The organism is Sphingomonas sp. (assembly GCF_030145815.1).
GTDB lineage: Bacteria > Pseudomonadota > Alphaproteobacteria > Sphingomonadales > Sphingomonadaceae > Sphingomonas.
Genome location: NZ_JAIXHL010000021.1, coordinates 1 through 55997, shown reverse-complemented (window position 1 = coordinate 55997; position 55997 = coordinate 1). Strand labels below are relative to the sequence as shown.

Annotated in this window: 56 protein-coding genes (1 of these 56 running past the window's edge); 38 read left to right on the top strand and 18 right to left on the bottom strand. The window is 66.6% G+C overall.

Annotated features, from left to right (window positions below):
* The 4 genes in view from KYX69_RS17325 to KYX69_RS17310 are tightly spaced (at most 43 nt apart) and all read left to right on the top strand, a layout consistent with a single transcriptional unit that may run on beyond the window.
* Positions 1-91, top strand: partial view of a hypothetical protein gene (locus tag KYX69_RS17325; RefSeq protein WP_300499437.1) — the 3' portion only. It extends 86 nt beyond the left edge of the window; only the last 91 of its 177 coding nucleotides appear in the window; the start codon falls outside the window, past its left edge; it ends in the stop codon at positions 89-91.
* Entirely contained in the window at positions 85-378 is a 294-nt protein-coding gene (locus tag KYX69_RS17320) for an antitoxin Xre/MbcA/ParS toxin-binding domain-containing protein (protein WP_300499435.1), read from the top strand. Before KYX69_RS17325 ends, KYX69_RS17320 begins: the two co-directional genes overlap by 7 nt.
* A 39-nt stretch (positions 379-417) precedes the next feature.
* Positions 418-774, top strand: coding sequence for a hypothetical protein (locus tag KYX69_RS17315; RefSeq protein WP_300499432.1), 357 nt, complete (start codon positions 418-420; stop codon positions 772-774).
* Between the two features lie 43 nt (positions 775-817).
* The gene (locus tag KYX69_RS17310; RefSeq protein ID WP_300499430.1) at positions 818-1975 is read left to right on the top strand and encodes a mechanosensitive ion channel domain-containing protein; all 1158 of its coding nucleotides are present in this window, start codon (positions 818-820) and stop codon (positions 1973-1975) included.
* Here KYX69_RS17310 and KYX69_RS17305 read toward each other — a convergent pair.
* A complete protein-coding gene (locus KYX69_RS17305) occupies positions 1972-3786 on the bottom strand; it encodes a DUF885 family protein (protein WP_300499428.1) in 1815 nt (604 codons plus the stop codon). The two genes, KYX69_RS17310 and KYX69_RS17305, sit on opposite strands and share 4 nt — an antisense overlap.
* Positions 3787-3913: 127 nt before the next feature.
* Here KYX69_RS17305 and KYX69_RS17300 point away from each other — a divergent pair, with 127 nt between their 5' ends.
* From KYX69_RS17300 to KYX69_RS17290, 3 genes are read left to right on the top strand one after another with little or no spacing between them, the layout of a single operon-like run.
* Positions 3914-4405 (top strand): helix-turn-helix transcriptional regulator, encoded by a 492-nt coding sequence (locus KYX69_RS17300; RefSeq protein ID WP_300499425.1) that lies wholly within the window; start codon positions 3914-3916, stop codon positions 4403-4405.
* Positions 4406-4407: 2 nt separating this feature from the next.
* Positions 4408-4806: a VOC family protein gene (locus tag KYX69_RS17295; protein ID WP_300499422.1), complete on the top strand. Its 399-nt coding sequence runs from the start codon at positions 4408-4410 to the stop codon at positions 4804-4806.
* A gap of 11 nt (positions 4807-4817) precedes the next feature.
* Entirely contained in the window at positions 4818-5015 is a 198-nt protein-coding gene (locus KYX69_RS17290; protein WP_300499419.1) for a hypothetical protein, read from the top strand.
* A 17-nt stretch (positions 5016-5032) separates the two neighbouring features.
* Here the strand turns inward: KYX69_RS17290 and KYX69_RS17285 are convergent, their stop codons facing one another.
* From KYX69_RS17285 to KYX69_RS17275, 3 genes are read right to left on the bottom strand one after another with little or no spacing between them, the layout of a single operon-like run.
* Positions 5033-6223 (bottom strand): GNAT family N-acetyltransferase, encoded by a 1191-nt coding sequence (locus tag KYX69_RS17285; RefSeq protein WP_300499416.1) that lies wholly within the window; start codon positions 6221-6223, stop codon positions 5033-5035.
* Between the two features lie 60 nt (positions 6224-6283).
* Positions 6284-6748: an NfeD family protein gene (locus tag KYX69_RS17280; RefSeq protein ID WP_300499413.1), complete on the bottom strand. Its 465-nt coding sequence runs from the start codon at positions 6746-6748 to the stop codon at positions 6284-6286.
* Positions 6745-7731: an SPFH domain-containing protein gene (locus KYX69_RS17275; protein ID WP_300499410.1), complete on the bottom strand. Its 987-nt coding sequence runs from the start codon at positions 7729-7731 to the stop codon at positions 6745-6747. Before KYX69_RS17275 ends, KYX69_RS17280 begins: the two co-directional genes overlap by 4 nt.
* A gap of 46 nt (positions 7732-7777) precedes the next feature.
* Here KYX69_RS17275 and KYX69_RS17270 point away from each other — a divergent pair, with 46 nt between their 5' ends.
* The 8 genes from KYX69_RS17270 (at position 7778) to KYX69_RS17235 (ending at position 16549) form a co-directional block, all read left to right on the top strand.
* Positions 7778-8605 (top strand): CoA ester lyase, encoded by an 828-nt coding sequence (locus tag KYX69_RS17270; RefSeq protein WP_300499408.1) that lies wholly within the window; start codon positions 7778-7780, stop codon positions 8603-8605.
* A 25-nt stretch (positions 8606-8630) separates the two neighbouring features.
* On the top strand, positions 8631-9038 hold the full coding sequence (locus KYX69_RS17265; protein ID WP_300499406.1) for a hypothetical protein: 408 nt from the start codon (positions 8631-8633) through the stop codon (positions 9036-9038).
* A 75-nt stretch (positions 9039-9113) separates the two neighbouring features.
* Complete coding sequence (gene guaB, locus KYX69_RS17260; protein ID WP_066659115.1) at positions 9114-10571, top strand: IMP dehydrogenase; 1458 nt, start codon at positions 9114-9116, stop codon at positions 10569-10571.
* A 182-nt stretch (positions 10572-10753) separates the two neighbouring features.
* On the top strand, positions 10754-13372 hold the full coding sequence (locus KYX69_RS17255) for a PAS domain S-box protein (RefSeq protein ID WP_300499403.1): 2619 nt from the start codon (positions 10754-10756) through the stop codon (positions 13370-13372).
* Between the two features lie 57 nt (positions 13373-13429).
* Positions 13430-14266 carry a hypothetical protein gene (locus KYX69_RS17250; protein ID WP_300499400.1) on the top strand — a complete coding sequence of 279 codons (837 nt, stop codon included), beginning with the start codon at positions 13430-13432 and terminating at the stop codon, positions 14264-14266.
* 13 nt (positions 14267-14279) lie between these two features.
* Positions 14280-14819 carry a DUF4136 domain-containing protein gene (locus tag KYX69_RS17245; RefSeq protein WP_300499398.1) on the top strand — a complete coding sequence of 180 codons (540 nt, stop codon included), beginning with the start codon at positions 14280-14282 and terminating at the stop codon, positions 14817-14819.
* A gap of 9 nt (positions 14820-14828) precedes the next feature.
* On the top strand, positions 14829-16013 hold the full coding sequence (locus KYX69_RS17240; RefSeq protein ID WP_300499395.1) for an RsmB/NOP family class I SAM-dependent RNA methyltransferase: 1185 nt from the start codon (positions 14829-14831) through the stop codon (positions 16011-16013).
* Positions 16014-16045: 32 nt separating this feature from the next.
* On the top strand, positions 16046-16549 hold the full coding sequence (locus KYX69_RS17235; RefSeq protein ID WP_300499394.1) for a tetratricopeptide repeat protein: 504 nt from the start codon (positions 16046-16048) through the stop codon (positions 16547-16549).
* A gap of 168 nt (positions 16550-16717) precedes the next feature.
* On the opposite strand, the gene rsmA is transcribed toward KYX69_RS17235, so the two are convergent.
* From rsmA to KYX69_RS17215, 4 genes are all read right to left on the bottom strand, one after another.
* The gene (gene rsmA, locus KYX69_RS17230) at positions 16718-17533 is read right to left on the bottom strand and encodes a 16S rRNA (adenine(1518)-N(6)/adenine(1519)-N(6))-dimethyltransferase RsmA (RefSeq protein ID WP_300499392.1); all 816 of its coding nucleotides are present in this window, start codon (positions 17531-17533) and stop codon (positions 16718-16720) included.
* Positions 17530-18552, bottom strand: coding sequence for a 4-hydroxythreonine-4-phosphate dehydrogenase PdxA (pdxA, locus tag KYX69_RS17225; protein WP_300499391.1), 1023 nt, complete (start codon positions 18550-18552; stop codon positions 17530-17532). Before pdxA ends, rsmA begins: the two co-directional genes overlap by 4 nt.
* Before the next feature lie 3 nt (positions 18553-18555).
* On the bottom strand, positions 18556-19902 hold the full coding sequence (locus tag KYX69_RS17220) for a peptidylprolyl isomerase (protein ID WP_300499388.1): 1347 nt from the start codon (positions 19900-19902) through the stop codon (positions 18556-18558).
* A 141-nt stretch (positions 19903-20043) separates the two neighbouring features.
* On the bottom strand, positions 20044-22263 hold the full coding sequence (locus tag KYX69_RS17215) for an LPS assembly protein LptD (protein WP_300499501.1): 2220 nt from the start codon (positions 22261-22263) through the stop codon (positions 20044-20046).
* A 215-nt stretch (positions 22264-22478) separates the two neighbouring features.
* Between KYX69_RS17215 and KYX69_RS17210 the strand changes: the two genes are divergently transcribed.
* From KYX69_RS17210 to ndk, 4 genes are all read left to right on the top strand, one after another.
* Positions 22479-23954 (top strand): leucyl aminopeptidase, encoded by a 1476-nt coding sequence (locus tag KYX69_RS17210; RefSeq protein WP_300499385.1) that lies wholly within the window; start codon positions 22479-22481, stop codon positions 23952-23954.
* A 7-nt stretch (positions 23955-23961) separates the two neighbouring features.
* Positions 23962-24402, top strand: coding sequence for a DNA polymerase III subunit chi (locus KYX69_RS17205; RefSeq protein WP_300499383.1), 441 nt, complete (start codon positions 23962-23964; stop codon positions 24400-24402).
* 22 nt (positions 24403-24424) lie between these two features.
* Positions 24425-24736, top strand: coding sequence for a hypothetical protein (locus KYX69_RS17200; RefSeq protein WP_300499381.1), 312 nt, complete (start codon positions 24425-24427; stop codon positions 24734-24736).
* A gap of 109 nt (positions 24737-24845) precedes the next feature.
* Complete coding sequence (gene ndk / locus KYX69_RS17195; protein ID WP_257845413.1) at positions 24846-25268, top strand: nucleoside-diphosphate kinase; 423 nt, start codon at positions 24846-24848, stop codon at positions 25266-25268.
* Positions 25269-25467: 199 nt separating this feature from the next.
* On the opposite strand, the gene KYX69_RS17190 is transcribed toward ndk, so the two are convergent.
* From KYX69_RS17190 to KYX69_RS17165, 6 genes are all read right to left on the bottom strand, one after another.
* Positions 25468-26013, bottom strand: a complete 546-nt coding sequence (locus KYX69_RS17190) for a hypothetical protein (protein ID WP_300499377.1) — start codon at positions 26011-26013, stop codon at positions 25468-25470.
* A gap of 204 nt (positions 26014-26217) precedes the next feature.
* On the bottom strand, positions 26218-27570 hold the full coding sequence (locus tag KYX69_RS17185) for a HAMP domain-containing sensor histidine kinase (RefSeq protein WP_300499374.1): 1353 nt from the start codon (positions 27568-27570) through the stop codon (positions 26218-26220).
* Positions 27567-28289: a response regulator gene (locus KYX69_RS17180; protein WP_300499371.1), complete on the bottom strand. Its 723-nt coding sequence runs from the start codon at positions 28287-28289 to the stop codon at positions 27567-27569. The genes KYX69_RS17185 and KYX69_RS17180 overlap by 4 nt, the downstream gene beginning before the upstream one ends.
* A gap of 83 nt (positions 28290-28372) precedes the next feature.
* Positions 28373-29107 (bottom strand): EF-hand domain-containing protein, encoded by a 735-nt coding sequence (locus KYX69_RS17175; RefSeq protein WP_300499368.1) that lies wholly within the window; start codon positions 29105-29107, stop codon positions 28373-28375.
* 107 nt (positions 29108-29214) lie between these two features.
* Positions 29215-29985: a thioesterase family protein gene (locus KYX69_RS17170; RefSeq protein WP_300499366.1), complete on the bottom strand. Its 771-nt coding sequence runs from the start codon at positions 29983-29985 to the stop codon at positions 29215-29217.
* Positions 29982-31511, bottom strand: a complete 1530-nt coding sequence (locus tag KYX69_RS17165) for a class I adenylate-forming enzyme family protein (protein ID WP_300499363.1) — start codon at positions 31509-31511, stop codon at positions 29982-29984. Before KYX69_RS17165 ends, KYX69_RS17170 begins: the two co-directional genes overlap by 4 nt.
* 86 nt (positions 31512-31597) lie before the next feature.
* On the opposite strand from KYX69_RS17165, the gene KYX69_RS17160 reads away from it, so the two are divergent.
* Genes KYX69_RS17160 through KYX69_RS17145 form a run of 4 tightly spaced genes read left to right on the top strand, consistent with a single transcriptional unit; the run spans position 31598 to position 33396 of the window.
* The gene (locus KYX69_RS17160) at positions 31598-32212 is read left to right on the top strand and encodes a glutathione S-transferase family protein (RefSeq protein WP_300499360.1); all 615 of its coding nucleotides are present in this window, start codon (positions 31598-31600) and stop codon (positions 32210-32212) included.
* Between the two features lie 11 nt (positions 32213-32223).
* Positions 32224-32997: an SDR family NAD(P)-dependent oxidoreductase gene (locus KYX69_RS17155; protein WP_300499357.1), complete on the top strand. Its 774-nt coding sequence runs from the start codon at positions 32224-32226 to the stop codon at positions 32995-32997.
* Positions 32998-32999: 2 nt separating this feature from the next.
* Positions 33000-33149: a DUF2256 domain-containing protein gene (locus KYX69_RS17150; protein WP_300499354.1), complete on the top strand. Its 150-nt coding sequence runs from the start codon at positions 33000-33002 to the stop codon at positions 33147-33149.
* Positions 33139-33396 carry a hypothetical protein gene (locus KYX69_RS17145; protein ID WP_300499351.1) on the top strand — a complete coding sequence of 86 codons (258 nt, stop codon included), beginning with the start codon at positions 33139-33141 and terminating at the stop codon, positions 33394-33396. The genes KYX69_RS17150 and KYX69_RS17145 overlap by 11 nt, the downstream gene beginning before the upstream one ends.
* Before the next feature lie 211 nt (positions 33397-33607).
* Here KYX69_RS17145 and KYX69_RS17140 read toward each other — a convergent pair whose 3' ends face one another.
* Together KYX69_RS17140 and KYX69_RS17135 are read right to left on the bottom strand one after the other, a co-directional pair.
* Positions 33608-34312 (bottom strand): glutathione binding-like protein, encoded by a 705-nt coding sequence (locus tag KYX69_RS17140; RefSeq protein ID WP_300499348.1) that lies wholly within the window; start codon positions 34310-34312, stop codon positions 33608-33610.
* A 48-nt stretch (positions 34313-34360) separates the two neighbouring features.
* On the bottom strand, positions 34361-35578 hold the full coding sequence (locus KYX69_RS17135) for a TCR/Tet family MFS transporter (RefSeq protein WP_300499345.1): 1218 nt from the start codon (positions 35576-35578) through the stop codon (positions 34361-34363).
* A gap of 251 nt (positions 35579-35829) precedes the next feature.
* Between KYX69_RS17135 and KYX69_RS17130 the strand changes: the two genes are divergently transcribed.
* The 7 genes from KYX69_RS17130 (at position 35830) to KYX69_RS17100 (ending at position 45707) form a co-directional block, all read left to right on the top strand.
* Positions 35830-37341 carry an MFS transporter gene (locus tag KYX69_RS17130; RefSeq protein WP_300499343.1) on the top strand — a complete coding sequence of 504 codons (1512 nt, stop codon included), beginning with the start codon at positions 35830-35832 and terminating at the stop codon, positions 37339-37341.
* A gap of 216 nt (positions 37342-37557) precedes the next feature.
* The gene (locus KYX69_RS17125; RefSeq protein WP_300499340.1) at positions 37558-38760 is read left to right on the top strand and encodes an acyl-CoA dehydrogenase family protein; all 1203 of its coding nucleotides are present in this window, start codon (positions 37558-37560) and stop codon (positions 38758-38760) included.
* A 99-nt stretch (positions 38761-38859) separates the two neighbouring features.
* A complete protein-coding gene (locus tag KYX69_RS17120; RefSeq protein WP_300499339.1) occupies positions 38860-39930 on the top strand; it encodes an acyl-CoA dehydrogenase family protein in 1071 nt (356 codons plus the stop codon).
* A 478-nt stretch (positions 39931-40408) separates the two neighbouring features.
* Positions 40409-41257, top strand: a complete 849-nt coding sequence (locus KYX69_RS17115) for a TonB-dependent siderophore receptor (protein WP_300499337.1) — start codon at positions 40409-40411, stop codon at positions 41255-41257.
* Positions 41229-43361 (top strand): TonB-dependent receptor, encoded by a 2133-nt coding sequence (locus KYX69_RS17110; RefSeq protein WP_300499335.1) that lies wholly within the window; start codon positions 41229-41231, stop codon positions 43359-43361. The genes KYX69_RS17115 and KYX69_RS17110 overlap by 29 nt, the downstream gene beginning before the upstream one ends.
* 93 nt (positions 43362-43454) lie before the next feature.
* On the top strand, positions 43455-44753 hold the full coding sequence (locus KYX69_RS17105) for an MFS transporter (protein WP_300499333.1): 1299 nt from the start codon (positions 43455-43457) through the stop codon (positions 44751-44753).
* 75 nt (positions 44754-44828) lie between these two features.
* A complete protein-coding gene (locus tag KYX69_RS17100; protein ID WP_300499331.1) occupies positions 44829-45707 on the top strand; it encodes a DUF4350 domain-containing protein in 879 nt (292 codons plus the stop codon).
* A gap of 7 nt (positions 45708-45714) precedes the next feature.
* Here the strand turns inward: KYX69_RS17100 and KYX69_RS17095 are convergent, their stop codons facing one another.
* Positions 45715-46959 carry a TetR/AcrR family transcriptional regulator gene (locus KYX69_RS17095; protein WP_300499328.1) on the bottom strand — a complete coding sequence of 415 codons (1245 nt, stop codon included), beginning with the start codon at positions 46957-46959 and terminating at the stop codon, positions 45715-45717.
* A gap of 156 nt (positions 46960-47115) precedes the next feature.
* On the opposite strand from KYX69_RS17095, the gene KYX69_RS17090 reads away from it, so the two are divergent.
* The 8 genes from KYX69_RS17090 (at position 47116) to KYX69_RS17055 (ending at position 54832) form a co-directional block, all read left to right on the top strand.
* On the top strand, positions 47116-48399 hold the full coding sequence (locus KYX69_RS17090) for an acyl-CoA dehydrogenase family protein (RefSeq protein WP_300499327.1): 1284 nt from the start codon (positions 47116-47118) through the stop codon (positions 48397-48399).
* A 137-nt stretch (positions 48400-48536) separates the two neighbouring features.
* The gene (locus KYX69_RS17085; RefSeq protein ID WP_300499325.1) at positions 48537-49622 is read left to right on the top strand and encodes a Zn-dependent alcohol dehydrogenase; all 1086 of its coding nucleotides are present in this window, start codon (positions 48537-48539) and stop codon (positions 49620-49622) included.
* Complete coding sequence (locus tag KYX69_RS17080) at positions 49619-50680, top strand: phosphotransferase family protein (RefSeq protein ID WP_300499322.1); 1062 nt, start codon at positions 49619-49621, stop codon at positions 50678-50680. Before KYX69_RS17085 ends, KYX69_RS17080 begins: the two co-directional genes overlap by 4 nt.
* A gap of 114 nt (positions 50681-50794) precedes the next feature.
* Entirely contained in the window at positions 50795-51559 is a 765-nt protein-coding gene (locus KYX69_RS17075) for an SDR family NAD(P)-dependent oxidoreductase (protein ID WP_300499320.1), read from the top strand.
* Positions 51559-52359, top strand: coding sequence for an SDR family NAD(P)-dependent oxidoreductase (locus KYX69_RS17070; protein WP_300499317.1), 801 nt, complete (start codon positions 51559-51561; stop codon positions 52357-52359). Before KYX69_RS17075 ends, KYX69_RS17070 begins: the two co-directional genes overlap by 1 nt.
* Before the next feature lie 181 nt (positions 52360-52540).
* Entirely contained in the window at positions 52541-52759 is a 219-nt protein-coding gene (locus KYX69_RS17065) for a hypothetical protein (RefSeq protein WP_300499314.1), read from the top strand.
* A gap of 155 nt (positions 52760-52914) precedes the next feature.
* Positions 52915-54051 carry an energy transducer TonB gene (locus KYX69_RS17060; RefSeq protein ID WP_300499312.1) on the top strand — a complete coding sequence of 379 codons (1137 nt, stop codon included), beginning with the start codon at positions 52915-52917 and terminating at the stop codon, positions 54049-54051.
* A 73-nt stretch (positions 54052-54124) separates the two neighbouring features.
* Positions 54125-54832 carry a TonB-dependent receptor gene (locus KYX69_RS17055; protein WP_300499310.1) on the top strand — a complete coding sequence of 236 codons (708 nt, stop codon included), beginning with the start codon at positions 54125-54127 and terminating at the stop codon, positions 54830-54832.
* A 122-nt stretch (positions 54833-54954) separates the two neighbouring features.
* On the opposite strand, the gene KYX69_RS17050 is transcribed toward KYX69_RS17055, so the two are convergent.
* Entirely contained in the window at positions 54955-55839 is an 885-nt protein-coding gene (locus KYX69_RS17050) for an acyl-CoA thioesterase II (protein ID WP_300499307.1), read from the bottom strand.
* Positions 55840-55997: the final 158 nt, after the last annotated feature.

Genomic DNA, 55997 nt, shown 5'->3' with positions numbered 1-55997 from the left:
CCGCGACCTCGCACGCGGCTACGCCGCGCAGATCAGCACGCTCCGCAGTGCGCTGGGTGAAGAGGGTTCGCTGACGCGCGCCGCATGTTGACCCCGCCGCGCGCCGAAACGCCGCCCGTCGCTGAAACGGGCAAGCCGCGCACGCGCCAGTTCCGTCGCTACAATGACAAGCCGCGTTTGTCGCCCGAAGCCTCGGCACGACAGGGCCGCGTCGCCACGTTGGTGTTCGAGCGCTTGCGCGAGAGCGACCCTGCCCGCAGCTTTCTCAACAGCCATGATGAGGGGCTGGGCGGGCGTCCGATCGACCTCGCCGTCGCCAGTGACGAAGGCGCGCGCGCGGTGCTCGCCCGCCTCGACGTGCTCCACCCGCTGGGGTAGGATCGCGCGGGGCATTTCCCCATTCAAGGAGCGACGCAGATGAGCATCCTCGATTCGATCCTCGGCCAGGTCGGCGGCACCGACGGCCTCACCAATCTTGCGGCCAAGGTCGGGCTTTCGCCCGAACATGTCGAGTCTGCGGTGCAGGCGCTGGCGAAGCACCACCAGATGCAGGGCGACACCGCCGAGGGTGCGGCGGCGGCCACCGGCCTGCCGCTCGACAAGATGCAGGAGCTGATCACCCAGATCGGCGGCGAAGGCGCGCTCGGCAAGTTCGCGACGATGCTGCAGGCCGATGGTGCAGCGGGTATCCTCGGCGCGCTCGACCGCGATGGCGACGGCAATCCGCTCAACGACCTGACGGGCATGGCATCGGGGTTCTTCGGCAAGAAATGACCCTATCGGGGAACCGGCCCGGGTGTGGCCGGTTCCTGTTGCAATGCAGCAGATATTTCCCGCGCACTGGGACGTCCCGGTGCAGGTCGTCGATGCGCTGACCATTGCCGCCGCGATTATGATCGCGCTGGCGATCCATTGGGTCGCGATGCGGATCGCCCGCCGGATCGCCGCACGTACGCCCGACTCAATCGACGATGTGTTCGTTGATGCGGCGGCACGGCCCGCGCGCTGGATTCTCGTCGCCCTGGCGCTCGCATCAGTGTGGCAATTGCTCCACCTGGACGACGGTGCCCGCGCGTTATGGGGGCAGGCGGCTGGCATGATCGTGCCGCTATTGCTCGGCTGGCTGGCGATCAACCTGATCCGCGCCGGGGGCAGGGCGGTCGAGCTCAGCGCCGACATCAGCGTCACCGACAATCTGCGCGCGCGCCGCCGGCGGACGCGCAGCGCGATCCTGACGCGGATCGCGGTATTCGTGGTCGGCTTCATCACCATCTGCCTGATGCTGCTGTCGATCCCCAGCGTGCGTTCGGTCGGTGTCACGCTGATGGCGTCGGCGGGTCTGATCGGCCTGGCCGTCGGTGCGGCGGCGCAACCCGCGCTCAAGAATATCATCGCCGGCATCCAGATGGCCTTCACCGAACCGATCCGGATCGACGATGTCGTGATCATCGACGGCGAATGGGGGCGGATCGAGGAAATCCGGCTGACCTATGTCGTGGTCGCGATCTGGGATGAGCGGCGGCTGGTGGTGCCGGTCTCGAAATTTCTGGAAGAGAGTTTCCAGAACTGGACGCGCAACTCCAGCCAGCTGCACGGCACGGCCTTTTTCTGGCTCGACCCTACCGCCGATATCCCCCGACTGCGCGCGCGGCTGGAGGAACTGGTGCGCGCCAACGAGCGCTGGGACGGGCGCGGCTTCGTGCTTCAGGTCACCGACACCCGACCCGACGCGATCGAGGTGCGCGCACTGGTCACGGCGCGGGACGCGGCCAATGCCTTCGATCTGCGCTGCGACATTCGCGAGGGGATGCTGGCGTTCATTCGCGACGAGATGCCGGAAGCATTACCGCGCGGCCGTCTGGAGCTGGGCCGACCCGGCTGGAGCGAACCCGTCGCGCTGCCCGTGCCGCCCGCGCCGGGGGAGCAAGGCTCCAGCGGCGGGGCGGGCGCGATCCCCGAAGACGGGCGCGCTTAGGCCTTCCGCCCGGCGATATGCCGGTCGATCACGCGCTCCAGCACGCTCATCGGCACCCCGCCCCCCAGCACCAGCGCATCGTTGAACCCACGGAAATCGTAGCGCGGGCCGAGTTCGCGCTGCGCCTTGGTCCGCAGCCGGTTGATCGCGGTGTGGCCGAGCTTGTAGCCGCACGCCTGACCGGGCCAGCTGCAATAGCGGTCGACCTCGCCGGAAACCTCTTCGACCGATGAGCCATTGGCTGTCGCAAACCACTCGATTGCCTGTTGCCGCGTCCAGCGCTTGGCGTGCAGCCCGGTGTCGACCACCAGACGGCACGCGCGGAAGGCGAGGCTCTGGAGATACCCCAGCCGCCCGACCGGATCGTTGTCATACGCCCCCAGCTCCGCCCCCAGTTGCTCGGCGTACAGCGCCCAGCCTTCGCTATAGGCATTGAACGCCAGCAGCGAGCGGACCAGCGGCAGCTTGAACGTATATTCGCCCTGCCACGCATGGCCCGGAATGCCCTCATGATAGGCAAGGGTGGCGAGGCTGTAGCGGGTGTGCAGATGCGTGGTGCGCAGGTTCAGCCACACGCGCCCCGGCACCGTCCCGTCGATCGACCCCGCGCCGCCATAGGCACCCGGCGCGCCCGGCTCCTCGGCCAGCGGCAGGCGCTTCACCTCGACATTGCCGCGCACCAGCGTGTGGAACGCCTGCGGCATCTTCGCCTTCATGTCCTGGATCGTCTTGGTCATGTAGGCGAGGATTTCCTGCCGCCCGGCGTCATTGTCGGGGTAGAGGAACTTGGGATCCTTGCCGAGTGCGGTCATGCGCGCGCCCACGCTGCCTTTGCTGTAGCCAAGCTTGCGCAGGATCGTGTTCATCTCCGACTGGAGCGCCTTCAGCTCCTCGCGCCCCGCCTTGTGGACCTCGTCCGGGGTCATCGTCGTGGTGGTCGCGGCGCGCAGTGCCCAGGCGTAATAGGCCTCACCGTCCGGGAATTTCCACACGCCCGCGTCGCTGGTTGCCTTGGCGCGATGGCGCTTGAGTTCGGCGATCTGACGGTCGAGCGCCGGGGCGATCCTGCCCGCCGCCAGCTTCGCCGCCGCCACCGCCTGATCGCCGGTCACGACCTTTTTGCCGGTGAAATTCTCGACCAGCTCCCATTTGCCGGCATCGGTGCCGCGGGTCAGCGCGATCTGGCGCAGGCATTTGTCGAGCAGGAAGTCGGGCGCGACGACGCCCTTGTCGTAGGCGATCTTGAGCCGTTCGGTCTCGCCGTCGATCTGCCCGGCCCAGCCTTCGAACCGCGCCAGCCACGACGCCGCATCCGCCGCGCTCTCGACCTTGTGCTCGCTGTCGAGGAAGCGCGGCATGTCGAGATAGGCGCCGACATTCTGGATCGCGACATAGGGCGTGTTGCGCCACCCGCCGACCGCGACATCGCCATAGCCGAACGCGAACCCGTCCAGCCCGTTCTGGAACGCGGTGCGCACGACATCGACATTGGTTTGCATCACCGGCGACAGCGCGTTGCGGTCGAGCGCGTCGAGCTGCGCGATCCGTGCGCGCAGCCCCTCGGCCACTTTCTGTCGGCCCGCCACGCTGCGATCCTCGACCATCGATCGCAGATGCGCGCGCTCCCCCTTGTCGATGCCGAGCGAGGTCGCACTTTCGGGCGCGCTGGTCAGCAGCTGCTCGGCGGTCGCGCTCAGCAACGCATCGGCGGCGCTATCCGCCGACGGCGCGCCCTTCGCACAGGCGGGCAGGGCGGGAAATGCAGCAAGCGTGGCGGTCGATGCAAGGAACTGGCGGCGGCTGGGGGTCATGCGGGCTCCGGATACGCGGGAGGGTGGTTGCTGACGTTACCTTAGCGCGCGCCCTGCGCCATGCCACCCCCTCGCTGGAACAGCGCGCGTTGTGCATCGCCCTGCGGGCGGGCATCATCGTGCGGCAATGAACGAACCGACTGAGGCTCTTCCTTCGATCATTCAGGCCCCCCGCCTGCTGCGCCGGCTGTTGCGCGCCCGGGATCGCATCGACGCTGCCTCGCACGAGGAGTGGCCAGTGGCGCGGCTCGCCCGGATTAGCGGGGTGTCGCCGGCCCATTTCGCGCGGGCGTTCCGCCAGGCATTCGGCGTCCCCCCGCATCGCTATTTGCTCACGCGGCGGGTCGAGCGGGCGGCGGCGCTGCTGCGCGAGACCGATGCGTCGATCACCGATATCGCCTTCCAGACCGGATGGAGCAGCCTGGGCAGTTTCAGCCGCACCGTCCGCGATATTACCGGCAAGACGCCGACCGAGTTGCGAGCCCAGACCGTCGCCCGGCCCGCGATGCCGCAATGCTATCTGCGCGCCGCCGAGCGCCCCGGCTTGAAGATAGCAGTTTCGGAGAAGCGCCGCCGTGCCGCTGGCGTTACCCCGGCGTCACTCGTTGAGGAGACATGACGATGGAAGGGGTACAGGTCGTCGGCATCTATGTGCGCGATCAGGATGAGGCGCTGGATTTCTATGTCGGCAAGCTTGGCTTTCGCGTGCACAGCGATGTGCGCAACGGCAATTTCCGCTGGCTGACCGTGCAATATCCAGGGCAGGACGGCTTCCAGCTCGGTCTGTTCAAGCCCGGCGCGCCGATGGTCGACGATGCGACGGCGCAAATGCTGGACGCGGCGGTGGCAAAGGGCGCGATGCCGCCGCTCGTGCTGTCGGTAAAGGATTGTCGCACCGCTTATGCCGAGATGCGGGCGCGCGGCGTAGAATTCACCCAGGAGCCGGTCGAGCGCTACGGCGCGGTCGATGCCAGTTTTCGCGATCCGTCCGGCAATGGCTGGAAGCTGGTCGAGCGCTGAGGGGGGCGATGATGCGACATCACTGGATCCGCGCGAGCCATCGCTGGCTCGGCCTCGCATTGACGCTCAGCGTGGCCGCCAATTTCATCGCGATGGTCTTCGGCCCGCCGCCCGCCGCGATCACCTATGCGCCGCTGGCACCGCTCGCGCTGCTGATCGTCACCGGCATGTATCTGTTCGTACGGCCTTATGTGAGGCGTAGCGGCTGACCAACTGCAGGCCCGCGCTATTCCCCGAAACTGATCGCCGCCGCCGCAATCGCGCCCATCGCCATCAGCATGTCGATCCGGCTGCGCCCCTTGCGCGCGCGGGCGGCGTGGCGGAGCAGGCTGGCGGTGCGATAGGCTTCGGCGGCGATGGCGCATTCCGGGCCCCAGCGCAGCTGGAGCAGCGACGAGGCTGCGCGGTTGCGCACCAGCAACAGGTCGACGATCCGCGAGCCTGCTTCCGCGCCCATCTCGCGTTTGTACCCGGAGTCACCCGAGCCGAAATCGATCCGCTCGACGCCCAGCGCTTCCGCCTGCCCGACCAGATGCGCGGTGACCAGCTTGCCGGGGCGATAGGCGGCGAAGGCTTCGTCATAGCTGCTGGCGATGCTGTACTGGACCGGCGGGGTCAGCAGGTCGAACGAGAAGGCGATCGGTCGCCCATCGACGCGCAGCACGGTTGCCATCAGCATCTCGGCCAGCACCGGATCGCGCAGAACGCGGCGCCAGTCGGCGCGGCGCGTTTCGGACAGGAATTTGGCACCGGTGCCGTCGGTTGCGCGCCCGACCCAGCTCGCCTGCTCGATCGCGCCCAGATCGTCGAGCAGTGCCGCGCTCCATCCGGCGCCGCGCACGCATTCGATCGTGACCGCGCCCTGTTGGTCCAGCTGCCGCGCATAATTGGCCAATCGCCGCCGCGTCGATGCACGCGGCCAGCCCGTTGCCGGAACGAAGATGAAGGTGCGACCCAGCGGGCGCGACAGCACCGTCCACCCGGCCATCGCCGCGGCGCGTGAGAAGATCTGTGTCGCAGGATCTTCGGCATAGGTCGGGCCGAGCCGCCACACCTGCCCCAGCGCGCCGAGCGTCACCGGATGCGACAGGAACTCGGCCAGTTCTTCGGCACTGGCATCCGCCGCGATCGGCAGCGCGCGGAACGGCCAATAGCTGCCCGGCACGGCCTGCGCGCCGACCAACGCCGGACCGAACCCGATCGTCGGGATCGCCGCCACCGGCGTGTCGTCGCCACGATAGGCGATCAGCGTCGCAGCGTCGCCGCCATCGGCTGCACCGAACCACGCGGCGCGCAGGAAGCGATGCTCCGGAGCAAGCCGCGGCGTCAGCGCATCGATGGCGCGGGCGATTCCGGAATGCCGCGCCACCGCGACCCCGTTGCGCTGCTCCGCCCAGTCGATCCGCTCAACGTACATCGATCCGCTCCCTGACGCAGGGTTAGCGGCGAAATTCCTTCAATCCGGTAAGCGCGGAGCTCAGTCCGCAGGCAGGCTTGCGACCGCCTCGACCACCACCACGCCACCGCGCACATCGGCGACCCGCGCCTTTGACCCAGCGGGCAGGTCAGGCCCCTCCGCCGGCCATTCACCGTCACCGACGCGGACCCGGCCGCTGCCGCCGCTGATCGCGTCGACCACGGTGACGCTCTGCCCGATCATCCGCGCGGCGCGGTTGTTGAGGTCGGGGTCGGCGCTCGGCACCGGGTTTGCGCCGTACCAGCGCTTGCCGACCAGCACCGCGACCGTCGACCAGGCGGCGAAGCTGATGAACTGCCCGATTGCGCCCAGCTCGGGAAAGAGCAGCGCCAGCACGCCCGTCGCCGCCGCACCGAGCGCGAGAAAGGTCAGGTACACGCCCGGGATCATCAGCTCGCAGATCGCGAGCAATGCCGCGACGATCAGCCAGACGAACCCCGCCTGGTCGGACAGCCAGTCGCTCATTCCTGGGTGCCACCGAACGGCGACTGACGCACCCGCGCGGGCGGGGCGGGGGGCGCGGGCGGCGTGTCCTTGCCGCTCAGCGCTTCCTTGGCCAGTTCGCCGATGCCACCCAGCGTACCGATGAGTTGCGTCGCCTCGACCGGGAACAGGATCGTCTTGGCATTGGGGCTGGTCGCGAACTTGCCGACCGCTTCGACATATTTCTGCGCAATGAAGTAATTGAGCGACTGCGCCGACCCGCTTTCGACCGCCTGGCTGACCAGCTCGGTCGCCTTGGCCTCCGCCTCGGCGGCACGTTCGCGCGCCTCGGCGTCGCGGAAGGCGGATTCCTTGCGACCCTCGGCCTCGAGGATGCGGGCCTGTTTCTGACCTTCGGCGCGCAGGATTTCCGACGCGCGGCTGCCTTCGGCCTCGAGGATGTTGGCGCGCTTCTCGCGCTCCGCCTTCATCTGGCGGCCCATCGCGTTCACGATATCGGCGGGCGGGCGGATGTCCTTGATCTCGACGCGGGTGATCTTGACCCCCCATGGCGTCGTCGCATGATCGACCACCGACAACAGCCGCGCATTGATCTCGTCGCGCTTCGACAGCGTCTCATCAAGGTCCATCGACCCCATCACGGTGCGCAGGTTCGTCGTGGTCAGCTGGAGCAACGCGACATACAGGTCCGACACCTCGTAAGCCGCCTTGGCCGCGTCGAGCACCTGAAAGAACACCACGCCATCGGTCGAGATCATGGCGTTGTCCTTGGTGATGATTTCCTGACCCGGAATATCGATCACCTGCTCCATCATGTTCACGCGGCGGCCCACGCGATAGAAGAATGCGGGATACAGGTTGAACCCCGGCTGCGCGACGGTGGTGAAGCGGCCGAAATGCTCGATCGTGTAGTGATAGCCCTGGCGGACGATCTTGATGCTGGCGAACAGGTACATCAGCACCAGCACCATCAGGATGAAAAATGCGCCGACCGTCAGTTCCATCTTGGTTCCCCTCGCGTATCGTCGATTATCCTAGCATAGAGGCTGCATGAGCAAAGCGATTTACGCCCCGCCGCGCACCGCGCTGTTCCTGCCCGCTTCGAACCCGCGCGCGATCGAGAAGGCTAGGGGCCTCGCCGCCGACATGGTGATCCTCGACCTTGAGGACGCAGTGAAGGCCGAGGACAAGGAAGCCGCGCGCGAGGCGGTCAAGGCGGTCGAGGGCTTTGGCGACCGCCCGTTCGGCGTCCGCGTCAACGCCAAGGACAGCGATCACTGGAAGGCCGACCTCAAGGCGGTGAAGAAATCCGCCGCGACCCATGTCATCGTGCCCAAGGTCGAGACGGCGGAGGCGATCACCTATGCCGCGCTCTATGCCGACCGCCCCGTGCTGGCGATGATCGAGACTGCGGCGGGGGTGATGAATGTTGGCCCGATCGCCAGCACCACCGGCTGGGGCGTCGAACTGGCCGGGCTGATCGTCGGCACCAACGACCTTGCGGCATCGCTAAAACTACCCCCAGCGGCGGGCCGCGCGCAGATGGCGCTGTCGCTCCAGCTGGTCGTGCTGGCGGCGCGGGCGCGGGAATTGTGGGTGCTCGACGGCGTGTTCAACCGGCTGGACGATCCCGAGGGGCTGGCCGTGGAATGCGCCGAAGGCCGCCTGCTCGGCTTTGACGGCAAGAGCCTGATCCACCCCAACCAGATCGACATCGCCCGCGCCGCGTTCGATCCGACCGAGGCGGAACTGGCGGAGGCGCGCGCACTGGTCGCCGCGTTCACCGGCGGCGCGGAACGCTACAAGGACGCGATGATCGAGGAGATGCATGTCGATCAGGCGAAGGCGCTGCTCGCGCGGGCGGGGCATATCGCATAACTGTGCAAGGGTAGGAGGGGCGCAAATGCATTCAGCGTTGCTGCTATTGTTTGGTGTCGCGTCGAATGTCGAAATTGCATCGCGCGAGGACTGCGAGGTAATGCTTGCGGCGGCGGGCTGGAGTGAGATTGGCTGGGGCCGGGTTCCGCCTCGACGTCTTTTCTACCCCGAACTCGATATCGCTCCCGGCAAAATCTATACATACCGTTGCAACTGGGCAGCTTTGGGCGTCGCAGCTCCCCGAATTGGCGGCGAAAACTCCCGGACCGGTTTCTATTTTTCGCGCCCCACCTATGCCGTCGATCGGCTGAGTGCGACGATCGAAACCACAACCTTCGTCGCGCCGCACTTTCTGAAATCCGATCGCTGCGAAGTCAAGAAGTCCGGAGAGCGTTGGCGGCTCGTGAGGTGTCGTGCAATCTTCATCACCTGACCTCCCCCCTAGCGCACGTCACATAGCGCGGTTACATGGCACGCCAACCTCCGACTCAGGACATTGGCGCACCTCATGGATATCCCTCTCGGTCTCACCTTCGACGACGTCCTCCTCTATCCGGGGGAGTCGGAGGTGCTGCCGAGCATGGCGGACACGCGGACGCGGGTGACCAAGTCGCTCGCGCTCAACATCCCGATCCTGTCCTCCGCGATGGACACGGTGACCGAAGCGGACATGGCGATCGTCATGGCGCAGCTGGGCGGGATGGGCGTGCTCCACCGCAATCTGGAGATCGATGAACAGGTCGAGGCGGTGCGTGCGGTCAAGCGCTTCGAGAGCGGCATGGTCGTCAACCCGATCACCATGTCGCCGACCGGCACGCTGGCCGAGGCACAGGCGCTGATGGCGCGCCACAAGATCAGCGGCATTCCGATCACCGAAGCGGGCGGCAAGCTGGTCGGCATCCTCACCAACCGCGACGTGCGCTTCGCCGAAAATCCGGGCCAGCCGGTCAGCGAGCTGATGACGCACGACAATCTCGCCACCGTGTCGATCGGCGTCGGGCAGGAAGAGGCGCGCCGCCTGCTGCACCAGCGCCGCATCGAAAAGCTGCTGGTGGTGGACGAAAATTACCGCTGCGTCGGCCTGATCACCGTCAAGGACATCGAAAAGGCGGTGAACTATCCCAACGCGACCAAGGATGGCGCGGGCCGCCTGTGCGTCGCCGCCGCGACCACCGTGGGCGACAAGGGCTTTGAGCGGACCGAGGCGCTGGTCGATGCCGAGGTCGACCTGATCGTGATCGACACCGCGCACGGCCATAACAAGGACGTCGCGCGCGCGGTCGAGCGGGTGAAGAAGCTGTCGAACCGCGTTCAGGTCGTCGCCGGCAACGTCGCGACCGCCGCCGCCACGCGCGCGCTGATCGACGCGGGCGCGGACGGGGTGAAGGTCGGCATCGGCCCGGGATCGATCTGCACCACCCGCGTCGTCGCGGGCGTCGGCGTGCCGCAGCTTACCGCCGTCATGGATGCCGCCAACGAAGCCGCCAAGTCGGACGTGCCGGTGATCGCCGATGGCGGCCTGCGCACCTCGGGCGATCTTGCGAAGGCGCTTGCCGCGGGTGCCTCGACCTGCATGGTCGGGTCGCTGCTCGCCGGGACCGAGGAAGCACCGGGCGAGACGTTCCTGTATCAGGGCCGCGCCTACAAATCCTATCGCGGCATGGGCAGCGTCGGCGCGATGGGCCGCGGCTCGGCCGACCGCTATTTCCAGGGCGATATCAAGGATCAACTCAAGCTCGTCCCCGAGGGGATCGAGGGTCAGGTCGCGTTCAAGGGTCCGGCCAAGGACGTGATCCACCAGCTGATCGGCGGCATCAAGGCGGCGATGGGCTATACCGGCGCGGCGACGATCCCCGAGCTGCAGCAGAAGGGCAAGTTCGTCCGCATCACCAATGCGGGTCTTCGCGAAAGCCATGTCCACGACGTGACGATCACGCGCGAGGCGCCGAACTACCCGACGCGGTAAGGCATCGGACCGGACTATCCGCTCCCCTCCTGCGGAGGGGCGAGGGGGCTGCCAAGCAGCGGCGGCAACTTCAAATGCCGGCAATCTCAAAAATTTAGCGCCGCCGGAACCGATCGTTTCGCGCACGCGTTCAATCCTCCGGCTCGATGCACGTGCATCGGCGGGGGAATGGCGGAGCAAGCGTGGAATCCAGCGCAATTCGGGTGGCGGACGTACCCGCATTTCTGGCCAAAGGCGGAGAGATGGGCGCACGCATCGCCGCCTTTGACTGGTCCACGACCAGTGTCGGTGCGATCGAAGATTGGTCGCAAAGCCTGCGCAGCATTGTCGGGTTCCTGGTTAACTCGCCCGTGCCGATGGTGATGTTGTGGGGCGAGGACGGTCACCTCATCTACAATAGCGGATATTCGGTCGTTGCTGGTGGGCGCCATCCAAGGTTGCTCGGCATGAAGGTGCTGGAGGCATGGCCCGAAGTCGCTGACTTCAATTCGCACGTGATGCAGGTCGGTCTGGCCGGCGGCACGCTCGCTTATCGCAATCACAAATTGAAGCTCAACCGCACCGGTACGTTCGAGGATTGCTGGCTCGACCTCGATTACTCCCCGGTGTTCGATGACTCCGGGCGTCCGTGCGGGGTGATGGCGGTGGTCGTCGAAACCACCGACTCCGTACTGGCCGAAGTGTCGCTGCGCGAAAGCGAGGCGCGGCTGCGGTTCCTCGATGCGCTGTCACGCGAAGCCGGGAGCGCGACCGACCCGTCGCAGATTCTCGCAACCACGACGCGCATGCTCGCCAACCAGCTGGGAGCCGCCAATTGCGCGTATGCCGATATGGACGCCGACGGCGATGGCTTCACCATCCGCGGCGATTGGGCGCGGCCCGGTTTGCGGTCGATCGTCGGCCATTACAGCCTTGCAGCGTTCGGCGAACAGGCGGTGCGTGAGCTCAATGCCGGTCGCCCGCTGATCCTCGACGACATCGCGCATGAGCTTCCCGCGCATGAAGCCGCGTCCTTCAATGCCATCGGCATCGCCGCGACGTGCTGCGTGCCGCTGGTCAAGGACGGGCGGCTGATCGCGCTGATGGCGGCGCACCATGCCGAGCCGCATGTCTGGACGCCGGACGAGATCGCGCTGATCCGCGAGGTGACCGATCGCAGCTGGGCGCATGTCGAGCGCACCACCGCCGCTGCGGAGTTGCGCAAGACCGCCGAACAGCTGCGCCAGCTCAATGCGGAGCTGGAACACCGCGCCGATGAGCGCGCCGCCGCCCTGGAACAGAGCCGTACCCAGTTCCGCCTGCTGGTGCAGGGCGTGACCGACTATGCCATCTACATGCTCGACCCCGACGGCATCGTCGCCAGCTGGAATGCCGGGGCACAGCGGATCAAGGGCTATACCCCGGACGAGATCATGGGTGCCCATTTCTCGACCTTCTATCCCGAGGAGGATCGCGCCGCCGGGGAGCCGCAGCGCGCCCTCGAAACCGCGCGACGACAAGGGCGCTTCGCCGCCGAGGGTTGGCGCATGCGCAAGGGCGGCGTGCGCTTCCGCGCCAGCGTGGTGCTCGACGCGATCCATGACGATGACGGCAGGCTGATCGGCTTTGCCAAGATCACCCGCGACATCACCGAGCGCGAAGAAGCGCAGCGCGAGCTGGAAGTCGCGCGCGAGGCGCTGTTCCAGAGCCAGAAGATCGAGGCAATCGGCCAGCTGACCGGCGGGGTCGCGCATGATTTCAACAATCTGCTGATGGCGATCATGAGCGGCCTGACATTGCTGCGCAAACGCCTGCCGGAGGGCGACGCACAGATCACGCGCCTGATCGACAATTCGATGCAGGCGGCGGACCGCGGCGCCGCGCTGACCCAGCGCATGCTCGCCTTTGCCCGGCGGCAGGAGCTGAAGACCGAACGGATCGACGTCCCCGCATTGGTCGCCGATATGCGCGGGCTGCTCGAACGCACGATCGGCCCGTCCTGGCGGATCGAGATGGATTTTCCCGATCGCCTGCCCGCCGTCTCCGCCGACGTGAATCAGCTGGAGATGGCGCTGGTCAACCTCGCCGTGAACGCGCGCGACGCGATGCCCGATGGCGGCCTTATCCGCATCGAGGGTGTCGAGCGCGAGGTCATCGGGGAGGTGCGCGGCCTGACGTCGGGCCATTATGTCCGCATGACGGTGAGCGATGAAGGGACCGGCATGGACGCCGCGACGCTCGCCCGCGCGACCGAACCCTTCTTCACCACCAAGGGCGTCGGCAAGGGCACCGGCCTTGGCCTGTCGATGATCCACGGCTTTGCCCGGCAAAATGGCGGGATGCTGGAGATCGAGAGTGCGCCGGGGAAGGGGACGCACGCCCATATCTGGCTGCCGGTCGCGGGCGATTGTGCGCGCGCGCCGCGCGCCGCGCCGCGCGATGTCGTGGGCCGTGCCGCGACCCGGTCGCTCGTCGTGCTCGTGGCGGATGACGACCCGCTGGTGCTGATGAACACCGCCGATCTGCTCACTGACCTCGGGCATAAGGCGATCGAAGCCGAATCCGGTCCCGCCGCGCTCGATCAGCTGTCGGCACGGGACGATATCGGGTTGTTGATCACCGATCAGGCGATGCCCGGCATGACCGGCACCGAACTGATCGCCCGGGTCCGCGCCCGGCGTCCGGAGCTGCCGATCATCCTCGCCACCGGTTATGGCGAAACCCCCGCCGAAGCGGCCGCACATCTGCTCCGCCTCAACAAGCCCTTCACCCAGGCCGATCTGGAGCGCGCCGTCGGGGACGCGATGCTGCAGCGGGTGTAGGGGGAGCGATCCTCGCCCGCCAGGGAGAGGATTGCAGGACGACATCATTTCGACGCAATGCATGGGCAATCCGACCCCGCCTTGTCGAGTATCGCCGTCCCGCCCCAACCCGAAGACTCACGCCCGCTGCTCCAGCGCGCGCGTGAGCGGTTCGGCACGCGTGCGATTGCGATCGCGCTGGCGCTGCTGATCGAGCTGCTGCTGGCGCTGCTGCTGCTGACGCTCGCGCCCGACATCCTGACTCCGCCCGAAGAGACGGTGCCGATGAAGACCTTTGGCGTCAGTCCCGAACCCGAGTCCGCGCCCGAGCCGCCGTCCGAAGCCCGCCCCGCCGCGACCGAGCCTCAGCCGACGATGCGCGCGCAGCCGCGCGATGCGGATACGCCACCAGCGCCCGCCCCGGTGGTGACCGACCCACCGCCCGCCCCGCCCTTACTGCTCGACATCCCGTTGAACAGCATGCCCGATATCGGCAGCATCCCGCGTCGCCCTGCCGCCGGACCGGCAGCGCCCGCGCGCCGCGTTGCGGGGCCGCCTGCGCCCGGTCCCGATCCCGGGGATTCGCGCCGCGTCGAAGGGCGCGGGCCGAATGGCGAGCCGCTCTACGCCGCGTCGTGGTTCCGCGAACCCTATGACAGCGAGCTGCGCGGCTATCTCTCGACCGCGCGTCCACCGGGCTGGGCGTTGATTGCGTGCCGGACGGTGCAGGAGTATCGCATCGACAGCTGCACCTTGCTCGACGAATATCCGGACGGCGCGCAGATCGGTCGCGCCGTGCTCGCTGCCGCTTGGCAGTTCCGCGTCCGCCCTCCGCGACTGCGCGGGCAGTATCAGGTGGGCGAATGGGTGCGGATCCGCATCGACTATGAAATCGACTCAACACGCGTCCGGTAGCTTTCAGGAAGGAATGACGATGATGTGGATGGCAGCTTTGGCGCTACTGGCCTCCGGCGTTCAGGAGGCTCCGGCGCTGACGCCGGGCACGGTGACGGTCGAGGCGGTCAAGGATGAGGCGATGCCCGCAGCGGCGCGTCAGGCCTTCGTCGATGCGGTCGAACAGGCGCTGCTCGACGCACGCTTCACCGCACTGCCGCCGCAGGCGCGTGGGCGTTACATCGCGCGGATCGGCGTGACCCGGGCCGAGCGTGGCGCGGTGGCATCGAACGGGCGCGAGCCGGGCGCGTCGGGCGGCCTTGGTAATTGGGGCGGCGGGGTCAGTGTCGCACTGCCCTCCGACAAGCGCCAGCTGCGCGGCCTCATCGTCACCACACTGACGGTCGAGCTGGTCAGCCGCGCCGATGACAAGGTCGTGTGGCGCGGCAGCGCGCTGACGGCGCAGGCAGCAGGCACCCGCGCCGATGTGCCCGCGACGCTTGCCGCCAAGCTTGCGCCCGCGATCATCCGAGCATTCCCGCAGACTCTCGCCGAACCGCTATCCATCCCCTAAAGCGCCGGAATGACTCCCGCCGCGCGTACTCGGACTGCCATCGAACTGCTCGACACAATCATCGCCGCCGCGCGCGACGGGGGCGCGTCGGCGGACGTGCTGATCGCACGCGAACTCGCCGCGCGGCGCTATGCCGGGTCGAAGGACCGCCGCGCGATCCGCGGCGTGGTTTATGATGCGATCCGGCTGTGCGGCGAAGTCCCGGCGAGCGGCCGCGCGGCACTGCTTGCGCTGGCCGCACGGGACCCAGATCTCGCCGCGATGTTCGACGGATCGTCCTACGGACCCGCGCCGATCGCACCCGGCGAACCCGCCGCAACGCCGGGCGTGGCCCCGGCCTGGCTGATTGACGCACTCGCCGCATCGGGTGTGGACGGAGATCAGGCCGCCGCGTTGCTCGACCGCGCCCCGCTCGACCTGCGCGCCAATCCGCTCAAGGCGACCCGCGATCAGCTTGCCGCCATCTTCACCGAGTCCGCGCCGATTCCTGGGTTGGACCTCGCCCTGCGCCTGCCCGGCGACACGCCGGTGGAGAAGAGCGACGCCTATCAGCACGGCTGGTTCGAAGTGCAGGACGCCGGCAGCCAGGCGGTGACCCTCGCCGCCGCCGCCGCGCCGGGCATGCGCGTGGTCGATCTGTGCGCGGGCGGGGGCGGCAAGACGCTCGCGCTCGCCGCCGCGATGGCGGGGCAGGGGAGTATCCTCGCCAGCGACAGTGACCGCGCGCGCCTGTCGCGGCTCGCCCCACGCGCGCAGCGGGCAGGGGTGGAGATCGTCGAGACCCGCCTGCTCAACCCGAACCGGGAGGCGGAGGCGTTGGCCGACTGGGCCGACAGCGCCGACGTCGTGCTGATCGACGCGCCTTGCTCGGGTACCGGCACCTGGCGCCGCAACCCGGAGGCGCGCTGGCGGCTCACCCCCGCGCGGCTCGCGCGGCTGGTGGAGACGCAGGCGCGTCTGCTCGATGTCGGCGCGGCTTTGGTCCGGCCCGGCGGCGCGCTGGTCCATATCGTCTGTTCGCTGCTCGATGCCGAGGGGTCTGATCAGGTCACCGCCTTCCTCGCCCGCAATCCGGCCTTCCGCGCAGAGCCGCTTGCACTCCCGCTCGGCACGCCGCATGGACCGGGCATGCGCCTCACCCCGCTCAGCGATGCGACCGACGGCTTTTTTGTCGCGCGGCTGGTGCGCGCATGATAGCCCTACCCATTCCACGTCCGGAGACTGTCATGCGTATCTCGCTCGTGTCGGCCGCTGCAGCACTCGCGCTGCTCAGCGTTTCGACGTCGCTCAATGCCCAGCGCGCCGACGACCAGATTGACGCCCGCTCGATCGCGTTGCTCGAACGCGGCAAGGCGGCACGCGCCGCCGGTGACCTCGACACCGCCAATGGCCTGATCGAAAGCGCGCTCGCGGTCGATCCGCGCAACCGCCCGGCCTATCTCGCGCTTGCCGAGATCGCGCGCACCCAGGGGCTGCCGGGCAAGGCAATCCGCTTTTACCGCGAGGCGCTGACGCTCGAACCCAACGACCAGGCGGCGTTGCGCGGGCAGGGCGAGGCGATGGTGCAAAAGGGCGCGGTCGAACGCGCCAAGGAAAATCTCGCGCGCTTGAAGACGCTGTGCGGCAATTGCGCCGACGCGACGCAGCTGGCCGCGGCAATCGCCAAGGGTCCGCCGGCGACCGCGACCGCGCAGGTCGCTCCGGCGGCGAAGGACGAGAAGAAGAACTAACCTAATTCCTCTCCTGCGCAGCAGGGGAGGGGGACCGCCCGCGAAGCGGGCGGTGGAGGGGCCGCCCCGCAGAGGGCGGAACTTTGCCGAGCTGTTCCCGGCTGTCTGCGCAGCCGCCCCTCCGTCAGCACTGCGTGCTGCCACGTCCCCTGCGGGGCAGGGGAGAAATTAGCTGAGCGCCCGCGCCAGCGCGACAAACTCCGCCACGCTCACCGTCTCGGCGCGTCGCGTCGGATCGATCCCCAGCGCTTCCGCCGCTTCGACCGCGCCCGGCACCGCCTTCAAACTCTGCCGCAGCATCTTGCGCCGCTGGCCGAAGGCGGCGGCGGTGAGCTTCTCCAACACGCGAAACTTCACGCCCCGCGGCTCATCGCCCGGCACGATATGCACCACTGCCGACATCACCTTGGGCGGCGGGGTAAAGGCGCTGCGGTGCACCGGCATCGCGATCCGCGCGCTGCTGCGCCACTGGGCGAGCACGGCGAGGCGGCCATAATGATCGCTGTCGGTGGTCGCGACGATGCGCTCGGCGACTTCCTTCTGGAACATCAAAGTCAGGCTCGCCCACCACGGCTCCCACTCGGCGGACAGCCAGCCGACCAGCAACGCGGTGCCGACATTGTACGGCAGATTGGACGCGATATGCGGCTTGCCCGCAAACAGCGCGGGGGCATCGACCTCCAGCGCATCGCCCTCGATCACCTTGAGCTGGCCCGGAAACGCCTCGCCCAGTTCCTCGAGCGCCGGGATGCAGCGCCGGTCGCGTTCGACCGCCGTGACCTGCGCCCCCGCACCCAGCAGCGCGCGTGTGAGGCCGCCCGGACCCGGGCCGACCTCGAACACCTCCTGCCCGGCAAGATCCCCCGGCACCCGCGCGATCCGGTCGAGCAATTGCGAATCGAACAGGAAATTCTGGCCTAACGCCTTGCTGGCGGAGAGCCCGTGTTTCGCAATCACTTCACGCAGCGGGGGCAGTTTGGTCACGCGGTCGTGGCCTGCTCGGCGTCGTAAGCGGCGCGATGTTCCGCCGCCTGTGCCGCCATGCGGATCGCCGCGATCATCGCGCCGGGTTCCGCCATGTCCTTGCCGGCAATGCCGAACGCGGTGCCGTGATCGGGCGAGGTGCGCACGATTGGCAGACCCAAGGTCAGATTGACCCCCTCATCGAAATGCAGCGTCTTGAGCGGGATCAGCGCCTGATCGTGATAGAGGCAGATCGCCGCATCATAGGTCGCGCGCGCCCGCGCATGGAACATCGTGTCTCCGGCAAACGGCCCGGTTGCGTCGATCCCCTCGGCCCGCAGCTGTTCGATCGCGGGGATCAGCAGGTCGATCTCCTCGCGCCCGATCGCCCCGCCTTCGCCCGCATGCGGGTTGAGGCCGGCAAAGGCGAGGCGCGGCGCGCTGATCCCGAAATTGCGCGCAAGGCCGCGTGCGGTCGCGCGCGCCTTGGCGAGGATCAGCGGAATCGTGATCGTCGGCGCGACCTCTGCCAGCGCGATATGCGTCGTCACCGGCACCACGCGCAGCGTCGGTCCGGCCAGCATCATCACGGCATTTTCGGGCGCGACGCCACAGCGTTCGGCGACGAATTCGGTCTGTCCCGGATGGGTGAAGCCGATCGCGTAGAGCTGCGCCTTCGACACCGGCCCGGTGACCAGCCCGCCCGCTGCGCCCGATCGGGCCAGCCCCGTCGCCAGCTCCAGGCTGCTCAGCGCACAGCGCGCGCCCGCCACATCGGGAACGCCCGGCTGCACCGTCGCCGAGCAGTCTACTGCAAGCACCGGTAGCGCATCATCGAACGCGTTCAGCGCCTCGTCCGGAGTGCCGATCCGCGCCACCGGCCCGTCCCATACCGCCGCAATCGCACCGGGCTCACCGACCGCGAAAAACGGCGCGAGGGCATGCAGCTCGCGGTTGCGCCACGCCTTGCCGATAATCTCCGGGCCGATCCCGGCCGGGTCGCCCATCGCGACCGCAAGCGGGCGCAGCGCGCCGCTCACGGCTCAACGATACTCGATGATCGCGTCACGGCGCAGATCCTTGAGCAGCCGCGTGGCGCGCAAATTGGTGCGGCGTTCTTCCAGCCCGTCGCGGATCTGGTCGGGCGAGGGCGCGGCGGCGACCTTGGGATCGTCGCGGCCGCACAGCACCAGCGCACGGATACCATCGGTCGGCGACCCGAACGGCGGCGTTGCCTGCCCGACCTGCAGGTTGAGGATCAGGTCCTGCAACTGCGGCGGCAGGTCGCGCGCGACCACCGAATCATTGTCGATCACATCGGCACCCAGCGTCTCGGCCGCCTTGCCGACCGCGCCGCAGCCATTGGTGGATTTCAGCACCGCGGCGAATTCCGCGACCTTGGCGGTGGCCTGGGCCTGGGTGATGCCCTCCGGGAATTTCACGGTGAGCTGACGCAGGCTCAGCTTCGCGTCGCGCGGGTCGGGCATGCCGACCTGGCGCTTGTCGACCAGATACAGGATCGAAAAGCCGCCCGGCACTTCGATCGGGCCGGCGACCTGACCGACCTGCATCTGCTGCGCCGCCTGCGACAGTGCGGCGGGCAGCATTTCGGTGCGGACCCAACCGAGATCGCCGCCCTGCGAACTCGTCGTCGCCTCGGAGAAGCGCGCAAAATATTCGAACGGGCGACCCTGCTGCATCTGCTGGATCATCTGCTGCATCGCCTGGAACACCTCGCCCGCGCGCTCGGGCGTCGCCGAGATATAGATTTCGCGCAGATGATATTCGTTGGTGCCCTTGGACGCTTCGATCGTGTCGATGATCTGCTGGATTTCGTAATCGCCAACGTTGATGAACGGGCCGACGCTGCGGCGGATCACCGCCTGCCACGCCAGCTCACCCTCGATCTGGCGGCGGAACGAGCGCTCCGACGATCCGATTTCCTTGAGCCAGGCGCGCATCTGATCGGGCGAGCGACCATAGCGGCGTGCGATGCCGGCAAAGCTGCGCTCGATCTGCTCGGCGGCGATCGACACATTTTCGGCCTTGGCGTGCTGGATCTGGATCGTCTCGTCGATCAGCAGGCGCAGCACCTGCATGCGCAGCTGGTCCTTCTCTTCCTCGGACAGCTTCCACTGGTTGAGCGCGATCGCCAGGTTGACGCGGTGATCGACGTCGGTGCGGGTGAGCACATAGCCGTTCACGATCGCCGTCGGCTTGCGCACATTGGGATCGGCCTTGCTGAACAGCTGCAGATTTTCCGGCAGGTTCAGGTTTGCCGTGGATGGCACTGCCGCGTCATCGACGGTCTGCGCCGCCATGGCGGTGCTGCCCGCAATACCCAGAACAAGGGCCGCAATCCGGCCGAAACGCGCGACTTTCGAAGTCATCTTCACCTGTGCCTGAAACCTGTCCGAACCCATGATCGGGGCCGTGTACTAGCCAATTGTGCCTGAACTGGGGCTTACGGCCTGTAACCTGTTGCCGCAATGGTCATGATTGGCGGAGCGAGCCCGTACCCCACCTTAAAACTAACGCCCCAAATTCTTCAGCGCCAGCGTGATCAGGTACGAATTGCCCCGCCGCGCATCGCCCGTGGTCTGGTAATCGCGCTTCCAGGTTACGCCGATGCGGATACAGTCATCCTCATATTCTACGCCCAGCCGGTGGCGGATCGGATCGAACCCGTCGGCGATCGATGCGGGATCCTCCTCGGCATCGGTCAGGTCGATCACCGCCGACCCGAATGCTGACCAGAAGCGCGAGATCTGAACCCGCGCGCCGACCCGCGCTTCTTCACGGTCCTGCAGATCCTCCAGCGCGAACGGGATGTTGCGATTGAGCCGCAGATAGCCGAGCGTCACGAATGTGGTGCGCGACCCCACAGTGGCGTCGATCTCGTTCCGGCGCACCGCGAAATTGTCCTTGTCCACGCGATAGCGGTGGGTGAACGACAGGAAGTCGCGATACCGCACCACCGTCCGCCCGACGATGTCCGACAGGCGGCCATCCAATCCGGTCCCGTCCGGCAGGATCGAGGCGCGCGAATTGAGGCGGTAGCTCTGCCCCACATTTGCCTCGATCGAAATGCCCGGCAGATACAGCGCGTAATCCACGCCGAAGGTGAAGCGGGTCGAATCCTCGAACCGGTCGTAACCGGGGAAGCGGTTGAGCGCGAAGAGGTTCGAATCCTCCAGATCGACCGAGCGCGCGTCCTCATTGGGCACGTCGATATTCTCGATCTGCGGTGCGGCGACGATCTGGAAGCGCGGCGTGATCCGCTGCGTGCCCCCGAACGCGTCGCCGATCAGCGGCCATTTGATGTCGAGCGCCAGCGCACCGATCGCGCGCCCACGGAACCCCTCCAGCCCGCGATAGCTGGGGACGCTGGTCGCCGCGGTGTCCTGCGTGTTGTACACGTCGCCGCGGCCGTAAGCGGTCAGCGTGACCTCCTGCCCCCATGCGGTCAGCTTGCGCAGATCATAGCGCAGCGAGGCGAAGGCGCGCTGCGTATCCTGTCCCGCGCTGCGCCCGATCGCCAGGCTGTTGGCCTGCAGCTCGAACCGTCCGCCGGGGATCAGGTCCTGGCCGAAGCGGAGCCGGTAATCGATCTCGGGCAGCGCCACCGCCTGCAGCCCCTGGCTTTCGGTCGGGCGCAGCGTCTGGACGAACCAGCCATTGATCGCGAAATAGGAATCGCGGTCGATCCGCTCGACCCGCAGATTGTTGCGCAGCCGGTCGTCGCTGGAGATATCGTAGCGGCGCAGGAAGGTGCGGTCGCTGACCAGCCGCACCGATCCGCTGGTGCTCCAATTCTCGTCGAACTGGTAGCGCCCGACCGCGTCGATATAGCCGCGAAAGGCGTTCTCGCTCGACACGCCGGGAGTCGGCGAAATGAAATCGTCGCTGCGGCGGCTATAGGTGCCATAGCCGGTGACGTTGAACGCACCCTTGTCGAGCAGATGACGATACTGCGCCTGCAGCATCGGCAGCGCGCCGGTGAACAGGCGCGGCGTCACCGTCAGATCGCGATTGGGTGCCAGGCTGAAATAATAGGGCAGGGCGACTTCAAACCCGTTGACCGCGTCATAGCGCAGCTCGGGCGCGAGCAGGCCGCTGGCATTGCCGTCGCCGACCGAATGCGAAAATACTGGCAGCGGCAGGCTGGCGATGCCGAACAGCGACACGCGCGCGCCGGTATAGCGGATGCGCTGCGTCGCCGGATCATAGACGACGCGGACCGCAGTAATTTTCCACGACGGTTCCTTGGGGCAATTGCCCGAATCGACCACGGCGCACGGGGTATAGGCCGCGCGATCGACCCGGATCACGCCGCCGGCCTCACGCGTCCCGCGCTCTGCCGCGATGCGCCCGCCCTGCTCCAGCACGACGAGCATATTCTCGATCACGCCGTCCTTCAGCGAATCGGTCAGCTCGATCCGGTCGCCATAGGCGGTGTCGCCTTCGGGATTGGTCACCGCGATATTGCCGTTCGCCACGACCTGCCCGGTCTTGCGGTTCCACACCACCTTGTCGGCGCGCAGCCGGTTGCCCTCACGGAACAGGCGCACATCGCCGCTGACCGTCACGACATCGCCGTTCGAATCATATTCGGCGAGGTCGGCGGAAAACTGGATCTGGTTGGGATCGTCGGGAAGCGGGGTTTCGGACGGCGGCGGCGGTTCGACCGCGCGGTCCTGCAGGTCCTGAATGCCGGTCGCACTGGCCCCTGGGACCAGACACAGGGCCAGCGGGACGACCCCGGCGAGCAGCAGAGCCTTGCGCGTCACGTTTCTCGATAACCCCTTTGAACCAACACTCGCCCGCGCAGGGCTTGAACCTGCCCTATCGCACCGCACGGCCCGCTTCGCAATCGCCCGGCGTTGCCCCGCTGGGGTGCCGCGCCTAGATAGATCGGAATCGCGGCCGAACCGAACCGCTAACGCCCACAGGAACAGGAAGCTTCATGCAGGTCATTTTTTCCGCCACCCGCCCCGCCGATGCGGCGGTGCTCGCGCTCCCGGTCGAAAAGGACGGGCTGGATCGCATGCCCGCGGGCACGCTCGACGATGCGACGCTGGCGCTGGTGCGCGGTGCCGCGCGCGCCGGCCGGTTCGAGGGTGAGGCGGGCGGCATCGCCGAAATCTTCGTCCCCGGCGGCGAAGCGGCGAACCGCGTCCTGTTGCTCGGCGTCGGCGCGGGCAGCGAGGCGGATTATGAGCGCGCCGGTGGTGCGCTGACCGCGCGCTTCCTCACCTCGGGCGTCACCGCGATCGCGGTCGATTTCGCAGCACTCGGCGGTGCCCCCACCGCCCGCGCCGTCGCCCGCTTCGCCGCCGCCGCCGTGCAGCGCAGCTGGCGTCACGATGTCTATCGCACCAAGCTCAGCGACAAACAGAAGCCCACGCTCGACACGCTCACCCTGGCCAACACCCCCGCCGACAGCGATTCGAGCTATGCTAGCCTCGAAGCGGTGACCAAGGGGATGGAACTGACCCGCACGCTGGTGTCGGAGCCGCCGAACATCATCTACCCGGAAAGCTTCGTCGAACGCTGCCGCCATCTTGCGGAGCTGGGCGTCGAGATTACCGTGCTCGACCGCGCCGACATGGAAAAGCTTGGCATGGGCGCGCTGCTCGGCGTCGCGCAGGGTTCGGTGCGTGAGGCGCGGCTGCTGGCGATGCGCTGGAACGGCAAGGGTGCGGGTGACGTGGATGTCGCGTTGGTCGGCAAGGGCGTGACCTTCGACACCGGCGGCATCTCGATCAAGCCGGCCGCCGGCATGGAAGACATGAAGTGGGACATGGGCGGCGCGGGTGCCGTGGCCGGTGCGATGAAGGCGCTGGCGCTGCGCAAGGCCAAGGCGAACGTCATCGGCGTGTGCGGCTTGGTCGAGAACATGCCCGACGGCAACGCCCAGCGTCCGGGTGACGTCGTCACCTCGATGTCCGGCCAGACGATCGAAGTCATCAACACCGATGCCGAGGGGCGTCTGGTCCTGTGCGACGCCATCACCTGGGTCCAGCGCACGCACAACCCCAAGACGATCGTCGACCTCGCGACCCTCACCGGCGCGATGATCATCGCGCTCGGCAACGAGCATGGCGGTCTGTTCTCGAACGACGATGGTCTGGCTGAGGAATTGCTGTCGGCGGGCCGCGCGACCGGGGACCATTTGTGGCGCTTCCCGCTCGGCGACGCGTACAACAAGCTGATCGACAGCCCGATCGCCGACATGAAGAATGTCGGCCCGCGCGGTGGCGGATCGATCACCGCCGCGCAGTTCATCCAGCGCTTCGTCGACCCCGGCGTGCGCTGGGCGCATCTGGACATCGCCGGCATGGTCTGGGCCGACAAGCCCGGCCCGAATTACGACAAGGGTGCCACCGGCTACGGCGTCCGCCTGCTTGATCGCTATATCCGCGACAATTTCGAGCGCTGATCGGGCGATGCAGGTCGATTTCTACCACCTCACCGCGACTCCGCTGGAGCGCGCGCTTCCGCAGATCGCGGCGAAGGTGGTGGAAACCGGCCAGAGGCTGCTGATCGTCTCCGCCGACGCCGAACAGCGTCGCCGGATCGACCAGCTGCTGTGGACCTTCCGCCCCGACAGCTTCCTGCCCCATGCCCAGGCCGGGGCAGGGGATGACAGTCTTCAGCCCGTCCTGATCGGCGAAGCGGTCGCCCCCGCCAACGGCGCGCGCCACGTCGCGCTGATAGACGGCGAGTGGCGCGGCGAGGCCCTGACCTTCGACCGCGCCTTCCACTTCTTCGGCGAAGACAGCATCGGCGCGGCGCGAATCGCGTGGAAGACCCTGGCCGACCGCGACGGCGTCGAACGCCGCTACTGGAAACAGGACGAAAACGGCCGCTGGGCACAGGCGGCTTAGCGGGAGGAGGAGGGGCGCTCCAATGCTGTGGATTCTTGTCGCGCTCGCCAGCCTGAACCTCATCCTGTTCGTCGCGATCGAAAAGGTGGCTCGGCGCTGGCCGACATGGCGGTCGATGCTGACGACCGCTGTGGCACTTCCCGGTTTGCTGTGGCTGGCTGCGTTGGTCTTCGACATCCGTGGTGCGATTTGGCACAGCCGCCACCCCGAAGAGCCCTTCATGAGTGGCTTGTCGATCTACCTGTTTCCGCTGGCGATCATGGGCATCGCGTTCGGCATAATCGTGATCCTCGCGTTCATTTTCGTGCGCGATGCGATCAGGCCCAAATCCTAGCGCAGGACGGTTGCTGCTGTGGTGCGGGCTGAACGGCCTTGCCACCACGCCCGCGCCCGACTAGAGGCGCGCGCAATCCCATCCCCCATATGACAGGAGCCGCATGGCCATGGCCGTGACCCGTACCTTTTCGATCATCAAGCCCGATGCCACCCGCCGCAACCTGACCGGCGCGGTCACCAAGATGCTTGAGGAAGCCGGCCTGCGCGTCGTCGCCAGCAAGCGCATCCACATGACCCGCGAACAGGCCGAAGGCTTCTACGCAGTGCACAAGGAGCGCCCCTTCTTCGGTGAGCTGGTCGAATTCATGATCTCCGGCCCGGTCGTCGTGCAGGTGCTCGAGGGCGAGAACGCCATGCAGCGCAACCGCGACATCATGGGCGCGACCAACCCGGCGAACGCGGAGCCGGGCACGATCCGCGCCGAGCTGGCCGAGTCGATCGAAGCCAACACCGTCCATGGTTCGGACAGCGACGAGAACGCGGCGATCGAAATCGCCTATTTCTTCAAGCCGGAAGAAATCGTCGGCTGATCGACCCGATTACCTGAATAAACGAAGCGGGCCGGGGGCAACCCCGGCCCGTTTTGGTTCAATCCTCCCCGGAACGGGGAGGTGGCAGCGCGCAGCGCTGACGGAGGGGGCCCTCCTCGAAGCGATTCCTTTGCCTCGGGCCCCCTCCACCACCGCTTCGCGGCGGTCCCCCTCCCCGTTCCGGGGAGGAACTAATCACTCAATGCCACACCGCCGACAGCGGATAGAGTGCGATCAGCCAGATCAGGCACGCCATCACCACGCGCCGGTCGCGCGTCAGCACCGCGATCAGGCTGACCGGAAAGAAGGAAAAGGTGATGATGAAGCTGCGCAGATCGAGATTGAGCTCGACCAGCGCGTAAGCGGTCCCGACGAGCACGACATTGCACAGCAGCACCGCACCGATCACCGTGCGGCGATACCGGTCGAAATGCGCGTCGAGATCGCTGTCCGCATCGATATTGTCGGGAAATACCAAAGACGCCGCGACGAAATAGACAGCCGTCACCACAAACCCGCCGAACATCACCGGCCAGCTCAGCGGCAACTGGTCGCGCATCGCCCAGCCATACATCCAGAACGTCACCACGTCGCACGACACGAACAGACCGAGCAGGCCGGTCGGCCAGCCGATCCCGCTCAGCCCGCACCGCTTGATCGCCCGCGTCAACCCGCCCAGCCCTTCGGCCAGCGAAAGGCCGAGCATCAGCCCGAACAGCGAAAAGATGAATTCAAAGCCGCTCATGGCACGTCCCCCGACCGAAATTCCTCCCCCAGCTTGCTGGGGGAGGGGGACCGCCCGCGCAGCGGGTGGTGGAGGGGCCGCTGCGCGCAGACGCGGCGGTGTCGCTTGAGGCAACGTAACCGCGCCCTTGGCGCGGCCCCTCCACCACCGCCTGCGGCGGTGGTCCCCCTCCCCGAGACAAGCTCGGGGAGGAATAGTCAAATCTTACCGCCCCGGTAGCGTGATCGTCGCGCACAGCCCACCGCCGTCGCGGTTGGCCAAGGTGATATCGCCCCCCGCCTCACGCACGATCGCGCGCGCCAGCGTCAGACCAAGGCCAACGCCCCCCGTCGTCCGGTTGCGCGACGGGTCAAGCCGGGTAAAGGGGTCGAACACCGCCGCGATCTGCTCCGCCGGAATGCCCGGCCCGCGATCGCCCACCTCGATCCGCACGCCGCCGGAATCTTGGATCAGCTTCACCTCGGCAGCGCCGGCATATTTGATCGCATTCTCGATCAGATTGCGCAGCGCGCGGCGCATCAGCGACGGGCGGATGCGGCGGATCAGGCGATGACCATTCTCATACTCGACCGCCGCGCCCAGATCGCGGAAATCGTCGACCACCGCATCGATCAGCGCCGACAGGTCGGTCTCGGTCGGCGGCTCGCTCGGCCGCCCCAGCCGTGCCAGCGACAGGATGTCGTCGAGCGTGCGGTTCATCTCGTCGATCGTGTCGGCCATGCGCGCACGATCCTCGTCATCCTCAACCGATTCGATCCGGACGCGCAGTGCGGCGAGCGGCGTGCGCAGGTCATGCCCGATCGCGCCGAGCATCTGGTCCTTTTCGTCCAGCATCGCGGTCACGCGGCTGCGCATCAAATTGTGCGCGGCGATCACGGCGCGCACATCGCCCGGCCCGCGTTCTTCAATCGGCTCGGGAGCCGCGCCGGGGCTGAATTCCCGTGCCGCCGCTGCCAGCGAACGCAGCGGCCGATTGACGCGATGCCCAACCCACAACACCGGGACCAGCACGATGCCATAAATGATCAGCGTCTGCAGGATCAGCCGCCAGATGATGTCGACATCGCTGCGCGGCCAGGCCGAGGTCAGCACCAGCCAGCCCTTGCCGGGCAGCTCGACCGCGACCATCAGCTCGCCACCCAGCCGCTTCATCCGCTCGGCGCGCAGCGCGTTCATCCGCGCAAAACGCGGGTCGGTCGGCGACAGCCCACGCACCCCGGTGACGATTTGCCCGACCGGAATCCCCGCTTCGGCGAGCGAGGTACGGATGCCTTCCTCGACATCGGGCTTGTTGCGCAGGCCTGCGGGGATCGGGTTGGTCGGCTCCAGCCGCAACCGTGCCTTGCGCCCTTCCGGCGGTTCGCGGAAGCGTCCGTCGCGGATGCGTTCAGCGGCATCGACCACACGGGTGATCGCGGGCGCGGTCACCTGTTCAAAGCGGAGCGAACGCCGTTCGCGCAGGATCAGACCGAAATTGATCGCCTGCGCCACGAACAGCGCGAGTGCGACCAGCAACGCGATCTGCCCCGTCAGGCTGCTGGGGACGAACCGTCTCACAGCTTGGTGACGTCGCTCGCCAGCGTGTAGCCGCCGCCCCACACGGTCTTGATCAGCGTCGGGTTCTTGGCATCCGGCTCGATCTTCTTGCGCAGCCGACTGACCTGATTGTCGATCGCGCGGTCGAAGGCCGCCGCCTCGCGTCCCTGGGTCAGATCGAGCAGCTGGTCGCGCGTCAGCACCGCGCGCGGGCGCATCACCAGCGCGAGCAGCAGATTATATTCGCCGGTCGACAGCGGCACCGACACGCCCTCGCGGTCGACCAGTGCGCGCTCGCCGGTCTTGAGCACCCATCCGGAAAAGGCATAGCTGCCCGTCTCCGGCGCGGTGAGGCGCGTGCCACCCGCCTGCATCCGGCGCAGCACCACCTTGATCCGCGCCGCCAGTTCGCGGGGACTGAAGGGCTTCACGACATAATCGTCCGCGCCCATTTCAAGGCCAACGATGCGGTCGGTCTCCTCGCTCCGCGCGGTCAGCAGGATCACCGGCACTTCGCTGGTCGCGCGGATATGGCGGCAGAGGCTCAGGCCATCCTCGCCCGGCATCATGATGTCGAGCACCACCAGATCGATCGCATAGGCCGACAGCCGCGTCCGCGCGGCTTCCGCATCGGCGACCTGGGTCACGCGAAAGCCCTGCTTGGTCAGATATTGCGCCAGCGGCTCACGGATCGAACGCTCGTCATCGACGAGCAGCAAATGCGGGGTCTCGTTGGTCATCTCGATTGGGTTAGCAGATTCCACCCGCTCGGGAAGTGCCGGGCGGGCGCGGAGGAGGTCGCTGATCCCGCCCGGCATCGCCGTCACGCGCCCTGGGGGGAGGGCGGGGGCGGCGGTGTGTTTCCGCGGCGCTCGCGCATCTTCTTCATCTTCGCGCGCGCCTTGTCGTGCTGCGCCTTCATCTCGGCCGCGTCGATCTTGCCGTCCTTATTGGTGTCGAGCTTGGCGAAGCGCTCGGCCGACTGCGCGTCAAATTCGGCGCGGCTGATCGCGCCGTCACCATTGGTGTCGGCCTTCTTCATCGCCATCGCCGGGCCGCCCGGGCCGCCTGGACCGCGCCGCTCGGCACCGCGCTTCCACTTGCCGCCGCGCTTACCTTCACCCATGCCCTTGCGGCCTTCGCCCGCCTCGACGCTGCCGTCCTTGTCGGCATCCATTCGGGCAAAGCGCGCCTCGACCATCGCGCGGTTCTCCGCCTTGCTGATCAGGCCATCGCCATTGGTGTCGACGCGCGCTAGCATCCGCTCACCCATGCCGCCGCCACCGCGCCGTGCGCCGGGCATGAAGTCCTGCAGCTCGCCGCCCTTCTTCTCGGCCATTGCAGCGCGTGCAGCCTCGGCACCCGCCTTGCGCTCTTCCGCGCTCAGCTGGCCATCCTTGTTGGTGTCGAGTCGATCGAACCGCGCATCTGCGCGGGCGAGCATCTCGGCCTTCGAAATCGGTTTCTTGGGCGCAGCCGGGGCTTCGCTCTGCATTGCGATTGCGGTGCCAGCGGCCAGCATCGCGCCGATCGCTGCCGTGGTGAGAAGTTTCTTCATACGGGCTCCTGTCACGCGGCAGGGGGCGCCGCAGTGATGCCCTTCTGAACCCCGCCTGTCGCACGTGTTTGTCAGCGCGACAGGAGATTGTCGCAAATTGTGTCGGATTACCCGAAAATCGCCACGCCCTGCATCCCCTCGGCCACCAGCGTGCCGTCCGCCGCCCACATCCGCATCGTCTGGCTCGAATAGCCATCGCGCGCGCTGTCGGTCTCGGCCTCCAGCAGCCACCAGCCATCAGTCGTCACCGGCGCCGGCTGAAGGACATTGACCTGCCAGGTCAGCGACGACAGCGGCGTCATCTTGGCAAACAGCTTGAACGCCGCCGGCGGCAGCGCGTCGCCCAGCGCCATCAACTCGACCTCCGGGTCCAGCCCCGCCCGGTCGATCAGCCGCCCCCAGCGCAGCCACTCCGTCGGTCCCGCCTCGGCCTTCAGGTCGAAGAAGTTGAAATTGCCGGTGAAAAACTCCTTCGGCCCGGTATAGAGCTCGGCATCGGCAGGCGGCGGCGCATGCACTGCCCGCGCCGTCGCATCATGGTCGATCGCCGACTCCAGCCGGCTCATGAACACGAAATTGGTGCGCAGCCCCAGTCCTGCCTCGCTCACGATATCCGCCTGGATAAACGCCGCATTGCGCCCGCGCCGCAGCTTGCTCGCGGTCACCGTCACCGGCCCTGCGAGCGGCCCGACAAACGCGACCTGTGCCGAGCGCAGCGGGGGCAGGTCCGGCTCGACCTGCTTCGCCGCCGCCAGTGCCAGCGCCGACGACAGCCCGCCATAGGCGGTGCGCCCCTGCAACCAGTTCGCCGGAATCTCGGTCGTGAAGCCCGTCGCGGTGCGCTGCGCCGATGCCAGCAGGTCGATAAGCGAAGTCATGCCGGGGTCTTCTCCACATAGAGGTCGCGCAATTCGCGCTTCAGCACCTTGCCGATCGCGCTGCGCGGCAACTCGTCGATCGCGATCAGGTCGGCCAAGCGCTGCGTCTTGCCCAGCGTCGCATTGACCGCCGCCAGAATCTCCGCCGCCGGGGTCGCATCGCCGGGGACGTAAAAGCCGACCGGCGTCTCGCCCCATTGCTCCGACGGCACGCCGACCACCGCACAATCGCGCACGCCGGGATGCTGGCGCAGCACCGCCTCCAGGTCGCTCGGATAGATGTTGAACCCGCCGGAGATGATCAGGTCCTTCTTGCGATCCATCAGGATCAGGAACCCGTCGTCATCGAACCGCCCGACATCGCCATGCCGGATGAAGCGATTGCCGTCCGCATCGAACCACTCCGCCTCCGACGTCGCCTGTCTGCGCCCGTGATAGCCCGACATCATCGCCCCGCTGCGCCCGACGACCTCGCCCATCTCGCCTTGCGCCACCTCGCGGCCTTCGTCGTCGATCAGGCGGATGTCATGCCCCGGCGCGGGTTGGCCGACGGTGTGCAGCTTGTCGGGGTACGCGGTCGCGTTGAGGATGCAGGTGCCGCCCCCCTCGGTCATCCCATAATATTCGATCAGCAGCCCCGGCCAGCGCGCCACGACATCGGCCTTCAGCGCCGCCGAAAAGGGCGCGCTGGTGCAGGTCTTCAGGCGAAAGCTCGACAGGTCGAAGCGATCGAAATCGGGCAGCGCCATGATCCGCCGATATTGCACCGGCACCAGCATCGCATGCGTGCCGCGATGCCGCTCCGCCGCCTCCAGAAACCCGCGCGCATCGAACTTGCCCAGCAGCACCGCCGTCCCGCTCCAGGCGAGCGTCGGGATGAAGCTGACCAACGTCGTATTCGAATAAAGCGGCGTCGCGATCATCGTCACGGCATCGGCAAATCCCGCCGCATCGCCGCGCGCGACATGCGCCCAGCGCATCGCATGCGGCTGCACGATCCCCTTGGGCGTGCCGGTCGTGCCGCTGGAGTAGATGATGTTGAACGGATCGTCGGGCCGCAGGTCGACGGGGGAGGGCGTCCCTGCGCCCGCGAGCCACACATCCACTGCGTCCGGGGTCAGCATCACCCGCCGCGCCGCCACCGCGCGGTCGCCCAACGTCGCTGCCGCATCGGCATCGAGGAAAACCGCCCCCGCGCCGCTGTCCGCGACCATCGCCGCTATCTGCTCGCCGGTGGAGGACGGCGCAATCGGCGCCGGCGCCCCGCCCGCGCGGATCGCACCCAGAAAGATCGCGGCATAATCGACGCCCATCGCCCCGACGATCGCCACCGCCTGACCCTTCGTGAGCCCGTCGCGCTGCAACGCCGCAGCGATCGCGTCCATTCGCGCGTCGAGCTGCGCATAGGTGAGGGTATCCTCGCCATGCACCACCGCCAGCTTGTCGCCGCGTTCGCGCGCATGGGCCGCGATCAACTCCGGGATCGTCCCGAACGGCCCGGCCAGGATTTCCGCCGCTGTCTGCATCCCCACTCCTCGATTCGGATCAACTGCTATGCGAAACCGCCATTCGCTGCCATACGCGATCTTCGAAAAATGACGAGGAGAGGTCGATGCTGTTCTACGATTCGGCGATGCCCGCCCCCAATCCCCGCCGCGTCCGCATCTTCGCCGCGGAAAAGGGGATCACCCTGCCGACCCAGCCTGTGTCGATCATGAAGGGCGAGCACAAGAGCGAAGACTTCAAGGCAGTAAACCCGCTCGGGCAGACGCCAGCGCTCAAGCTCGACGACGGAACCTGCCTGTCCGAAAGCGTCGCGATCTGTCGCTATCTCGACGCGCTGCACCCCGAACCGCCGCTGTTCGGCACGACCCCCACTGAAATTGCCCAAGTCGAAATGTGGAGCCGCCGGGTCGAGCTGCGGCTGATGGTCCCAACCGGCATGATCTGGATCCACACCCACCCCTTCACCGCGCGGGTGAACCCGAACCAGTATAAGGAGTTCGGCGAGAGCAACCGCCCGCTCGTCGCCCGCGCCCACGCGCTGTTCGACGCGGCGCTCGGCGAGACGCCGTATGTCGCGGGCGAGCGCTACACGATGGCTGACATTCTGCTGCTCACCACGATCGATTTCGGCACCTTTATCGGCCTGACGATTGCCGAGGAGCATGCCCGCCTCAACAACTGGCACCGCCGCGTCACCGCGCGCCCGAGTGCTGCAGCATGAGCATGGAGGGCATGGCCGCGATCATCACCGGCGGCGGCACCGGGATCGGCGCAGCGGTGGTGCGGCGGCTGGCGACACGCGGCGTGCGCTGCGTCATCAACTACGCCAACAGCCGCGACGCGGCCGAGGCTCTGGCGACGGAACTCGGCAACGGATCGATCGCGGTCCAGGCCGACATCGCCGACGACGCCCAGTGCCGCGCGCTCGCCTCCGCGGCGATGGACGCGTTCGGTCGCATCGACCTGCTCGTCAACAATGCCGGCAAGACCAAATTCGCCAATCACGAGGATCTGGAGGCGCTGTCCGCCGACGATTTTCTCGACATTTACCGCCTCAACACCATCGCCCCGTTCCAGATGATCCGCGCCTGCGCCCCCGCCATGCGCGAAGGCCCCGCAAGCGCGGTGGTCAACATCGCCTCGGTCGCGGGCGTGTTCGGCAACGGCTCCTCGGTCGCCTATGCCGCGTCAAAGGGCGCGCTGGCGACGATGACCAAAAGCCTCGCGCGCGTCCTCGCCCCCGCGATCCGCGTCAACGCCGTCGCGCCTGGCTATGTCGGCACCGGCTGGTTCAGCGAGCGCATGACCCCCGAAGCGTTCGAGAAATTCGAAGCCTTCATCGCCAGCCAGACCCCGATGCAACTGGCGGCGCATGCCGAAAATATCGCCGGCCCGATCGTCAACCTGCTCGACCCCGCCAGCCGCGTGATCACCGGAGAAATTGTGCTGCTCGACGCCGGTGCCCATCTTGATGTGGGATTGTCGCGCAGACCGGGTAAAGGGTAACGGTGGCCCACAAGAAACTGAACCTGCCAACCAAGATCTGCGTCGCCTGTGCCCGCCCGTTTGCCTGGCGCAAGAAATGGGAGCGCGACTGGGAACAGGTGAAGTTCTGTTCCGACCGGTGCCGCGCGAAAGGGGCAGCGGATGGCCGATGATTATGAGCGTGGCAGACGCGACGGCCTGCGCCTCGCGCTCGAGATTCTCGCAACCGAAGAAGCCAAATGGTTGCCACTGCTCGGGCAAAGCCCGTCCTGGCGCACCAATCTCGCGCGTGAGACGCGCTACAAGACGCTGCAGGTCGCGCAGAGCCGCGTGCAGACCGCGCTCAACCGGCTCCGTCCCGCCGACGACCTGTCGGCCGCCAAAGAACTCGCCATCGCGATCGAAAAGGCCGGCCTGTGATCCGTTGGCGTAGTCCCGCTTCTTCTTAGCCCTCTCCCGCTCGCGGGAGAGGGGTGGGCGACGGTCTTCTAAATCCTCCCCGGAACGGGGAGGGGGACCGCCCGCGCAGCGGGTGGTGGAGGGGGCCCGAGGCAACGGCATCGCTTCGAGGAGGGCGCCCTCGGTCAGCGCTGCGCGCTGCCACCTCCCCGTTCCGGGGAGGATCGTTGCCTCACCCCTTCGTCACCGCTGCAGTCTGCCCGAACAGCACCTTCTTCTGTTCATCGGTCATCACCGGAGCTCCGGACTGCAACTCCTTACCCTTGGCATAGGCCCGCACCGTCGCCGGCCGCGCGCCGACCGCTTCGAACCAGCGCTTCACATGCGGGAAGTCATCCAGATCCTGGCTCTGAGCCTCGTATGGCACGATCCACGGATAGATCGCCATGTCCGCGATCGAATAGTCCTCGCCCCCGACGAACGGCTTGCCCGCCAGCTGCCGGTCGAGCACGCCGTACAGTCGGTTGGTCTCGTCGATATAGCGCTTCTGCGCATAGGGGATCTGCTCGGGCGCATAGCGGTTGAAATGGTGGTTCTGCCCCGCCATCGGGCCAAGTCCACCCATCTGCCACATCAGCCACTGCATCTGCACGATCTTGTCGCGCTGCTCGGGGCCAAAGAAACGCTCGGTCTTGTTGGCCAGGTACAGCAGGATCGCCCCGCTCTCGAACACGCTGATCGCTTCGCCGCCATCCACCGGATCATGGTCGACGATCGCCGGCATGCGGTTGTTGGGGGCGATCTTCAGGAAATCGGGCTTGAACTGCTCGCCCTGCCCGATGTTCACCGGCACGATGGTGTAGGGCAGGCCGGCCTCCTCCAGGAACAGCGTGATCTTGTGGCCGTTCGGCGTGGGCCAGTAATGCAGGTCGATCATGGGCGCGGGTCTCCAGCGTGAAGCCGCACAAATGGGGTGGCGCGTCGCTTAAGCAACCGGCTCCGCAGCGCGGGGTCGCCGCAGGACGAAGACCAGCACGATCCCTGCCGCGACCGTCGTCAGCACCGCCGCCAGCGCGAACGCCGCGCCCGGAAATCCATGCTCGGCGCCATAGGCCAAAGTCTGCGTCAGGCTCAGCGGCCCCAATATCGCGGCGATGCTCGCGATGCTCGCCATCCCGCCTTGCAACGCGCCCTGATTGGCGGCGTCGACCCTTCGGCTCAGCATCGCGTTGAGCGCGGGGTAGGCCAGCATCTGCAACGCCCCGAACATCAGGATCACGTAAACCTGCCACCCCTGCGTCGCGAAGCCATAGGCGGTGTAGGCGAGCGTGCCGACGATCAGGCCGATCATCAGCGTCTTCGCTTCACCCAGTCTGGCAATCGCGCGCCCGGTCACGAAAATCTGTGTCAGCGCCATCGCCGTGCCCGACGCCGCCAGCGACCAGCCGATCGCGCGGCTGTCCCAGCCATGCGCCAGCTCGGCATAAAAGGCCCAAGTCGCCGGGTACACCTGATGCGCCAGCTGCCAAATGAACGCGACCGCGAGCAGCGGCAGCGCCCCCGTCATCGCGAACAGCGGGCGGAAGGTGCCGAGCGGATTGGCGCGCTTCCAGTCGAACTGGCGGCGGTTCTCGGGCGCGAGTGTCTCGGGCAGGATGAAGAATATCCACGTCGCATTGAGCGCCGCCAGCGCGGCCGCGACCATGAACGGCGTGCGCGGGCCGAAATCGGCAAGCAGCCCCCCGATCGCCGGGCCGACCACGAAACCGATCCCGAACGCCGCGCCCATCAGGCCAAAGGTTGCGCCGCGCTTCTCCGGCGGGGTCACGTCGGCCAGGATCGCATTGGCGGGACCATAAACCGCACCGGCGATCCCCGCGACCAGCCGCCCGGCGAACAGCCACGCAATCGTCGGCGCAAACGCCATCAGGGCATAATCGATCGCAAAGATCAGCATCGCCGCCAGGATCACCGGCCGCCGCCCAAAACGGTCGCCCAGATTGCCCAGGATCGGTGCGGCAAAGAAATGCGCCAGCGCGAACACGATCGCCAGCGCCCCGCCGATCCGCGTCGCATCGGTCAGGCTCGCCCCGCTCAATTCGACGATCAGCTTCGGCAGCACCGGGATCACGATACCGAACCCGATCGCATCGATCAGCACCGCCGCCAGCGCGATCGGAACCGCGCGATGTCCGAACTTCATGCCCCTGTCCCCCGTTCGACGTATTTGTAGAACCGATCCCGGCAGCACGGAAGCATGTTGCTTCAACCCTTCGTCGTCCCGGCCACCACGATGCACTTGCTGCCATTCCCGCTGCGCAAATGTCCTCATCATGTTGCGACAAATGGCGCGAAGTCCCGCGACATGTTCGATTCGCGATCGCGGCTTGACGTAGCGTCGCCCATACCGCACCTTCTAAACAGCCGCAGCAGACGGCGGTTGGAGGGATGCAGATGGCGACGATGCTGGATGGAGGCGTGGGCGCGGAGCGCGGCACACCGCGGATCACGTTCGCCACGCGGGTCAGCTATGGCACCGGGGCCATCGCCAATGGCATCAAGAACGCCGCCTTCACCACCTATCTGCTCTTTTTCTACAGCCAGATCATCGGCGTTCCCGCAGGCATCGTCTCGGCCGCAGTCGCGCTGACCCTGCTAGTCGATGCGGTTGCCGATCCGCTGATCGGGCGCTGGTCGGACCTGACGCGCAGCCGCTGGGGCCGTCGCCATCCGTTCATCTATGGCGCGGCATTCCCGACCGCTTTGTTCTTCCTGCTCGCCTGGTTTCCGCCCGCGGGCCTCACCGATTTCCAGATGGGCGTGTGGATTTTCGCCACTGCCTCGCTCACCCGCATGTCGATCAGTGCGTTCGAGATCGCGACCTCGGCGATGACGCCGGAGATGACCGACGATTATCGCGAGCGCACCAAGCTATTCAGCCTGCGCTGGTGGTTCGGCTATGCCGGAACCTATGGCTTTACCACGCTCTGCCTGCTGACCTTCTTTGCCGCGACGCCCGAATATCCACGCGGCCAGCTCAACCCCGATGGCTATCCCGGCTTTGCTATTGCGGGCGCGCTCACCATCCTCGCGGTGATCCTGATCTGCGGCATCGGTACGCACAACCGCATTCCCTATCTGCGCCAGGCCGAGGTGCGGACCGAGCGCACGCCGCTGCTCGGCCATTTGCGCGAGATGGGGACCGCGCTCAAGAACCGCGCATTCCTCGCGATCTTCGGCTTCGGTGTGCTGAAATTTTCCGCGATCGGGCTCTACAGCGCGACCAATTTGTTCTTCGGAACCTACCTCTTCGAACTCACCGCGACCCAGCTCGCGATCCTGACGATCGACAGCCTCGTCGCCGCGACCATCGCCGCGCCGCTTGCGCCGATCATGTCGGCATGGATCGGCAAGCGGGCGAGCTCGATGGTCTTTGCCGTCGTCGGCGTCGCGATCGGGCTGTCGCCGCTGCTGCTGTCCTATCTCGGCTGGTTCTTCGTGCCCGGCGATGCGCTGCTGGTGCCGACCCTGTTCGCGATCGGCGCGATTTACGGCGCGATGGTGGCGATCTCGCTGATCAACACCAGCTCGATGCTGGCGGACGTGGTCGAGGACAGCGCGGTGATGACCGGGCGGCATGAGGCGGGGGTGTTCTTCGCCGCGTCGAGCTTCATGCAGCAATGCTCGACCGCGATCGGCATCTTCCTCGCCGGCCGGTTGCTGGTCTGGTCCGATTTCCCCGCCAAGCCCGCGCCGGGGGCGGTGAGCGAGGAGGCGATCCGCAGCCTCGTCATCCACTACATCCCCTGTTCGATCGGCCTGTGGACGCTCGGCGCGCTGATCCTGCTCTTCTACCCGATCACCAAGGCGAAACATGAAGCCAATGTAGCCGCGCTGAAGGCGCGCGAAGCCGAGGCGCGGGCGTTGGAGATGGACAATTCGGCATTGCTCGGCCCGGCGCGGTGATCGGGGGTATTGACGGGCATCGAGCCATACCGCAAATTCAAATTGATGGTCGTGGGAGTCGCTTTGACGGTGCATGCAAACGGCCCAAGGCCGAGAGGTTGGAAATGGTCGAAAGCGAACATGTCGAAGAATTTCGCGCAACGTGAACACAAGTGAACATGTCGCTGAAGAATGCGCCGTGGAGCCACGGGCCGCTGTGAATTTTGAGGAGAGAAGATGTCTGTAATGGAGGATGTAAGGGTCGATCTCGACACCTTCCGCACCGAAGTCCGCGACTGGCTGGCGGAAAACTTCCCCGCCTCGCTCAAGGGCAAGGACAACAGCATGTCCGCGGTCGAGGGGCCGACCAACGAGACCCCCGAACAGGCCGCCTGGCGCAAGGCGATGGGCGAGAAGGGCTGGGGCGTGCCGACCTGGCCCGCCGAATATGGCGGTGGCGGCCTCAGCCGGGCGCAGGCCAAGGTGCTGCAGGAGGAAATGGCGCGCGTCGGCGCATGGAATCCGATCGGCGGCATGGGCGTGATGATGTTCGGCCCGACGCTGCTGGAATATGGCAATGAGGCGCAGAAGCGCGAGCATATCCCGGCGATCGCGAAGGGCGAAGTGCGCTGGTGCCAGGGCTATTCCGAGCCCAACGCTGGCTCCGACCTCGCCAACCTCCAGACCTTTGCCGAGGACAAGGGCGACCATTATGTCGTCAACGGGCAGAAGACCTGGACCAGCGGCGGGCAATGGGCGCACAAATGCTTCTGCCTCGTCCGCACCGACAAGACCCAGAAACAGGGCGGCATTACCTTCCTGCTGATCGACATGGATTCGCCCGGCGTCGAAGTGAAGCCGATCCAGATGATCAGCGGCATGTCGCCCTTCTGCGAAACCTTCTTCACCAATGTGAAGGTGCCCAAGGAAAACCGCGTCGGTGAGGAAGGGCAGGGCTGGACCATCGGCAAGCGCCTGCTCCAGCATGAGCGCACGAACCTGTCGGGCGGCGGCTCTGCCTTCCGCATGTCCGGCCCGTCGCTGTCCGACATCGCCAAGAAATATGTCGGCGTCGATGCCGAGGGGCGCATCGCCAACCCCGATCTGCGCGCGCGGATCGCCAAGTTCGAGATGGACTGGCGCGCCTTCCTGCTCACCGCGATGCGCGTGCAGGCGGAAAGCAAGAGCGGCGGCGTGTCCGAAGTCTCGTCGATCCTCAAGACCGTCGGCACCAAGCTCGGCCAGGAACGCGCCGAGCTGATGATCGAGATTCAGGGGATGGAAGGGCTCGGCTGGGAAGGCGAGGGCTTTACCGAAGCACAGATCCACGGCGTGCGCGCGTGGCTCTTCGGCAAGGCGACGACCATCTATGGCGGCTCGACCGAAATCCAGAACAATGTGATCGCCAAGCGCATCCTGGGGATGCTGGATCATCAGTAAGCCGCGTCGCCCCGGCGCACGCCGGGGCCGCCCCGTGGCGGGGCGTGGCGCACCATTCTAGCGGCCCCGGCCTTCGCCGGGGCGACGAGGACGAAGACAATGGCCGTTCTGACCGAAGAACAGACAATGCTGCGCGACATGGCGCGCGATTGGGCGAGCAACGAGAGCCCGGTCACCGCATGGCGCAAGATCCGCAATGCCAATGACGCGACGGGATACGACCCCGCTGCCTATGCGACGATGGCCGAAATGGGCTGGACCGGGGTGATCATCCCCGAAGCGCATGGCGGCAGCGATTTCGGGTGGCTGAGCCTGGGGCTGGTGATCGAAGAACTGGGCAAGACGCTTGCCGCCAGCCCGATTGCGGCGTCCGCGGTGGCTGCATCGGCAATACTGCTGGGCGGAAGCGACGCGCAGAAGGACAAATATCTGTCGCGCATCGCCAGCGGCGAACTGGTCGCGACGCTCGCGGTCGATGAAGGGCCGCGCCATGATCCGGCGGCGATTGCCGCGAAGGTCGAAGGCGGCAAGCTCAGCGGCACCAAGGCGTTCGTGGCTGAGGGCGACAGCGCCGGGTTGTTCGTCGTTGCGGCCACCGATGGCCTGTATCTGGTCGAGGCGGGCGAGGTCGTGAGCGTTTCGCGCCGTCATCTGGTCGATTTCCGCAGCCATGCGCAGGTGACGTTCGACGGTGCGCCGGCGGACAAGCTCGCGTCGGGCGGCGCCGATCTGCTCGACGCGGTGCTCGACCGCGCCGCCGTGCTGACGGCTGCCGAGATGCTCGGCATGGCGGGGCAGGCGTTCGACACCACGCTCGCCTATTTGAAGCAGCGTGTGCAGTTCGGGCAGATCCTCGCGACCTTTCAGGCGCTGCAGCACCGCATGGCGAACCTGTTCAGCGAGATCGAGCAGATGCGCTCGGCGGTCGAGGCTGGCCTCGCCGCGATCGACCGGGGCGGCGATGTGCGTCAGGCGGCATCGCTGGCCAAGGGCAAGGCCAATGAAATCGGCCATCTGATGAGCCGCGAGCTGATCCAGCTGCACGGCGGTATCGGTATGACCGACGAATATGATGCCGGCTTCTACCTCAAGCGCATGCGTGTGCTCGAGCAGATGTGGGGCAATGCGGCCTACCACCGCGACCGGTTCGCGCGGTTGAGCGGGTTTTAGAGGCATACTAGTCCTCCCCTGAGCCTGTCTCAGGGGAGGGGGACCGCCGCCGAAGGCGGTGGTGGAGGGGCGGTCGCGCAGACGGTCGTGCGCAGCTCGGCAAAATTCCGCCGTCTGACGACGGCGGCCCCTCCGTCAGCGCTTCGCGCTGCCACCTCCCCTGCGGGGCAGGGGAGGAATTATATTGCTCGACGCAGGCATTCTTGCCTCGCTCCCGCAAGCGGGAGGGGGATTGGTCGGGCGCAACTCCTGGGCCCCCTTTTCGCATCTGCGGTATAAAGCAGCCGACTTCGAAGATCGGTTCAACATACCCCTGTATTATTACTCTTCACCGCAAAGATGCCGGCACCCCTCCTAACGCTGCGGATAAGTGGCGTTTCGCAACGCTTTTCTCGCCTTGACCGCGAACCCGGAACTCGCTCTATTCGAGTTTACGGTATGGAGCCGCAAAGTGTTCCGGCCGAACGGGAGTGGATCTATGAAGAAGCAGCTTTTGGCGGCGTGCGGTGTGTCGGCGCTCGTCCTGGGGGGCGCGGCGCCTGCTTTTGCGCAGGACAGCGGAGAAGAGTCCGAAATCGTCATTACCGGATCGCTGATCGCCGGTACGCCCGAGGATGCGGCGTTGCCGGTCGACGTGATCGGCGCCGAGGAACTGGCCAAGCAGGGCAATCCGACCGTGCTGGATCTGGTCAAGGCATTGCCAAGCTCGAGCGCGTCGCTGGGCGACGCCAACCAGTTCGACAGCCGGTCGCAGGGGGCCGAGGGGATCGCGACGGTCAATCTGCGCGGCCTGAGCCCGCAGCGCACGCTGGTGCTGCTCAATTCAAAGCGCCTCGCCACGTCGGGCAACGGCGTGCCGGCGGTCGACATCAACTTGCTGCCCCAGGCTGCGATCGGTCGGGTCGAAGTGCTGAAGGACGGCGCCGCCGCCACTTATGGCTCCGAAGCGATTGCCGGCGTGGTCAACTTCATCACCCGCACCAATCAGCGCGGGTTCCAGGGATCGGGCAGCTACCGGTTCATCGACGGGTCGGACGGCGACATCGATGCGTCGCTGAGCTTTGGCCATGTCGGCGAGAATTTCCGCGTGCTGATCGCCGCGGGATATCAGCAGCGCGGACAGCTGATGGCGAAGGAGCGCGACTGGGCGATCCGGCCCTATGCCGAAAACCCGCAGGGCGGCTGGACCGGCGGCGGTAATCCGGCGAACTTCCTGTTCCTGGGTGCCACCGGATCGCCGGTCAGCGGCATCGCGGCGGACACCGCCTGCGCCCCGCTGGGCGGCTTCGTCGGCGCGGATGCGCGCTGCTACAACCAATATCTATGACAATCTGGTCGAAAAGGAGTCGCGCGGTCAGGCGTTTATCGATTTCGAATGGGACGTGGGTGAGAAAACGACGCTGCAGGTGACTGCGCTGTACGGCCGCACCACGGTTCCCAATTACCTGACCTCGCCCTCCTATCTGCTGACACAGCCGCCTTCGGCTGTGGCGATCGCGGGAACGCCGTTCGCGCCATTCGCGGCGCTGCTCAACAGTGGTTACTTCGTGCCCAGTGCCAACCCCGGGCTGGTCGCGTATCGTGCGATCAATACGACCCCGGCTGGCGCGGGCGTGCTGTTCCCGACGCTGCTGTTCCGGCCGTTCTTGCTGGGTGGCAATCCCTCGACGCTGGACAATGAATTTGCGCCTGGCTCCTCGACGGGCCTGCGCAAGGGGGAATCGTCGCGTTTCACCGCCGAACTGCGCGGCGAAGTGGCGGATGGTCTCAACTACAACCTCAACGCCACCTACCATAATTACTATCGCTACACCGACGGGTACGACTCGTTCGGTGACCGGGTGCAGCGCGCGCTGCTCGGCTTCGGCGGCCCCAACTGCACCGGCAGCACGCCGGGCGCCAATGGCTGTCAGTGGTTCAACCCGTTCGGCAACGCCGTCTCGGTCAATCCGGCCACCGGCCAGACCAACCCAGTCGCCAATGGCCCGAGCAACAGCGCGGAGCTGGTCGATTGGTTCTTCGTCCGCTCGAACACGCGGGTGACGACCGATCTGCTCGTGTTCGAAGGGTCGTTGAGCGGCGGCACCGGCTTCAATCTGCCCGGCGGCGAAGTGCAGTTTGGCGTCGGCGCGCAATATCGCGATACGTCGATCAAGGGGCGCTATGGCGCGGCCAGCAACCTGGCGGTCAATCCGTGCCGCGAAACCCCGCTCAATGGCAACACCAATCCGGCGGCCTGCTCGGGCGGGCGCGCGGCGGCGGGTGCCTATGGCTTCCTCGGCACCAATCTCGACTATGACCTGTCGGGCGATGTCTGGGCGGTCTATGCCGAAGCGCAGCTGCCGGTGCTCGACACGCTGAACCTGCAGCTCGCGGCGCGGTTCGAGGATTATGGCGGGGCGACCGGATCGACCTTCGATCCCCAGATCCGTGCACGCTGGCAGGTGACCGACTGGCTCGCGCTGCGCGGCGGGTTCGGCACCACCTTCCGCGCGCCGACGCTCAACCAGCTGGCGCCCGGATCGATCACCGCGCTGCAGATCATCGACACGACCTTCCGCCCGATCGACGTGTTCGGCAACCCGAACCTGGTGCCGGAAAGCTCGAAGAATTACGGCGCGGGCGTGTTGTTCAATGCGGGCGGGTTCAGCGCCAGCATCGATTATTACCGCTATGATATCGCGGATGTGATCGTGTCCGATCCGCTGATCTCGATGGTCAATACGCTGTTCCCCAGCACGGGCGGCAATACCTGTGCGACCAATGCCGGGCTGGCGGCGCGCTTCACCTTCTCGACCGGACCGTGCACCGCGACGACGGCGCGCACCGCGATCTCGCGCGTCCGCACCCAGAACCAGAATGGCGCGTCGATCACCAATGAAGGCATCGACGTCACCGCCAGCTATCGCGGAACCGACATGTTCGGCAGTGGCTCGCGCTTCGGCATCGGCGGCAACGTCACCTACACGCTGCAGAACCGGATCAGCGACATCTTCGTCGAAGGTACGCTGGTGCAGGCGGGTTATGACGGGGTCGGGCTGCTCAATTACCAGACGACGCTGTATCCGGTGCCGGAGTGGAAGGGGCAGGCGTTCCTGGAGCTTGGTGCCGGGCCGGTCGATGCGCGGCTGACCGTGACCTATATCGACGGGCTGTACGACCAGCGCGCCGACATCACGGCGGCGGGCGTCTATGGTCCCAATCCCGCACTCGGCGGGGCACGCGTGACCGAGGGTGCGAACATCAACAGCTTCACCACTGCGGACTTCACGATCCAGTTCGAGATCACCCAGAACGTGACGCTGTCGGGCAGCATCTACAACATCTTCGACCAGGATCCGCCCTTCGCGCGCGAAGACTATAACTACGAGCCGTTCGTCGGGAATCCTCTGGGCCGCAACTTCAAGATTGGCGTGTCCGCCAAGTTCTGAAGCCGGCACTTTACGAGGCTCCGTCGCGCGGGGAACGCGGCGGGGCCTCGATTTTATCGGGCCACACTGGCCGCTTGAAGGAGTAGCGTATCGATGGCGACCATCCCCGCGACGTCCCCCGAAGACGCGCTCGCGATCCGGCGGCGCACCGCCACGCTGATCCTGCTCACCGCCGCCTATTTCTTCAGCTACATGGACCGGCAGATCCTCGCGATCCTGCAGGAGGACATCAAGAAAGAGCTGCTGCTGTCCGACACGCAGCTCGGACTGCTTGCGGGCTTTGCCTTTGCCCTCTTCTACGCGACGTTGGGCCTGCCGGTCGCGCGCTGGGCCGACCGGAGCAACCGCGTCAACATCATCGCGATCGCGCTGTCGCTGTGGAGCGCGATGACTGCGGTGTGCGGGCTGGCGCAGAATTTCGTGCAATTGCTGCTTGCCCGGATCGGCGTCGGCATTGGCGAGGCGGGATCCAGTCCGCCGAGCCATTCGATCATCGCCGACCTCTACCCGCCCGAAAAGCGCGCTGGGGCCATGGGCATCTACTCACTCGGCGTCGTGCTGGGCGCCGCGGGCGGCACGATCATCGGGGGGACGCTGGCGCATTATTTCGGATGGCGCGTCGCCATGTTCGCGGTCGGCATTCCCGGCATATTGCTGGCGATCATCATCAAGCTGTTCGTAGTCGAGCCGCGCCGCGGCCTGTCCGACCCCAGCCATGTTCCCGCCGCGCAGGGCGCGATGCCGAGCCTTGGCGACGGATTCCGCTCGCTGTTCGCCAATCGCGCCGCGGTGCATCTGGTGCTGGGCGTCACCATCACCTCGCTGATCGGCTATGGCCATACCGCGTTCGGCTCCAGCTTCCTGATCCGCACGATCGGGCTCTCCAAGATCGAGATCGCGTCGATCGTCGCGCCGGTGGGCGCGGTGTGCGGCACGTTGTCGGCGGTGCTCGGCGGGTGGCTCGCGAACAAGGCGGCGGTACGCTGGGGTCTGCACAGCCAGGCGTGGCTGGTGCTGGTGATGAAGGGGGTGGGGCTGCCCTTGTCCTTCCTGTTCTTCGCCTCGTCCGATCCGTGGATCGCGATCCCGATCTACTGGGTGTCGTTGCTGCTGGTGAACTCCTATCTCGGTCCAAGCTTCGCGCTGATCCAGGGGCTCGCGCCGCTGCGCATGCGGGCCTTATGGGCGGCGGTGACGTTGCTGGTCATCAACCTGATCGGGCTTGGCCTTGGTCCGACGATGATCGGGGTCATTTCCGACGCGCTCAAGCCCAGCTATGGCGAGGCGGAGGCACTGCGGCTGGCGATGCTCACCTTTGCCGCAGCCACGCCATGGGCGCTGTTCCATTACTGGCGCGCGGGGGTGTGGTTGAAGCGGGGGGCGGCGGCTTAGGTCCGCCCGGCGCGCTTGGCGCACCGGATTGCGCGCGCTAGGAATGTGCCAACAGCAACCGTTCGAGTGATCCCCATGCGTTCGATTTCACGCGTCCTCGTTTCGACGCTGTTCTTGCTGTCGCCCATGGCCGCCGCGCAGCAGGTGGCGCTTTCGGACTACGATCCCAAGATCACTGCGCCGGCCTTTGCGGGACCGGGGCCGGTCGTCGCGATCGACGGCGCGCATCAGAATTTCCACACGATCGAGGGGCGTTATGCGCCGTTCGCGACGCTGGTGCGCGCCGATGGCTATCGTCCCCGCGCGCTGACCGAGGCTGTTACGGCGTCATCGCTTGCAGGCACGGCGGTCCTTGTCATTGCCAACGCCCGCCAGTGTTATGCAGCCCCTGAAATCGCCGTAATCCGGGGCTGGGTGGAGCAGGGCGGGTCGCTGCTGCTGATCGCCGATCACACGCCCTTCGGCACCGCCACGACGCCGCTCGCTGCGGCGTTCGGGGTCGAAATGGGAAATGGCTATGTAGCGGTGCGTCAGGACGGCAAGGTAACGTCGCGGATCGCCTTTTCCGGTCGGCTGCTTGGCACGCACCCGATCGTCACCGGACCCGGGCCGGGCGGGCGCGTCCGGCGGGTCGAAACCTTTACCGGCCAGTCGCTTTCGGTGCCCGCAGGGGCGACAGCGCTGCTGACCTTGCCGGAAGATGCGCTTGAGGTTGCGGGCCCGCCCCAAGTCGATGCCCTGCGGCGCGGGGAAAGCGCTCCGGGGCAGCGCGTCGGCGGTCGTGCCCAGGCCGTAGCGCTGGAACTCGGCAAGGGGCGGGTCGTGATTGCGGGCGAGGCCGCGATGTTCACCGCGCAACAGATGAAGTCGGGCGCGGAGGTCGGACTCGACGTCGCCGACGACCAGCGTTTCGTGCGTAACGTGATGGCCTGGCTGGCGCGGGCGATGCCCTAGCCCCGGCTCAGAACTCCAGCACCCGGTCGTCGAACAACCCGAACACGATGGTCGAAGCATAGAACGCCACCGCGCGGTCGCGGGGCATGGTGCTGGCCCATTTGCGCATGTCGAACGCTGCGTTCTGCAGCGCCATCATCGTCTGGCTGGCGACCAACGGGTCGATCGCGCGGATCGATCCCTCCGCGATGCCGTCGGACAGCATGCCGGCATAGCGCCGCGCGATGCGGTTCGATCGGTCGATGAGCGCGGTGCGCACGCGCGCGGGCAGGCCCGACAGGGCGGTGGTGCGCAGCAGCGGCCCGCGTTCGGAGAATTGCACGTCGAGCAGGGTCGCGATGATGCTGGTCAGCTTGCGCCAATGGTCGCCCGGCCCTTCCTCAGCCAACCGCTGCGCGTCGGCGATCAGGTCGAAGCTGCGCTTGTAGCATTCGATCACCAGCTCGTCCTTCGCGTCGAGATGGTGGTAGAAGCTGCCCTTGGTCACGTTGAGCTCGCTCGCGATCTTCTGCACTGACGCGCCGCGATAACCCAGTTCGTTGATCAGCCGCGTCGCCGCGAGCAGGAACGCCTCACGCCCCGGCTCGGCCTCGTCATGCGTCAGGTCGAGCATTGCCGGTTTCCACACATCGCCCGGCGTGGCGATGCCGTGGCGGAACACGTCCATCAGCCGGCTTTCCACGCGGGGATATTCGTCCACCTCGTAGCGCGTGATCCAGGCGGGCAACCAGAAGGTGTTTTCCAGCAGGACATGCGCGCGCCCGCCCCGCAAATCGGTTTCGGCGCGGGTGCCGCCTTCGCCCCACAGGGCGCGGGTCTTGCGGAAAATCTGCTGCCAGCGCTGCATCAGGCGGGTGCGCAGATCGCCCTCCATCGCGCGCAGGTCTGACAGGATCGCGAATGCCTTTTCCTCGCCGCGATGGATGCTGGCGAGACGCGCCATGTTGATCGACAGATAGCGCGCAACGCGTGCTTCGGGCGTCGCTTCGCGATGCGCCTCGTCCAGCATCGCGTCGAGCCGGTCCAGCGTCACGTCGAACGCGGCGGCCGCCAGGTCTTCCTTGCGCTTGAAATAATAGGTAACGCTGGTGGTGTTGAGGCCCACGCGCTGCGCGACATCGGCGAAGGTCATGCCCTTCGCGCTCTGATCGTTGATCACGTCCGCTGCCGCCGCGAGGATCGCGTCGCGCTTGGCGCGGAACCGTTTCGTTTCCCCCCGCGCCTCTTCGGGCGCTGCGTCTTCGGCGTTCATCGCGCCAGATTAGCAAATTTGATTCGAACGAACAGTCCTAAACGCGCATTCGGCCATGCACAGCAAACCGTAGCCGAAAAATGCGGTCAGCCCCACTTTACCGAATATCGGGTATGGCCTAATCGACTCGAAACGGATTTGAGAAGGAGAGGGCGCATGGATTTCACGCTGACCGAGCGCGAGACCTATTTCCGCGACCGCGTGCGCACGTTTATCGACCAGCATATCACCCCGCGCAACGACGAGTATCGCCGCCAGGCCTATGAGGGCGAGCGCTGGAAGGTGCTGCCGGTGATCGAGGAACTGAAGCCGGTCGCACGTGCGCAGGGGCTGTGGAACTTCTTCATGCCGCCGCATTCGGGCCAGACCCACGTCGATGACAGTTTCGAGTTCGAGGGGACGCAGCTCACTAACCTCGAATATGCGCTGTGCGCCGAGGAGATGGGCCGCGCCGGCTGGGCGAGTGAGGTGTTCAACTGCTCCGCGCCCGACACCGGCAATATGGAGGTGCTGCACCGTTACGGCACGCGGGAACACAAGGAACGCTGGCTCAAGCCGCTGATGAATGGCCAGATCCGTTCGGCCTTCCTGATGACCGAGCCGGACGTGGCTTCGTCCGACGCGACCAATATCCAGACGTCGATGGTTCGCGACGGCGATCATTATGTGATCAACGGCCGCAAATGGTGGTCGTCGGGCGTGGGCGATCCGCGCTGCGCTGTCGCGATCGTAATGGGCAAGACCAACCCCGATGCCTCGCGTCACGCGCAGCAGAGCCAGATTTTGGTGCCGATGGACACGCCCGGTGTCAGGGTCGAGCGCATGCTTTCGGTGTTCGGGTATGATCACGCGCCGCACGGCCATGGCGAGGTGATGCTGGAGAATGTCCGCGTGCCGGTCGAGAATATCCTGCTCGGCGAAGGGCGCGGGTTCGAGATCGCGCAGGGCCGCCTCGGGCCGGGGCGCATCCATCATTGCATGCGATCGATCGGTGTCGCCGAAATGGCGCTGGAGCTGATGTGCAAGCGGCTGCTGAGCCGCGTGGCGTTTGGCAAGCGCATCGCCGACCATTCGATCTGGGAACAGCGCGTCGCGGAGGCACGCTCGAACCTCGAGATGATGCGCCTGCTGTGCCTCAAGGCCGCCGACATGATGGACAAGGCGGGCAACAAGTCAGCGCAGGGCGAGATCGCGATGATCAAGGCGATGGGGCCGCGCATGACGCTGCAGATCCTCGATGACGCGATCCAGGCATTTGGTGGCGCGGGCGTGTCGGGCGACACCCCGCTGGCGAGTGCCTGGGCGAGCATGCGCACGCTGCGCTTTGCCGATGGCCCGGATGAGGTGCACAACCGTGCGATCGCGCGCAGCGAGTTCGGGAAATACGGTGAGTTCAAGGCCGATCGCCCGAGCAGCGGCGACATGGCGGTGACGCGGTAATCCTCCGCCGTCACCCCCGCGAAAGCGGGGGCCCATCTCCCGGACGTGCGGCAACTGCGCCCGGCGAGGTGTTTGGATAGCGCAGGAGATGGGCCCCCGCTTTCGCGGGGGTGACGATTGAGGTTTGGGGAGCTCAAGTGAAAGCAGCAGTGTTGTTCGAGGCCGGGAAACCCCTCGAAATCCACGACATCCGCATCGACAAGCCTGGCCCGCGCGAGGTGCTGGTGCGCACCGCCGCGTGCGGCGTGTGCCGGTCGGACCTGCACTTCGTCGATGGGGCCTATCCGCACGCGATGCCGACCGTGCCGGGGCATGAGGCGGCGGGCGTGGTCGAGGCGGTGGGGAGCGAGGTCACACGGCTCAAGCCCGGCGATCATGTCATCACCTTCTTCACCGTGTTCTGCGGGTCGTGCGAGTTTTGCGTTTCGGGCCGCCCGTCGCTGTGTCTGGACAATTCGACCCGTCGTCCGGCCGATGCCGCGCCCAAGCTGACGCTGGCCGATGGCACGCCGGTCAACCACTTCCTCAACCTCTCGGCCTTCGCCGAACAGATGCTGATCCACGAAAATGCCTGCGTCGCGATCAGCAAGGATATGCCGCTCGACCGCGCCGCGTTGCTCGGCTGTGCCGTGCTGACCGGGGCAGGGGCGATCTTTCGCGACAGCAAGGTGACGCCCGGCGAGACGGTGGCGGTGATCGGGTGCGGCGGGATCGGCCTGTCGGCGATCAACGCCGCGAAGATTGCGGGTGCGGGCAAGATCATCGCGATCGATCCGGTGGCGGAAAAGCGCGCGCTGGCGCGGAAAATGGGCGCGACGCACGATCTCGACGCGATGGCGCCCGATCTGGTCAAGCAGGTGCTGAAACTCACCGATGGCGGTGTGGATTACGCGATCGAGGCGGTCGGACGGCCGCAGACCGCGGAGACCGCATGGCACGTGCTGCGCCGGGGCGGGACCGCGACGATCCTGGGCATGATCAAGCCGGGTGAGTCGGTCAGCATCCCGGGTCCGACCTTCCTGTCGGGCAAGAAGCTGCAAGGGTCGCTCGCCGGGTCGATGCAATTCCCGATCGACCTGCCGCGGCTCGTCCAGATGTATCTCGACGGCGTGCTCGACCTCGACACGATGGTAGCCGAGCGGATTAGGCTGGAGGACATCAACCATGCCTTCGACAATCTGCGCCAGGGGGACGCGGTGCGCTCCGTGATCGAGTTCGCATGACGCCGCCGGCGGGGCATCGCGGCGGACAGCCGATGGAGCAGGTTGACGACCTCGACGTGGCGAAGCTCACCGCATGGATGGCGGCCAATGTCGCCGGGTTCGCCGGCCCGTTGACCTACGCCAAATTTCCCGGCGGGCAGAGTAATCCCACCTATCGCATCGATGCGGCGAGCGGTGCCTATGTCCTGCGGCGCAAGCCGTTCGGGCCGCTGCTGCCATCGGCGCACGCGGTGGATCGCGAATATCGGCTGATTGCGGGGCTGCATCCCACCGGCTTCCCGGTCGCGCGGCCCTATGGGCTGTGCGAGGACGACGGGGTTGTCGGGTCGGCTTTCTACATCATGGAGCTGGTCGAGGGCGCGACCTATTGGGACGGGGCGCTGCCGGACAAGACTCCAGCGCAACGTACCGCGATCTATTACGAGATTTGCGACCGGTTGGCGCAGCTGCACGAGACCGATTACGTCGCGGCGGGCCTCAGCGATTACGGCAAGCCGGGCAGCTATTTTGAGCGGCAGGTGGGGCGCTGGACCAAGCAATATCGGCTCGCCCAGACCGATGATCTGGAGGATGTCGAAAAGCTGATCGAGTGGCTGCCGCGCACCCTCCCGCCGCAGACGCGCACCAGTATCGTCCATGGCGACTATCGCATCGACAACATGATCTTCGACGCGGAACAGCCGCGGGTTAAGGCGGTGCTCGACTGGGAGCTGTCCACGCTGGGCGATCCGATGGCGGATTTCAGCTACCTGCTGATGAACTGGATGATCCCCGCCAATGGCGCATCGGGCATCGGCGGCATTACCGGGGCGGAGACGGGTATTCCGACCGTGGAGCAGATGGTCGAACGCTACTGCGCCGCGACCGGGCGCGACGGGATTCCCGATCTCAACTGGTATTTCGCATTCGGCCAGTTCCGGCTGATGAGCATCGTGCAGGGGATCAAGCGCCGCCTGCTCGACGGCAATGCCAGCAATGCCCATGCCGAGGAGACCGCGGCGCGCGTGCCGGGGCTGGCGGCGAGTGCGTGGGAATTTGCCCGCAAGGCGGGTGCGTAGAAGTAATAGCCCTCTCCCCTCTAGGGGAGAGGGTTGGGAGAGGGGCAGGAGTGGAGAGGGCATTGCACTGCCCCTCTCCCCAACCCTCTCCCCTGAAGGGGAGAGGGAGTTTAGATGAGCCTGTTCGATTTGGCCGGTAAGGTCGCCATCGTCACCGGATCCTCGCGCGGGATCGGCAAGGCCAGCGCCGAGGCGCTCGCCGATCAGGGCGCGCGGGTGGTGATTTCCAGCCGCAATCAGGATGCGTGCGACGAGGTTGCGGCCGCAATCAACGCCAAGCATGGTGAGGGGACGGCGATCGCGGTCGCGGCGAGCATTTCGCACAAGGACGCGCTCCAGCATCTGGTCGACGAAACCCGCCGCGTGTTCGGGCGGATTGACATCCTCGTCTGCAACGCCGCGTCCAACCCCTATTACGGGCCGCTGGCGGGGATCGCGGACGAGCAGTTCCGCAAGATCCTCGACAACAACGTCCTGTCCAACCACTGGCTGATCCAGATGGTCGCCCCCGAAATGCGCGAGCGCAAGGACGGGGCGATCGTCATCATCTCCTCGATCGGGGGCCTGCGCGGGTCGCCGGTGATCGGCGCCTACAACGTGTCCAAGGCCGCGGACTTCCAGCTCGCGCGCAACTATGCGGTGGAATATGGCCCCGACAATGTCCGCGTGAACTGCATCGCGCCGGGCCTGATCAAGACCGACTTCGCCCGTGCGCTGTGGGAAGACCCCGCAGCCGAGGCACGGGTGAACAAGCAGACGCCGCTGCGCCGCCTCGGCGAGCCGGAGGATATTGCCGGCGGCGTCGTGTTCCTGGCTTCGGCAGCGGGGCGCTACACCACCGGGCAGGCACTGGTGATCGATGGCGGGGTGACGATCTGATGGCGCGCTTCACCGACAAATCGATCATCGTCACCGGCGCGGGCAGCGGCATCGGCCGCGCCGCTGCGATCCTGTTCGCCGCCGAAGGGGGGCGGGTGATCGTTGCCGACAAGACCGAAGGCGCGAACGAGACGGTCGCGCTGATCGCCGCCGCCGGGGGCACCGCCAAGGCGATCCGGATGGATGCGGGGAGCGAGCCCGACGTGATCGCCACGGTCGATCTTGCCGTCGCCGAATTTGGCGGGCTGGATATCCTGTTCGCAAATGCCGGGATTTCGGGCGGCATGGCCAATCTATTCGACACCACGCCGGAGCTGATGGCCGAAGTGTTGCGGGTGAACCTGATCGGGCCGCTGCTCGCGATCAAGCATGGCGCGCCGAAGATTGCCGAACGCGGGAAGGGCGCCATTGTTCTGACCGCCAGCGTCGCCGGCATCCGGTCCGGCGCGGGCAGTCCAGCCTATTCGGCGTCGAAGGCCGGGGTCATCAACCTCGCCGCCGTCGCCGCGCAGCAGCTGTCGGGATCGAATGTCCGCGTCAACGCGCTCTGCCCAGGGCTGACCGAGACCGGGATGACGAAGCCGACCTTCGACTATGCGCGCGAAGCCGGGAAGATGGATCGCGTCGGCCGGTTGAACCCGCTGCGCCGGGGTGCTCAGCCGGAGGAACTGGCGCGGGCGGCGCTGTTCCTTGCGTCGGATGACGCGAGCTACGTCAATGGACAGGCGCTGGCGGTCGATGGCGGGCTGTCGTCGAGCCATCCCGTGACGCGGCAGGAGTTTGGGAAGACGGCGGTTTAGGCGTCGGGGAAGCTGCCTGTCGGCTCGCGACCCCATCGTGGTCGTTCCTGCCCCTCCAATTTCCTCGCCCTGAACTTGCTTCCGGCGTGAGCTACGTCCATCATGAACTCCGACCGACACCCTGCGAGATCATGTGGCAGAAATCGCGCTAATCCTCCCATCGGGTTTATCGATAGTGTTGATGGCGACGCTGCTGGTATTCCGGCTGCGGATTCGACCTTATTTTCTGGCCATTATCCCGCTTGTATCGATCGGGCTTACATGGTTGATCTACAATATTGCCTTCACAAGCATCGAACTTGGACCGTTTTTTGGGGTCACTTTGGCGGCATCCTATTTTCCAGCCGTCATTGTTTGCATGGGCATGGGGTTTAAGCATCTCAACTCGCCGCACCGATAGCGATGTGATTTAACATTGAACTCGGCGGGGCCGCTGAGCTCGAGCGTCCGAATCCCACCCAATTTCTATCGTTTGGACGCTCCGCTGATCGCCGCCTCTCGGTATCGACCGCCTAATGCCTTGATCCGGTAACAAAAAAGGCGGACGCTGCGGCTATGCTGACGCTCCTCGCCGCCGCCGCCCAGTCCGCCACCATCCTCGTGCCGCCGCCCCCGCCGCGGTCTCCCACCCATCTGGCCCCGCCGGCCATTCAGACGCCGCCTTATCGCCCGCATCTGGTCGATTATGAGGGCGCCACCGCGCAATGCGGCGGGCAGATCGTGACTCCGCTTGCGGCCGTCGCCCCCTTCACTCAGGTCGCCCGGCTGGGGGTCGATGCACCGCGTTCCTATGAGATGGGGTTCACCATCGGCGACGATGGCCGTCCGCTCGGGATTACGCAGCGGGTCGCGGTATCCGGGGGCAAGGGCTATGTTCAAGCCACCGACCTTGCCCCGGCGCTCAGCCTGTGGCGCTTCCCGGCGAGCGCTGCCGGGGCCGCCTGCACCATGACCTTCACCCCGCGCAGCATTCCGCTGGACCGCGCGGCACCGGCCGATCTTTACCGGGTGGCGGCGCTGCGCATGGCTAACCCGTCGGAGTTCACGACGGTGATGCAGCAAATCCGCAAGTCGGGCGATTGCGCTGGGCCGGGGCGTCCGCGCATCTTGCTGCGCGCGTACATCGACGATCGCCGCATCCCCCAGACGCCGGGCGTGCCGTCCTATGCCGTCGCCAGTTTCGATGTCGATGCCGATGGCGTGCCGCATAATCTGGGCATCGTCGCGAGCGATGGCAACCGCGTGCTGGAGGCGGCGGCGAGCGATGCGGCGAGCCGCGGGCGCTATGTCGGCAACGCGCCGCGCACGCGCTGTACCATCCCGTTTCGCCGCGCCGCGACCGCGCCGGTTCCCGCCCCCGCGATGCCGCCCAAGGCGGAGTATCCGGCTGGCAACTGCCCTGAGCCGGTTCGCTGGGCACGCCCGCTCAGACAGGAATTCCCCGACGCGTTCCGCCGCCGGGGAATCGAGGGTTGGGCGATCGTCCGCTACGACCTTGCCCCCTGGGGGGCGACCGGGGCGGTCACCGTGCTGGCCAGCGAGCCGGCGGCGGACTTTGGCGAACAGGCGCGGCGCATGATCATCGCGGCGCGCGCTGAGGCCTCACCCAGCGGCGCGCAGGGGTGCATTGCCCGCGTGCAGTATCGCATGGCCGCGGTCGACGATCCCGACGACGATGCGCCGGGTTTCTGACGGCTCCTGACATGCGATTGACCCGGCCGGAGCAAAGTCCGACCCTGCATCCGAAACAAAAGGGAGCAGGGCGATGCGGATCATTCGGGCACTGACGGCGGCTTCATTGATGGTGGCGAGCATCCTGCCGGCGCCAGCGCAGGAGGTGGTGGTGACTGCCACGCGATCGTCGAGCAATCGCGACGGGTTTCAGGGCACATCGATCCCGATTATCACGTTGCGCCGCACGGCGGATTTCGCGGTTCAGCGCGTATCGATCACCGGCGATACGCGCGATGAGGCGCTGCGCCGCAAGGAAATCTACGCAATGGTGCGCAGCGCGATCGAGCAGGCGGGGAAGCATGGCGTCGAGCTGGCGACCGGCGACTATGTCGTCGAGGCGCTGACGCTCGCCAATTATGGCGATCTGTTGCTCAGCCGCGATGGCCGCCCGGATTCGGAGCGGACCAGCTTCATCATCAAGGTGAAGCTGGAGCCCGGCATGGACGCGCGCGCGGCGCTCGACCGGATCGCGAAGTTCATCAAGGCGGTGCCGCCGACCGGGCGCGCGCAGATCGAGAAGAGCGGCGACATGACATTGTCGGTGCTCAACCCCGATCAGTATCGCAACAAGATCATCGAGATGATCGCAGCCGATGCTGCTGCGACGAGCGCACGGTTCGGTTCGGACTATGGCGTCGAGGTTCGTGGGCTGGATCGCCCTGTGGAATGGTCGCGCGCGAGTTTGACTGAGGTATTCCTGTATCTGCCGGCGGCCTATGTGATCCGGCCGAAACAGTGAGGCCACGTCTCCCCTCCCGCTCGCGGGAGGGGCCGGGGGAGGGCCTGTCACAGCATCGGAAGGCCTGTTTGGACAGGCCCTCCCCTAACCCCTCCCGCAAACGGGAGGGGGACTTGCAGCCCTTACCCCTCGCGCATCCGCATCAGCCCTTCCTGCGCTACGCTCGCCACCAGTCGCCCGTCGCGGCTGTAGATCCGCCCACGGTTGAACCCGCGCGCATGGCCGGCCCAGGGGCTGTCGGTGGTGTAGAGCAGCCAGTCGTCGGCGCGCAGCGGTTCGTGCAGCCACACGGCGTGGTCCAGGCTCGCGCTCTGCAGCCAGCGCGTCATCCAGTTGACGCCGTGCGGCATGGTCGCGGTGCCGAGCAGCATCATGTCGCTGGCATAGGACAGCACTGCGCGGTGCAGCGCGGGATCGTCGGGCAGGGCGGCGGCGGTGCGGAACCAGCTATGCTGGACAGGTTCGCGCTTTTCCGGCTTGAACCAGTTGCGCGGATTGCAGGGGCGGATTTCGATCGGCCGCGGGCGCAGGAAGAACGGGCGGAACCGCTCCGGCACATGGTCGCGGATTTCTTCGCGCAGGTCGAATTCGGAGCGCAAATCGTCCGGCCCCGGCACGTCGGGCATGTCGGCCTGATGCGACAGGCCGTCCTCGGGCCGCTGGAACGATGCGATCATGTTGAGAATCGGCACGCCCTGTTGCAGCGCGATGACGCGGCGGTTGGCGAAGCTGCCCCCGTCATAATCGCGCACCACGCGATAGATGATCGGGAAATCCTCATTGCCCGGCCGCATGAAATAGGCGTGGAGCGAGTGCGCGTCCTTGCCCTCGACCGAGCGCTGTGCCGCCTGCAGCGCCTGCGCGATCACCTGCCCGCCGAACACGCGCCCGACCCCGCCGGGCTGGCGTGCACCGCGATACAGGTCGACGTCGATCGTTTCGACGTCGAGCAGGTCGATCAGCTGGGTCACTTGCTCGGCAGCGGTTTCCGCGCGTTTTTCGGTCATTATTCCTCCTTAAGCCCCTCCCCTTTAGGGGAGGGGGTGGGGTGGGGCCTATACACTGGGCGAGCGGTCTCGGTGAGATTTCGCTGCCCCACCCCCCACCCCACCCCAGAAGGGGAGGGGCGGTGGATCGTCAATACCCCGGTCGCTGAAACACAACT

Excerpts from the sequence above, each read along its gene's own strand:
- KYX69_RS17320 (WP_300499435.1), top strand. The coding sequence starts at position 85 with ATGTTGACCCCGCCGCGCGCCGAAACGCCGCCCGTCGCTGAAACGGGC.
- KYX69_RS17315 (WP_300499432.1), top strand. The coding sequence starts at position 418 with ATGAGCATCCTCGATTCGATCCTCGGCCAGGTCGGCGGCACCGACGGC.
- KYX69_RS17310 (WP_300499430.1), top strand. The coding sequence starts at position 818 with ATGCAGCAGATATTTCCCGCGCACTGGGACGTCCCGGTGCAGGTCGTC.
- KYX69_RS17305 (WP_300499428.1), bottom strand. The coding sequence starts at position 3,786 with ATGACCCCCAGCCGCCGCCAGTTCCTTGCATCGACCGCCACGCTTGCT.
- KYX69_RS17300 (WP_300499425.1), top strand. The coding sequence starts at position 3,914 with ATGAACGAACCGACTGAGGCTCTTCCTTCGATCATTCAGGCCCCCCGC.
- KYX69_RS17295 (WP_300499422.1), top strand. The coding sequence starts at position 4,408 with ATGGAAGGGGTACAGGTCGTCGGCATCTATGTGCGCGATCAGGATGAG.
- KYX69_RS17290 (WP_300499419.1), top strand. The coding sequence starts at position 4,818 with ATGCGACATCACTGGATCCGCGCGAGCCATCGCTGGCTCGGCCTCGCA.
- KYX69_RS17285 (WP_300499416.1), bottom strand. The coding sequence starts at position 6,223 with ATGTACGTTGAGCGGATCGACTGGGCGGAGCAGCGCAACGGGGTCGCG.
- KYX69_RS17280 (WP_300499413.1), bottom strand. The coding sequence starts at position 6,748 with ATGAGCGACTGGCTGTCCGACCAGGCGGGGTTCGTCTGGCTGATCGTC.
- KYX69_RS17275 (WP_300499410.1), bottom strand. The coding sequence starts at position 7,731 with ATGGAACTGACGGTCGGCGCATTTTTCATCCTGATGGTGCTGGTGCTG.
- KYX69_RS17270 (WP_300499408.1), top strand. The coding sequence starts at position 7,778 with ATGAGCAAAGCGATTTACGCCCCGCCGCGCACCGCGCTGTTCCTGCCC.
- KYX69_RS17265 (WP_300499406.1), top strand. The coding sequence starts at position 8,631 with ATGCATTCAGCGTTGCTGCTATTGTTTGGTGTCGCGTCGAATGTCGAA.
- guaB (WP_066659115.1), top strand. The coding sequence starts at position 9,114 with ATGGATATCCCTCTCGGTCTCACCTTCGACGACGTCCTCCTCTATCCG.
- KYX69_RS17250 (WP_300499400.1), top strand. The coding sequence starts at position 13,430 with ATGCATGGGCAATCCGACCCCGCCTTGTCGAGTATCGCCGTCCCGCCC.
- KYX69_RS17245 (WP_300499398.1), top strand. The coding sequence starts at position 14,280 with ATGACGATGATGTGGATGGCAGCTTTGGCGCTACTGGCCTCCGGCGTT.
- KYX69_RS17240 (WP_300499395.1), top strand. The coding sequence starts at position 14,829 with ATGACTCCCGCCGCGCGTACTCGGACTGCCATCGAACTGCTCGACACA.
- KYX69_RS17235 (WP_300499394.1), top strand. The coding sequence starts at position 16,046 with ATGCGTATCTCGCTCGTGTCGGCCGCTGCAGCACTCGCGCTGCTCAGC.
- KYX69_RS17220 (WP_300499388.1), bottom strand. The coding sequence starts at position 19,902 with ATGACTTCGAAAGTCGCGCGTTTCGGCCGGATTGCGGCCCTTGTTCTG.
- KYX69_RS17210 (WP_300499385.1), top strand. The coding sequence starts at position 22,479 with ATGCAGGTCATTTTTTCCGCCACCCGCCCCGCCGATGCGGCGGTGCTC.
- KYX69_RS17205 (WP_300499383.1), top strand. The coding sequence starts at position 23,962 with ATGCAGGTCGATTTCTACCACCTCACCGCGACTCCGCTGGAGCGCGCG.
- KYX69_RS17200 (WP_300499381.1), top strand. The coding sequence starts at position 24,425 with ATGCTGTGGATTCTTGTCGCGCTCGCCAGCCTGAACCTCATCCTGTTC.
- ndk (WP_257845413.1), top strand. The coding sequence starts at position 24,846 with ATGGCCGTGACCCGTACCTTTTCGATCATCAAGCCCGATGCCACCCGC.
- KYX69_RS17190 (WP_300499377.1), bottom strand. The coding sequence starts at position 26,013 with ATGAGCGGCTTTGAATTCATCTTTTCGCTGTTCGGGCTGATGCTCGGC.
- KYX69_RS17180 (WP_300499371.1), bottom strand. The coding sequence starts at position 28,289 with ATGACCAACGAGACCCCGCATTTGCTGCTCGTCGATGACGAGCGTTCG.
- KYX69_RS17175 (WP_300499368.1), bottom strand. The coding sequence starts at position 29,107 with ATGAAGAAACTTCTCACCACGGCAGCGATCGGCGCGATGCTGGCCGCT.
- KYX69_RS17170 (WP_300499366.1), bottom strand. The coding sequence starts at position 29,985 with ATGACTTCGCTTATCGACCTGCTGGCATCGGCGCAGCGCACCGCGACG.
- KYX69_RS17165 (WP_300499363.1), bottom strand. The coding sequence starts at position 31,511 with ATGCAGACAGCGGCGGAAATCCTGGCCGGGCCGTTCGGGACGATCCCG.
- KYX69_RS17160 (WP_300499360.1), top strand. The coding sequence starts at position 31,598 with ATGCTGTTCTACGATTCGGCGATGCCCGCCCCCAATCCCCGCCGCGTC.
- KYX69_RS17155 (WP_300499357.1), top strand. The coding sequence starts at position 32,224 with ATGGCCGCGATCATCACCGGCGGCGGCACCGGGATCGGCGCAGCGGTG.
- KYX69_RS17145 (WP_300499351.1), top strand. The coding sequence starts at position 33,139 with ATGGCCGATGATTATGAGCGTGGCAGACGCGACGGCCTGCGCCTCGCG.
- KYX69_RS17140 (WP_300499348.1), bottom strand. The coding sequence starts at position 34,312 with ATGATCGACCTGCATTACTGGCCCACGCCGAACGGCCACAAGATCACG.
- KYX69_RS17135 (WP_300499345.1), bottom strand. The coding sequence starts at position 35,578 with ATGAAGTTCGGACATCGCGCGGTTCCGATCGCGCTGGCGGCGGTGCTG.
- KYX69_RS17130 (WP_300499343.1), top strand. The coding sequence starts at position 35,830 with ATGGCGACGATGCTGGATGGAGGCGTGGGCGCGGAGCGCGGCACACCG.
- KYX69_RS17125 (WP_300499340.1), top strand. The coding sequence starts at position 37,558 with ATGTCTGTAATGGAGGATGTAAGGGTCGATCTCGACACCTTCCGCACC.
- KYX69_RS17120 (WP_300499339.1), top strand. The coding sequence starts at position 38,860 with ATGGCCGTTCTGACCGAAGAACAGACAATGCTGCGCGACATGGCGCGC.
- KYX69_RS17115 (WP_300499337.1), top strand. The coding sequence starts at position 40,409 with ATGAAGAAGCAGCTTTTGGCGGCGTGCGGTGTGTCGGCGCTCGTCCTG.
- KYX69_RS17110 (WP_300499335.1), top strand. The coding sequence starts at position 41,229 with ATGCGCGCTGCTACAACCAATATCTATGACAATCTGGTCGAAAAGGAG.
- KYX69_RS17105 (WP_300499333.1), top strand. The coding sequence starts at position 43,455 with ATGGCGACCATCCCCGCGACGTCCCCCGAAGACGCGCTCGCGATCCGG.
- KYX69_RS17100 (WP_300499331.1), top strand. The coding sequence starts at position 44,829 with ATGCGTTCGATTTCACGCGTCCTCGTTTCGACGCTGTTCTTGCTGTCG.
- KYX69_RS17095 (WP_300499328.1), bottom strand. The coding sequence starts at position 46,959 with ATGAACGCCGAAGACGCAGCGCCCGAAGAGGCGCGGGGGGAAACGAAA.
- KYX69_RS17090 (WP_300499327.1), top strand. The coding sequence starts at position 47,116 with ATGGATTTCACGCTGACCGAGCGCGAGACCTATTTCCGCGACCGCGTG.
- KYX69_RS17080 (WP_300499322.1), top strand. The coding sequence starts at position 49,619 with ATGACGCCGCCGGCGGGGCATCGCGGCGGACAGCCGATGGAGCAGGTT.
- KYX69_RS17075 (WP_300499320.1), top strand. The coding sequence starts at position 50,795 with ATGAGCCTGTTCGATTTGGCCGGTAAGGTCGCCATCGTCACCGGATCC.
- KYX69_RS17070 (WP_300499317.1), top strand. The coding sequence starts at position 51,559 with ATGGCGCGCTTCACCGACAAATCGATCATCGTCACCGGCGCGGGCAGC.
- KYX69_RS17065 (WP_300499314.1), top strand. The coding sequence starts at position 52,541 with ATGGCGACGCTGCTGGTATTCCGGCTGCGGATTCGACCTTATTTTCTG.
- KYX69_RS17060 (WP_300499312.1), top strand. The coding sequence starts at position 52,915 with ATGCTGACGCTCCTCGCCGCCGCCGCCCAGTCCGCCACCATCCTCGTG.
- KYX69_RS17055 (WP_300499310.1), top strand. The coding sequence starts at position 54,125 with ATGCGGATCATTCGGGCACTGACGGCGGCTTCATTGATGGTGGCGAGC.
- KYX69_RS17050 (WP_300499307.1), bottom strand. The coding sequence starts at position 55,839 with ATGACCGAAAAACGCGCGGAAACCGCTGCCGAGCAAGTGACCCAGCTG.